Annotated in this window: 56 protein-coding genes (1 of these 56 running past the window's edge); 43 read left to right on the forward strand and 13 right to left on the reverse strand. The window is 50.1% G+C overall.

Features of this window, described 5'->3' with window-relative positions; translation table 11 throughout:
• From WH50_RS21390 to WH50_RS26420, 20 genes are all read left to right on the forward strand, one after another.
• Positions 1-878: flagellar hook-length control protein FliK (locus WH50_RS21390; protein ID WP_133251397.1), on the forward strand; the 878-nt coding region annotated here is incomplete at its 5' end.
• 130 nt (positions 879-1,008) lie between these two features.
• Complete coding sequence (locus WH50_RS21395) at positions 1,009-1,524, forward strand: flagellar basal body-associated FliL family protein (protein ID WP_110189273.1); 516 nt, start codon at positions 1,009-1,011, stop codon at positions 1,522-1,524.
• 12 nt (positions 1,525-1,536) lie between these two features.
• Positions 1,537-2,502 (forward strand): flagellar motor switch protein FliM, encoded by a 966-nt coding sequence (gene fliM / locus WH50_RS21400; protein WP_104152453.1) that lies wholly within the window; start codon positions 1,537-1,539, stop codon positions 2,500-2,502.
• A gap of 97 nt (positions 2,503-2,599) precedes the next feature.
• Positions 2,600-3,046 (forward strand): flagellar motor switch protein FliN, encoded by a 447-nt coding sequence (fliN, locus tag WH50_RS21405; protein WP_104152452.1) that lies wholly within the window; start codon positions 2,600-2,602, stop codon positions 3,044-3,046.
• A complete protein-coding gene (fliO, locus tag WH50_RS21410) occupies positions 3,043-3,456 on the forward strand; it encodes a flagellar biosynthetic protein FliO (protein WP_110189274.1) in 414 nt (137 codons plus the stop codon). The genes fliN and fliO overlap by 4 nt, the downstream gene beginning before the upstream one ends.
• The gene (fliP, locus tag WH50_RS21415) at positions 3,453-4,205 is read left to right on the forward strand and encodes a flagellar type III secretion system pore protein FliP (RefSeq protein WP_110189275.1); all 753 of its coding nucleotides are present in this window, start codon (positions 3,453-3,455) and stop codon (positions 4,203-4,205) included. Before fliO ends, fliP begins: the two co-directional genes overlap by 4 nt.
• 7 nt (positions 4,206-4,212) lie before the next feature.
• The gene (fliQ, locus tag WH50_RS21420) at positions 4,213-4,482 is read left to right on the forward strand and encodes a flagellar biosynthesis protein FliQ (RefSeq protein ID WP_104152450.1); all 270 of its coding nucleotides are present in this window, start codon (positions 4,213-4,215) and stop codon (positions 4,480-4,482) included.
• Between the two features lies 1 nt (position 4,483).
• Positions 4,484-5,260, forward strand: coding sequence for a flagellar biosynthetic protein FliR (fliR, locus tag WH50_RS21425; protein WP_110189276.1), 777 nt, complete (start codon positions 4,484-4,486; stop codon positions 5,258-5,260).
• Positions 5,260-6,381, forward strand: a complete 1,122-nt coding sequence (gene flhB / locus WH50_RS21430) for a flagellar biosynthesis protein FlhB (RefSeq protein WP_110189277.1) — start codon at positions 5,260-5,262, stop codon at positions 6,379-6,381. The genes fliR and flhB overlap by 1 nt, the downstream gene beginning before the upstream one ends.
• A gap of 151 nt (positions 6,382-6,532) precedes the next feature.
• The gene (gene flhA / locus WH50_RS21435; protein ID WP_207780420.1) at positions 6,533-8,638 is read left to right on the forward strand and encodes a flagellar biosynthesis protein FlhA; all 2,106 of its coding nucleotides are present in this window, start codon (positions 6,533-6,535) and stop codon (positions 8,636-8,638) included.
• A gap of 83 nt (positions 8,639-8,721) precedes the next feature.
• Entirely contained in the window at positions 8,722-10,287 is a 1,566-nt protein-coding gene (gene flhF / locus WH50_RS21440; RefSeq protein WP_110189278.1) for a flagellar biosynthesis GTPase FlhF, read from the forward strand.
• 75 nt (positions 10,288-10,362) lie between these two features.
• Positions 10,363-11,082 (forward strand): RNA polymerase sigma factor FliA, encoded by a 720-nt coding sequence (locus tag WH50_RS21445; protein WP_104152446.1) that lies wholly within the window; start codon positions 10,363-10,365, stop codon positions 11,080-11,082.
• 94 nt (positions 11,083-11,176) lie between these two features.
• The gene (gene cheY / locus WH50_RS21450) at positions 11,177-11,557 is read left to right on the forward strand and encodes a chemotaxis response regulator CheY (RefSeq protein WP_207780425.1); all 381 of its coding nucleotides are present in this window, start codon (positions 11,177-11,179) and stop codon (positions 11,555-11,557) included.
• 15 nt (positions 11,558-11,572) lie between these two features.
• Complete coding sequence (locus WH50_RS21455) at positions 11,573-12,367, forward strand: protein phosphatase CheZ (protein WP_104152445.1); 795 nt, start codon at positions 11,573-11,575, stop codon at positions 12,365-12,367.
• A gap of 11 nt (positions 12,368-12,378) precedes the next feature.
• Positions 12,379-14,772: a chemotaxis protein CheA gene (locus WH50_RS21460; RefSeq protein WP_110189279.1), complete on the forward strand. Its 2,394-nt coding sequence runs from the start codon at positions 12,379-12,381 to the stop codon at positions 14,770-14,772.
• Between the two features lie 25 nt (positions 14,773-14,797).
• A complete protein-coding gene (locus tag WH50_RS21465; RefSeq protein ID WP_110189280.1) occupies positions 14,798-15,946 on the forward strand; it encodes a protein-glutamate methylesterase/protein-glutamine glutaminase in 1,149 nt (382 codons plus the stop codon).
• A 13-nt stretch (positions 15,947-15,959) separates the two neighbouring features.
• Positions 15,960-16,757 (forward strand): ParA family protein, encoded by a 798-nt coding sequence (locus WH50_RS21470; RefSeq protein ID WP_110189281.1) that lies wholly within the window; start codon positions 15,960-15,962, stop codon positions 16,755-16,757.
• Entirely contained in the window at positions 16,754-17,551 is a 798-nt protein-coding gene (locus tag WH50_RS21475; RefSeq protein ID WP_110189282.1) for a chemotaxis protein CheW, read from the forward strand. Before WH50_RS21470 ends, WH50_RS21475 begins: the two co-directional genes overlap by 4 nt.
• 152 nt (positions 17,552-17,703) lie before the next feature.
• On the forward strand, positions 17,704-18,183 hold the full coding sequence (locus tag WH50_RS21480) for a chemotaxis protein CheW (RefSeq protein ID WP_110189283.1): 480 nt from the start codon (positions 17,704-17,706) through the stop codon (positions 18,181-18,183).
• Between the two features lie 320 nt (positions 18,184-18,503).
• A complete protein-coding gene (locus tag WH50_RS26420; protein ID WP_165838509.1) occupies positions 18,504-18,767 on the forward strand; it encodes a DUF2802 domain-containing protein in 264 nt (87 codons plus the stop codon).
• Position 18,768: 1 nt separating this feature from the next.
• Here WH50_RS26420 and WH50_RS21490 read toward each other — a convergent pair whose 3' ends face one another.
• Together WH50_RS21490 and WH50_RS26180 are read right to left on the reverse strand one after the other, a co-directional pair.
• Positions 18,769-19,065 carry an EscU/YscU/HrcU family type III secretion system export apparatus switch protein gene (locus WH50_RS21490; RefSeq protein WP_207780421.1) on the reverse strand — a complete coding sequence of 99 codons (297 nt, stop codon included), beginning with the start codon at positions 19,063-19,065 and terminating at the stop codon, positions 18,769-18,771.
• Positions 19,066-19,107: 42 nt separating this feature from the next.
• On the reverse strand, positions 19,108-20,175 hold the full coding sequence (locus tag WH50_RS26180; RefSeq protein ID WP_133251398.1) for a hypothetical protein: 1,068 nt from the start codon (positions 20,173-20,175) through the stop codon (positions 19,108-19,110).
• 215 nt (positions 20,176-20,390) lie between these two features.
• Here WH50_RS26180 and ccmA point away from each other — a divergent pair, with 215 nt between their 5' ends.
• The 17 genes from ccmA (at position 20,391) to WH50_RS21580 (ending at position 37,963) form a co-directional block, all read left to right on the forward strand.
• The gene (gene ccmA / locus WH50_RS21500) at positions 20,391-21,023 is read left to right on the forward strand and encodes a cytochrome c biogenesis heme-transporting ATPase CcmA (RefSeq protein WP_207780422.1); all 633 of its coding nucleotides are present in this window, start codon (positions 20,391-20,393) and stop codon (positions 21,021-21,023) included.
• A gap of 25 nt (positions 21,024-21,048) precedes the next feature.
• Complete coding sequence (gene ccmB / locus WH50_RS21505; RefSeq protein ID WP_243410216.1) at positions 21,049-21,726, forward strand: heme exporter protein CcmB; 678 nt, start codon at positions 21,049-21,051, stop codon at positions 21,724-21,726.
• Positions 21,719-22,510: a heme ABC transporter permease gene (locus WH50_RS21510; RefSeq protein ID WP_279305955.1), complete on the forward strand. Its 792-nt coding sequence runs from the start codon at positions 21,719-21,721 to the stop codon at positions 22,508-22,510. Before ccmB ends, WH50_RS21510 begins: the two co-directional genes overlap by 8 nt.
• An 85-nt stretch (positions 22,511-22,595) precedes the next feature.
• Positions 22,596-22,751 carry a heme exporter protein CcmD gene (ccmD, locus tag WH50_RS27055; RefSeq protein ID WP_412053319.1) on the forward strand — a complete coding sequence of 52 codons (156 nt, stop codon included), beginning with the start codon at positions 22,596-22,598 and terminating at the stop codon, positions 22,749-22,751.
• Positions 22,735-23,190 carry a cytochrome c maturation protein CcmE gene (ccmE, locus tag WH50_RS21520; protein WP_104152433.1) on the forward strand — a complete coding sequence of 152 codons (456 nt, stop codon included), beginning with the start codon at positions 22,735-22,737 and terminating at the stop codon, positions 23,188-23,190. Before ccmD ends, ccmE begins: the two co-directional genes overlap by 17 nt.
• Positions 23,191-23,193: 3 nt before the next feature.
• Positions 23,194-25,176 (forward strand): heme lyase CcmF/NrfE family subunit, encoded by a 1,983-nt coding sequence (locus tag WH50_RS21525; protein ID WP_110189288.1) that lies wholly within the window; start codon positions 23,194-23,196, stop codon positions 25,174-25,176.
• Positions 25,169-25,696, forward strand: a complete 528-nt coding sequence (locus WH50_RS21530) for a DsbE family thiol:disulfide interchange protein (RefSeq protein WP_110189289.1) — start codon at positions 25,169-25,171, stop codon at positions 25,694-25,696. The genes WH50_RS21525 and WH50_RS21530 overlap by 8 nt, the downstream gene beginning before the upstream one ends.
• Before the next feature lie 6 nt (positions 25,697-25,702).
• The gene (locus WH50_RS21535) at positions 25,703-26,170 is read left to right on the forward strand and encodes a cytochrome c-type biogenesis protein (protein ID WP_110189290.1); all 468 of its coding nucleotides are present in this window, start codon (positions 25,703-25,705) and stop codon (positions 26,168-26,170) included.
• Positions 26,170-27,411, forward strand: coding sequence for a c-type cytochrome biogenesis protein CcmI (gene ccmI, locus WH50_RS21540; RefSeq protein ID WP_110189291.1), 1,242 nt, complete (start codon positions 26,170-26,172; stop codon positions 27,409-27,411). Before WH50_RS21535 ends, ccmI begins: the two co-directional genes overlap by 1 nt.
• A 165-nt stretch (positions 27,412-27,576) precedes the next feature.
• Entirely contained in the window at positions 27,577-29,013 is a 1,437-nt protein-coding gene (gene zipA / locus WH50_RS21545) for a cell division protein ZipA (protein WP_110189292.1), read from the forward strand.
• A 78-nt stretch (positions 29,014-29,091) separates the two neighbouring features.
• A complete protein-coding gene (ligA, locus tag WH50_RS21550) occupies positions 29,092-31,146 on the forward strand; it encodes an NAD-dependent DNA ligase LigA (RefSeq protein WP_110189293.1) in 2,055 nt (684 codons plus the stop codon).
• Positions 31,147-31,379: 233 nt separating this feature from the next.
• The gene (locus tag WH50_RS21555; RefSeq protein ID WP_110189294.1) at positions 31,380-32,684 is read left to right on the forward strand and encodes a UDP-glucose dehydrogenase family protein; all 1,305 of its coding nucleotides are present in this window, start codon (positions 31,380-31,382) and stop codon (positions 32,682-32,684) included.
• Between the two features lie 241 nt (positions 32,685-32,925).
• A complete protein-coding gene (locus tag WH50_RS21560; protein ID WP_110189295.1) occupies positions 32,926-33,339 on the forward strand; it encodes a CBS domain-containing protein in 414 nt (137 codons plus the stop codon).
• Entirely contained in the window at positions 33,336-34,202 is an 867-nt protein-coding gene (locus WH50_RS21565; RefSeq protein WP_110189296.1) for a DnaT-like ssDNA-binding domain-containing protein, read from the forward strand. Before WH50_RS21560 ends, WH50_RS21565 begins: the two co-directional genes overlap by 4 nt.
• Entirely contained in the window at positions 34,153-34,926 is a 774-nt protein-coding gene (locus WH50_RS21570; protein ID WP_243410217.1) for a hypothetical protein, read from the forward strand. Before WH50_RS21565 ends, WH50_RS21570 begins: the two co-directional genes overlap by 50 nt.
• Before the next feature lie 283 nt (positions 34,927-35,209).
• On the forward strand, positions 35,210-36,049 hold the full coding sequence (locus WH50_RS21575; RefSeq protein ID WP_165838510.1) for an RNA polymerase factor sigma-32: 840 nt from the start codon (positions 35,210-35,212) through the stop codon (positions 36,047-36,049).
• Between the two features lie 336 nt (positions 36,050-36,385).
• Positions 36,386-37,963: an inorganic phosphate transporter gene (locus WH50_RS21580; protein WP_243410218.1), complete on the forward strand. Its 1,578-nt coding sequence runs from the start codon at positions 36,386-36,388 to the stop codon at positions 37,961-37,963.
• A gap of 54 nt (positions 37,964-38,017) precedes the next feature.
• Here WH50_RS21580 and WH50_RS21585 read toward each other — a convergent pair whose 3' ends face one another.
• The 3 genes from WH50_RS21585 to WH50_RS21595 are packed head-to-tail and all read right to left on the reverse strand — an operon-like array spanning position 38,018 to position 39,944.
• On the reverse strand, positions 38,018-38,461 hold the full coding sequence (locus WH50_RS21585) for a PilZ domain-containing protein (protein ID WP_133251399.1): 444 nt from the start codon (positions 38,459-38,461) through the stop codon (positions 38,018-38,020).
• Positions 38,442-39,170 carry an OmpA/MotB family protein gene (locus WH50_RS21590; RefSeq protein WP_110189299.1) on the reverse strand — a complete coding sequence of 243 codons (729 nt, stop codon included), beginning with the start codon at positions 39,168-39,170 and terminating at the stop codon, positions 38,442-38,444. The genes WH50_RS21585 and WH50_RS21590 overlap by 20 nt, the downstream gene beginning before the upstream one ends.
• A 3-nt stretch (positions 39,171-39,173) precedes the next feature.
• Positions 39,174-39,944 carry a motility protein A gene (locus WH50_RS21595; protein WP_110189300.1) on the reverse strand — a complete coding sequence of 257 codons (771 nt, stop codon included), beginning with the start codon at positions 39,942-39,944 and terminating at the stop codon, positions 39,174-39,176.
• 474 nt (positions 39,945-40,418) lie between these two features.
• Between WH50_RS21595 and phbB the strand changes: the two genes are divergently transcribed.
• A complete protein-coding gene (gene phbB, locus WH50_RS21600; RefSeq protein ID WP_110189301.1) occupies positions 40,419-41,168 on the forward strand; it encodes an acetoacetyl-CoA reductase in 750 nt (249 codons plus the stop codon).
• A 57-nt stretch (positions 41,169-41,225) separates the two neighbouring features.
• Here phbB and WH50_RS21605 read toward each other — a convergent pair whose 3' ends face one another.
• Positions 41,226-43,658 carry a DUF349 domain-containing protein gene (locus WH50_RS21605; RefSeq protein WP_207780423.1) on the reverse strand — a complete coding sequence of 811 codons (2,433 nt, stop codon included), beginning with the start codon at positions 43,656-43,658 and terminating at the stop codon, positions 41,226-41,228.
• A gap of 567 nt (positions 43,659-44,225) precedes the next feature.
• Between WH50_RS21605 and sbcB the strand changes: the two genes are divergently transcribed.
• Both sbcB and WH50_RS21615 read left to right on the forward strand, forming a co-directional pair.
• Entirely contained in the window at positions 44,226-45,704 is a 1,479-nt protein-coding gene (sbcB, locus tag WH50_RS21610) for an exodeoxyribonuclease I (protein WP_110189303.1), read from the forward strand.
• Complete coding sequence (locus WH50_RS21615; RefSeq protein WP_110189304.1) at positions 45,643-46,149, forward strand: hypothetical protein; 507 nt, start codon at positions 45,643-45,645, stop codon at positions 46,147-46,149. Before sbcB ends, WH50_RS21615 begins: the two co-directional genes overlap by 62 nt.
• An 8-nt stretch (positions 46,150-46,157) precedes the next feature.
• Here the strand turns inward: WH50_RS21615 and WH50_RS21620 are convergent, their stop codons facing one another.
• The 5 genes from WH50_RS21620 to WH50_RS21640 form a co-directional block, all read right to left on the reverse strand.
• Positions 46,158-46,565, reverse strand: a complete 408-nt coding sequence (locus WH50_RS21620; protein ID WP_110189305.1) for a VOC family protein — start codon at positions 46,563-46,565, stop codon at positions 46,158-46,160.
• Between the two features lie 71 nt (positions 46,566-46,636).
• Positions 46,637-49,393 carry an insulinase family protein gene (locus WH50_RS21625; protein WP_110189306.1) on the reverse strand — a complete coding sequence of 919 codons (2,757 nt, stop codon included), beginning with the start codon at positions 49,391-49,393 and terminating at the stop codon, positions 46,637-46,639.
• A gap of 105 nt (positions 49,394-49,498) precedes the next feature.
• A complete protein-coding gene (locus WH50_RS21630) occupies positions 49,499-50,152 on the reverse strand; it encodes an SOS response-associated peptidase (protein ID WP_110189307.1) in 654 nt (217 codons plus the stop codon).
• 7 nt (positions 50,153-50,159) lie between these two features.
• Positions 50,160-50,426: a hypothetical protein gene (locus WH50_RS21635; RefSeq protein WP_104155782.1), complete on the reverse strand. Its 267-nt coding sequence runs from the start codon at positions 50,424-50,426 to the stop codon at positions 50,160-50,162.
• A 262-nt stretch (positions 50,427-50,688) separates the two neighbouring features.
• Positions 50,689-51,183 carry a DUF6231 family protein gene (locus WH50_RS21640; protein WP_110189308.1) on the reverse strand — a complete coding sequence of 165 codons (495 nt, stop codon included), beginning with the start codon at positions 51,181-51,183 and terminating at the stop codon, positions 50,689-50,691.
• Positions 51,184-51,513: 330 nt separating this feature from the next.
• Here WH50_RS21640 and WH50_RS21645 point away from each other — a divergent pair, with 330 nt between their 5' ends.
• The 3 genes from WH50_RS21645 to WH50_RS21655 all read left to right on the forward strand — a co-directional run bounded on the left by WH50_RS21645 (position 51,514) and on the right by WH50_RS21655 (position 54,746).
• On the forward strand, positions 51,514-51,897 hold the full coding sequence (locus tag WH50_RS21645) for a DUF6394 family protein (protein WP_110189309.1): 384 nt from the start codon (positions 51,514-51,516) through the stop codon (positions 51,895-51,897).
• 8 nt (positions 51,898-51,905) lie between these two features.
• Positions 51,906-53,630 (forward strand): potassium channel family protein, encoded by a 1,725-nt coding sequence (locus WH50_RS21650; RefSeq protein ID WP_110189310.1) that lies wholly within the window; start codon positions 51,906-51,908, stop codon positions 53,628-53,630.
• 207 nt (positions 53,631-53,837) lie between these two features.
• Positions 53,838-54,746, forward strand: a complete 909-nt coding sequence (locus tag WH50_RS21655) for a Tim44 domain-containing protein (RefSeq protein ID WP_165838512.1) — start codon at positions 53,838-53,840, stop codon at positions 54,744-54,746.
• Positions 54,747-54,836: 90 nt separating this feature from the next.
• Here WH50_RS21655 and yaaA read toward each other — a convergent pair whose 3' ends face one another.
• Positions 54,837-55,616 (reverse strand): peroxide stress protein YaaA, encoded by a 780-nt coding sequence (gene yaaA, locus WH50_RS21660; RefSeq protein ID WP_110189312.1) that lies wholly within the window; start codon positions 55,614-55,616, stop codon positions 54,837-54,839.
• A 188-nt stretch (positions 55,617-55,804) separates the two neighbouring features.
• Positions 55,805-57,113 carry the 3' portion of a formimidoylglutamate deiminase gene (locus WH50_RS21665; protein ID WP_110189313.1) on the reverse strand. It continues 59 nt past the right edge of the window, so 1,309 of the gene's 1,368 nt are visible here — the last part of the coding sequence; its start codon lies beyond the right edge, outside the window; its stop codon occupies positions 55,805-55,807.

Consider the following 57,113-nt stretch of genomic DNA (forward strand, 5'->3'; position numbering starts at 1 on the left):
AAAATCCGCAAAATCCGCAAAGCACCGGTGTACAGCTGGTCGGAGCGGAGGTGGCTAAGGCAAATGTTACTAATCCAACTCAACTGCCAGGAGCGAGTGCTGAGGTTGACGGTGCTGTAGTTGCTGATGATCTCCAGGCGTCAAGTAGTACTTTGCTTCAGAGCACAGGTACAAAAGCCGCTGGTATAGAGAGCGGTAATGAGCGGCAGCCAATGCCAGCAGCGAATTCGGCCCTTACCGCTGCCGGTGATTCAAGCACCGTGACGGATTCCGGAACAGACTCTAGTGGAGCGCACGAAGGTTCTCATCAGGGTAAAGGTGCTGGTAACTCGTCTTCTGATGGACTGGATCCCAGCGCTACTGGAGCAGCAGCTCTTGATAAGGCGCAAGTGCAGGACTTTAAGTCCGCATTGACAACGGCATCCCAGAACCCAGCCGCCGGTTCTGGGGTTTTGACGGGTAAGCCTGATACCGAGCAGTGGGCTACTCAACTGAATCGTCAGTTACAGGTGCTGAATCAGCAGGGTGTACAGACGGCTGACCTGCGTTTGGACCAGCAGGACATGGGTTCACTGCAAGTTCGTATTCATATACAGCATGATCAGGCCAGTATTGTCTTCCAAAGTACCTCTCCTCAAGTTCGGGATGCGCTGGAAAGCCACATCCAGCGCTTGAAAGATGGATTTGCGGAGCAGGGATTGAACTTGGGTTCTGTAGATGTGAGGGATAATTCCGGCCAATCTCAGGAGCAGTCGTATCAGCCAAAAACGTCGCCAGGCTATAGGGATGAGCTGGCGGAAGGGGATGGGGATGTCATCGTCCCCGTAACCGAATCAACTGCCGTATCGACCGACAGGTTGGTTGATTATTATGCATAGTGCGGTTGTGTAGCGTGAAAAACTCACCAGATTGGTGTTCTGGTCGCTCTTAAGGTATTTTTCCACGAGTCATACATGATCCGCTGTATCTCACATACAGCGGATGTCGCTATTATTCCGAGAGAACATCATGGCGGATCAAGAACAGCAGGACGAAGCCAAGCCCAAGAGTAAAAAGAAGCTCATCATTATCATTGTTCTGGCGTTGTTGCTATTGGGTGGCGGTGGTGGAGCTGCGTATTACTTTCTTTTTGCCTCCAAACCTCCAGCAGAAGAGACGGCAGCTGAGCCGGCCAAGCCCGTTAAGGTGAGAGCGCTTTATGTCAAGATCCGAATGCCTGGTGACAAACCCTCTTTTGTGGTCTCTCTGACGGACTCGAACGGTCGTCAGCGTTTCATGCAGCTCTTCGTTGAGGCCAAAACACGTGATCAGGCAATTGTGGATGCTTTGAGCCTGCACATGCCACTTATCTGTGATCGGTTGAACTTTATTTTTAGCTCTGCTGATTTCACTGATCTCCAGACTAACGAAGGCAAATTGGCTTTGCAGCAGAAAGCCTTAGAAGCTGTGAAAGAAATCATCACCAAGGAAACAGGGAAGTCAGATGTAGAAGCCATTTTATTCACCAACTTGGTTATGCAGTAGGAGTCATCTAGGATGCAGGATCTACTGTCTCAGGATGAAATTGATGCACTATTGCATGGTGTCGACGATGGTGATGTCGAAACCGAGGGTGATGTAGAGGTAGATGGTGCTCGGAATTACGATCTTACTAGCCAGGATCGTATTGTTCGCGGGCGTATGCCGACTCTGGAAATGATCAACGAACGTTTTGCTCGCTACACCCGAATCAGTTTATTTAACCTGCTACGAAGAAGTGCTGATGTCTCCGTTGGGGGGATTCAGATCCTGAAATTTGGCGAGTATGTGCACACTCTGTATGTTCCGACGAGTTTGAACTTGGTGAAATGCCGCCCTTTGCGTGGAACTGGTCTGTTCATTCTCGACGCCAAGCTGGTTTTCAAGCTGGTGGATAACTTTTTTGGTGGTGATGGTCGGCATGCCAAGATTGAAGGACGCGAGTTTACACCTACCGAGACTCGTATAGTTCAGAAAGTACTTGAGTTGGTCTTTCGGGATTTACACGAGGCCTGGGCGCCGGTGCTCAAGCTCGAGTTCGAGTACGTAAACTCTGAAGTTAACCCTGCAATGGCGAATATTGTCAGTCCAAGTGAAGTGGTTGTTGTCAATACCTTTCATATCGAATTAGATGGTGGTGGTGGGGATCTTCATATCACTATCCCTTATGCAATGCTGGAGCCTGTGCGGGATATCCTCGATTCCGGGGTGCAGAGTGACGTGGATGAAAAGGATGAACGCTGGGTGAAAGCTCTGCAAAGTGAGATCATGGACGCGAAGGTGCTGTTGAATTCTGTTGTTGCGCGTCGACAGGTCACGCTTCGTGACATACTTGAAATGGAGCCAGGTGACGTAATTCCTGTAGATGTTCCAGAGGTGTTAACTTTGACCGCAAACAATATTCCTATATTCAAAGGGCGTCTGGGAGTCAGTAGGCAAAACTTGGCTTTCAAGGTAAAAGAGCAATTCAAGTTACCTCGTTAGCGTCTTGCAAGTTGAAGAGAGCTCCAGACAAGGTGATATAGAGATGTGCCGCGCTGTTTAGGGGCTTAAGAATCAGGTATCTGAGCTGTAACAATCTATGAGTAACGAAAATACCCCAAAAGACGAAGAGGCTATGGCTGATGAATGGGCCGCAGCGCTTTCTGAACAGACCTCTGATGCGGCAGATGACTGGGCTGCTGCAATGGCTGAGCAGGAAAACGATGATGCTCAGCGTGTCGAGCTCGATGAATTACGTGATGAGGGGCGTAGAGTAGATCTGGAAAGGCCTAACCTGGACGTCATTCTCGATATTCCGGTAACCATCTCAATGGAGGTTGGGCATACCGAAATCTCCATTCGAAACCTTCTGCAGTTGAATCAGGGGTCTGTAGTTGAACTGGATCGCATGGCAGGAGAGCCTTTGGATGTACTGGTAAATGGTACTCTGATTGCTCATGGTGAAGTCGTTGTGGTCAACGAGCGTTTCGGTATTCGTCTGACCGATGTCATCAGCCCGTCAGAGCGAATCAAAAAGCTGCGATGAATAGGCTCATTACGGTATTCCTGCTGTTGGCCAGTATTAACTCAGTGCGAGCTGCTGAGACGCAGGTCCCACTTTCTCATGTTGACTTTTCGCCATCAGCATCTGCCTTAAATGTTGTTACAGGTCTGGTCGTGGTCCTGCTCTGTATGTGGGGCGTGGTCTGGTTAATGCGCCGTTGGCAGAATGGTGGGCTTGCAGGCAGAAAAGACTGGCGTGTTATTGCTGCCCTGCATCTTGGCCAGAAAGAGCGTCTACTTCTGGTTCAGGTTGGGGAAGAGCAGTTTTTGCTTGGTGTTACTGCGAATGGTATCAATCAGCTCGCAAGATACGCTGAACCTGTTCTCAAGGAAGACATGTTTGCCAATAAACTGTCCCAGGCGCTGACCAGATACCAAAAGGAACGTAAATGACGTTCAAGGTAACGCTCAGGGTCTTTCTGCTTTTGTTAGGGTTGATGCCTGCAATACTATTGGCTGCAGAGCCCGGTATTCCAGCTATTCAAATCACGCCGGGACCAAACGGATCTCAGAATCTGACGGTTACGATGCAGATTCTGCTGGCAATGACAGCGCTGACCTTCTTGCCAGCGTTCGTCATGATGATGACGTCGTTTACCAGAATCATCATTGTCTTTTCAATATTGCGTCAGGCTCTTGGGCTGCAGCAGGCGCCATCCAATCAGGTTATGATAGGTCTGGCTCTGTTTCTGACGTTCTTCATCATGTCCCCGGTATTCGATCAAATTAATGCTAACGCGGTTCAGCCTTATCTAAGTGAGAAGATGGATGCTCGCACTGCGATCGATGAAGCGGGTAAGCCATTGCACAAGTTCATGATTGAGCAAACGCGTCAAGCTGATCTGGCCATGTTCATGCATCTTGCGGGCAAGGAAAAGGTCGATTCTCCTGCAATGGTGCCATTTAATGTTTTGGTGCCTGCTTTTGTGACAAGTGAACTGAAAACGGCATTTCAGATAGGCTTTATGATCTTTATCCCGTTTCTGGTAATTGATCTGGTAGTAGCGAGCGTATTGATGGCGATGGGTATGATGATGCTGTCACCAGTCATCGTCTCTCTGCCATTCAAACTGATGCTTTTCGTGCTGGTTGATGGCTGGAGTATGATCATGGGGACACTGGCAGCAAGTTACGGGATGTGAGGTCGCCATGACGCCTGAAGCGGCTCTTGATATGTATCGGCAAGGTTTCATGTTGATCATCGTGCTGGTGTCAGTGATTGTCTTGCCTAGTCTTGTCGTGGGATTGATCGTGTCAATATTTCAAGCTGCTACCCAGATCAACGAGCAGACTCTCAGCTTCTTGCCGCGTTTGCTGGTGACTATAGGTGCCATTATGTGGACTGGTCCCTGGATTGTTGAAAAAATCATGGACATGTTCAACTCGCTGTTTGTTAATATCCCTTTGCTGATCGGCTAGTATGTTCCAGTTGGATGTACCTACTCTGACGGGCTGGATGTACGGTTACCTCTGGCCGCTATTTCGTGTTGCTGGCTTTATGGCTGCAGCGCCCATCTTCGGTACTCAATCCATTCCTGCTACAGTTCGTGTTTTTCTTGCTATGGGGCTGGCTGCCTTACTGGCGCCCATCTTGCCAGCGGGTCCAACTCCGGATGGGCTTAGTCTGGCGACCTGGCTTCAGGTGGGAGCGCAGACACTGATCGGGATAATGATCGGTTTTTCTGTGCAGATATTATTTCAAGTGTTCACTACAGCTGGGCAAATCCTGGCTATGCAGATGGGGCTCGGGTTTGCTTCTGTGAACGATCCTGTCAATGGGCTATCTGTAGTGGCGTTGGGGCAGTTTTATATGTTGTTAAGTACTGTCCTGTTTCTGTTGATGAATGGGCATTTAACGCTGCTGCAGCTACTGGCGAATAGCTTTATTTGGTTGCCCGTTGGGCAGTGGCCTGCAGTGGATTCCTATTGGATGCTGGCAGATGCTGGGACCTGGTTGGTATCGAGTGCGCTGTCATTGGCTCTGCCAGGGGTGATAGCGCTACTGCTAGTGAATTTATCTCTGGGAATTATTACCAAAGCGGCGCCTCAGCTGAACATTTTTGCTGTAGGTTTTGCATTTCTGCTTATGTTTGGCCTGTTTATTTTCTGGGTTGGGCTTTCTGATATGGTCTGGCAGCAGCAAAACTTTATGTTGGATATCTTTGATCTGACGAAGTCGCTGTTTGGAGCTCCGTGATGTCTGATTCAGATCAGGAAAAGACCGAACAACCAACGGCGAAGCGCCTTGAACAGGCACGGGAAAAGGGTGACGTTCCCCGATCAAGGGAGCTGAGTACTACTGTACTGCTTGTTATCTGCGGCTGTTTCATGCTGTTTTTCGGCCAGCGTATTGTTGAAGTTTTTATTCAGTTGATGCGCTTCAATCTGTCGATTGATAAAGCAGCTTCCAGTGATCCCATGATGATGTTTGCTCATCTGGAGGTCACGGTAAAAGAAGCACTGATGTCCATTATGGGGTTGTTGATAGGGCTGGCTTTTGTCGCTATTGCTGCCAGTGTGCTCATGGGAGGGTGGAATTTTACCCTGGAGGCCTTGCAGCCCAAGTTGAGCAAGCTGAATCCTCTGGCTGGTATCAAGCGCATGTTTTCCATCAACTCCCTGGTGGAGCTGGTTAAGTCCTTTGCCAAGTTTGCTGTTGTGGCTGGCATGGCCATCTATATGATTCGCTCTGATCAGGATCGGCTGATGCTGATGGCTCGGCAGGATATTATGACGAGCATGGCGAATGGATTAGAGCTATTGCTGTGGGGATTTATCTGGCTTGCATGCTCATTGGTGCTGATTACGCTGATTGATGTTCCATATCAACAATATCAGTACATGCAAAAGCTCAAGATGACCAAGCAAGAGGTCAAGGAAGAAATGAAAAATGCGGAGGGTAATCCCGAAATCAAGGGGCGTATCCGCCGCTTGCAAAGAGAAATGACATTTCGCCGTATGATGTCTAATGTGCCAAAGGCGGATGTAGTGATCACTAACCCTACTCATTATGCAGTCGCTTTGCAGTATGCGGGCCACAAAGCTCCAGTCCTGGTTGCAAAAGGGGAGGAGCTGGTAGCTGCCAAGATCAGAGAGATTGCGGATGCGCACAAGGTACCTATCATTTCGGCGCCAGCACTAGCACGATCTGTTTACTACAACACTGAAATTGATCAGGAAATTCCATCTGGGCTGTATATGGCAGTGGCACAGGTACTAGCCTATGTAACCCACCTTAAAGCCTGGAAAAGACGCCAGGGGCCAAAGCCTGTTGAGCCTACGCAGTTTGACATTCCCTCGGAGCTTAGGCACGACTGATGTTTTGGCTGCATTATTGCGGGGCTACTTTGCAGCAACCATGGAAGTCCATTGTTAGCCATCTGTGTTTTACTATCCCGGTCGGCAGCAGTGTTGCGGCAGGGGCATAATTGCGTATGCTAACACTGCATTTCTGTGGCTTAGATTGTTGATGGCTATTAATCGCGCACAAGTTCTATCTACTCTTCGGGGTCTGGGGCAAGGGAGTCTAGGGGTTCCTGTTGTCCTCCTGGTTATGCTGGGCATGATGACATTGCCTATGCCGCCCTTCCTGTTGGATGTGTTCTTTACATTCAACATTGCTCTGTCCCTAGTCATTCTTCTTATATCTGTCTACATCCTGCGACCGCTTGACTTCGGAGTATTTCCTACCGTTCTGCTGGTGGCGACACTGCTGCGGCTTGCACTAAACGTCGCGTCTACCCGAGTCGTATTGCTCTATGGCCATGATGGCGGTGATGCTGCTGGTAAAGTTATTGCTGCTTTTGGTGAGGTGGTAATTGGTGGTAACTATGTTGTTGGTCTGGTGGTTTTTGCCATCTTGATGATCATCAACTTTGTTGTAGTTACCAAGGGTGCAGGCCGCATATCGGAAGTAAGTGCCCGCTTTGTTCTTGATGCGATGCCAGGCAAGCAAATGGCAATCGACGCTGACTTGAATGCTGGTTTGATTAATCAAGAGCAAGCCCAGACGCGCCGTAAAGAGATTACTCAGGAAGCAGAGTTTTACGGATCCATGGACGGTGCCAGCAAGTTTGTTCGTGGTGATGCTGTCGCTGGCATCTTGATCCTGTTCATTAACATTATTGGCGGCTTACTGATAGGTATGCTGCAGCATGGACTGGCTTTTGGTGATGCGGTTCAGATCTATACGTTATTAACCATTGGTGACGGATTGGTTGCGCAGATACCTTCTCTGATGCTGTCTACCGCTGCTGCAGTCATTGTTACTCGTGTCAGTGCTGCCGAAGATGTCGGTACGCAAATCACATCCCAGATGTTTGCTTCCCCTAAAGCGATGGGGATCACGGCGGCCATCATGTTCATCATGGGGAGTATTCCTGGCATGCCTCATGTGTCTTTTTTGGGGTTGGCTGCTGCTGCTGCCGGTGGTGCATACCTGATTGACAAGAAGAGTAAGGAAAAAGAAGCGAAGTCGTTGTTGGAGAAAGAGAAGCCCAAGGCACCAGTTCAAGCTCCGGAACAGAAGGAACTCAGTTGGGACGATGTGGGTCCTGTGGATATGATCGGGCTGGAAGTTGGCTATCGTTTGATACCTCTTGTCGACAAGAGTCAGGGAGGTCAGCTGCTGACGCGTATAAAGGGGGTGCGGAAAAAACTGTCACAGGACTTGGGTTTTCTGGTGCCCTCTGTGCACATTCGTGACAACCTTGACCTGATGCCAGGCGGCTATCGCATAGTGCTGATGGGGGTCACAATAGGTGAGGCAGAAATTTATCCTGACAAGGAAATGGCTATCAATCCGGGTCAGGTATTTGGGTCATTGAGAGGTATTGAAACTCGTGATCCAGCGTTTGGATTGAGCGCTGTCTGGATTGACCCCACGCAGAAGGACCATGCGCAAACTCTGGGATACACAGTAGTTGATCCTGCGACAGTTATTGCCACTCATCTCAACCAAGTAATGCAAGAGCATGCCGCTGAATTGATCGGTCATGAGGAAGTTCAGCATTTGCTTGATAACCTTGCGAAAAGCGCGCCAAAACTGGTCGAATCCTTGGTGCCTGGGTTACTATCAGTTAGTATTGTATTGAAAGTATTACAAAATTTACTGAGAGAGCAGGTGCCCATCAGAGATATTCGTACTATCGCTGAGGCACTCACTGAGTTGGCAGGAAGAAGTAAGGATCCGCAGCAATTGACGGCTGCCGTCAGAATTGCGCTGTCCCGACTCATCATTCAGAACATAAATGGTACTCAAGCTGAACTTCCAGTTATGACTTTGGAGCCAAAGCTGGAGCAGATTTTGCTTAAGTCTTATCAGCAAAGTCAGCAAAATCATGAGGATGGCCTTATACTTGAGCCCGGGATGGCTGAGCGCCTGCAATCCTCACTGCAGCAGTCAGCGCAGAATCAAGAGGTGGCAGGGCGTCCTGCGGTATTGCTCGTTGCTGCACCTTTACGTAATTTGATGGCTAAGTTTGTACGTTATGGCAGCCATACTATTCATGTGCTGTCATATCAGGAAATACCGGAAAATAAACAGATCACTATTGTTGCAACTGTGGGCGGTTAACCCTCTTTAGAGAATTCTCTGTTTAGGTCTGTTGCTAACTATATGAGTCAACACCCGATTGGGCACTTACACAGGAGGCGAAGTTGAAGATAAAGCGCTACTTCGCGCCTGATATGAGACAAGCAATGCGTCTGGTCCGGCAAGAAGTCGGTCCGGACGCTGTTATTTTGTCCAATAAAAGGGTGGCTGGTGGTGTTGAAATCATGGTGGCCATTGATTATGAGCCACCAGTAAAGTCGGCTCCTTTGCCTCAGACACGGGCAACAGATCCCATCAAGGATGAACGGGCAAGTACTTCGCCGTTATCGCACGGTCGGACGCAACCTCCAAAGCCGGCTGCTGGAGCTTCCTCTTCCCCATTGTCTCAACGCTTTCAGCAGGTGAGAGACGCTCAGCAAGGTAGGATTCATGAGCCGATCCCAACAAAAAATAGCACGACACCAGGCTTGGATAAGGAGTCTGTAGCTGAGTTGTTGCGGCGTCTGGAGCAGGAGCGACAGTCGCGAAGAAGTGAAAATGCGGTTCGTGAATACGGTTCTGTTGCGCACAAGGGGCAGGCTCAGCAATCTTCATCCGAATATGTGGATGCTTTCTCGCAAGAGGTGCGGCCGCTAAAGGAGCTTGCTTCTGCCAGGGCTGTGAATCAAGAGCGGCATGTTGAGTCGGAGCTGCCAAACTCCCACCAAGTTGAGGCAAGAAGGCAGGATGATAGTCGTGTAATTAACTCAATGCGCGGTGAGATTGAACAGCTGAAAGGTATGCTTGAACAACAGCTGAAAAATACTCAACAGGCCACTACAAGTACCAGTTTTACGGAACGCAGTAAGCCACTGCAGATACAGATTCAAACTCGTTTACATAAGATGGGTTTGAGTGTGCCGCTATCGAGACAGTTAATACATGCTTTGGATAGTGGTTTGGAGCCAAAACAGGCATGGCGTCAGGTTCTGCAGCGCTTGGCAGCTGCAGTATCGACGTTCGATGCCGATCCTGTCGAGGGTGGGGGGATGTTTGCCTTGGTTGGGCCTACAGGCAGCGGCAAAACCACAACAATTGGCAAGCTGGCAACTCGATATGTCTTGAAACACGGTAGTGCCGGGTTGGCGCTAGTGACAACGGATTGCTATCGCGTCGCTGCTCATGAGCAGTTACGTGTTTTCGGGCATATATTAGACGTGCCAGTACGCGTGGTTGATGAGCGTCATTCTTTGAATGAAACATTACGCTCACTCCGGGATAAAAATCTGGTTTTAGTGGATACTGCCGGGATGAGCACCCAGGATGTGCATAGAGACAAGCAACTTCACCAATTAAGCCAGGTTAGCATTAAATTGCGCAAACTGTTGGTTTTGCCTTGCACCAGCCAGGTACAGGTGCTGAGATCGGCATATCAGTCTTATCGCCCATTGGGAATCGATGCAGGTATTCTGACTAAGCTAGACGAGGCGGTTAATCTCGGTGAGGCATTAAGCGTTGTTATCGAACATGCCCTTAAAATAGCCTACATTACAGATGGGCAGAGGGTGCCTGATGATTTGGCTCTCGCCAAGCCAGGTCAGTTGGTAAGCAGAGCAGTACATGCTATTGATAATCTGATGCCAGCTGCTGTGAGTTTGGAGCCTGCCAGGACTTACGGTAGGGCAGGTTGATTTTAGAATTTTAGTCAATGGTATTTGTAGAAGTAACAAGATAGTTATTCGTTCGGGGCGGTTATAAGGAAGAGCATGTATAACCAGTTGTATCCGTCATCAAGCCACGATCTTGTGAGTCGTTATGCCCCCTTGGTAAAACGTATTGCTCACCATTTGCTGGCGCGCTTGCCTTCATGTGTATCGGTGGAAGACCTGATCCAGGCTGGGATGATTGGTTTGATAGAGGCGTCCCGGAAGTATGATGCAAGTAAGGGGGCGAGTTTCGAGACTTATGCAGGTATCAGAATTCGGGGGGCTATCATTGATGAGGTGCGAAAAGGTGATTGGTCGCCGCGCTCAGTGCATCGAAATGCGCGCCGCATTAGTGAAGTCATTCAGCAGATTGAAGCGATGCATGGCCGAGATGCCAAGGATTATGAAGTGGCTGCAGAGCTGGGAGTATCTCTGGATGAGTACTACAGTATGCTGCAGGATAGCGCCTCAACACGGCTGTTCAGTTATGAAGAGCTTACAGATCAGGAGGATGACGGGCCTGGGGTTCAGATTGCTGGTGATCATGCATCACCAGAGGACCAACACCAGAAAGAAGCTTTTGCTGGTGCGCTAGCGAAAGCAATTGAGTTACTACCTGAACGTGAGCGCTTGGTGCTTTCGTTGTACTACGATGAAGAGCTGAACTTAAAAGAGATTGGTGCAGTCCTGGGTGTTAGTGAGTCCAGAGTTTGTCAAATTCATAGTCAGGCAGCTATGCGATTGCGCGCAAAGTTGTCAGGTTGGCAGCTTCAGGTATAAAACTCACCTTGTAAAGATTTGAAGTTAAACTAATTTTTATAAGAGCTTTGGGCTCAGCCGTTGAGGCATGACGGAGGTTGCCTTGGATAAAAACATGAAAATTCTTATCGTTGATGACTTTTCGACGATGAGGCGAATTATCAAGAATCTGCTGCGTGATCTTGGCTTTACCAACACGGTAGAGGCGGATGACGGAAGTACGGCATTGCCGATACTGAAAAGTGGAAACATTGATTTCCTCGTCACCGACTGGAACATGCCTGGCATGTCAGGTATCGATCTGCTAAAGGCAGTTCGTGCGGATCCTAAGCTGGCTCGTTTACCTGTCCTAATGGTAACCGCTGAAGCTAAACGCGAGCAGATTATCGCTGCTGCACAAGCTGGTGTTAACGGATATGTGGTTAAGCCGTTTACCGCTGCGGTTCTTAAAGAAAAGATTGAGAAAATCTTTGAACGTATAGAAGCCACTTCGTAACTAAGGTAACCCTGTATGTCAGGACAAGAGAAAACGGATCTGCAAGAGTTTGAGCAGACCCTGATACGGGGGGCTGAGGAGATAATGGGGCAACTGGAGTCTGGTGATTTCAGTGGCGCTATTCGAGTTATTCATCGACTCAGCGAGGCTCGGAATGAGGCTTTGTTTAGAGAAGTCGGTAAGTTAACTCGTGCTTTGCATGAGTCAATTAAGGCCTTTCATTCTGACTTTGAGCACAATGTTCTGATTGCCCATTCAGAAGATGTTCAAAACATCACAGATGCTTCCGAGCGTTTGAATTATGTTATTGAACTTACAGGTACAGCGGCTAATCGCACCATGGATATGGTGGACGAGAGTATGCCCGTAGCTGAAAAGCTAGGCAGCCAGGCCGAGCTATTGAGAGAAGACTGGGAACGCCTCGTTAAGCGTGAAATGGATGCCAAGGCATTCCGTGAATTATTCAAACGAACCTCTGAGTTCCTCAAGCAAGTCGAGTCTGGCTCCAAATCTCTTAATACCAACCTAACCGAAATTCTAATGGCCCAAGGTTATCAGGATCTGACTGGACAGCTTATACGCCGGGTGATATCGCTCGTTACGGAAGTTGAGCGAAATCTGGTGCAGATGGTGCGTATGGCAGGAAAGGTGGATTTCATCTCTGGAATTACCCATGACTTCGAGCCACAGGATCAGAAAACAGAAGAGCAAAAAATAATCGGCGAAGGGCCACAACTTCCTACAGGAAGCCAGGACGTAGTGTCTGGCCAAGACGAAGTCGATGACCTGTTGTCCAGCCTGGGATTCTGAGGAGTAACCGGATGAGCTTAGAAGTGGATGAAGAGATCCTCCAGGACTTTCTTGTTGAGGCAGGAGAAATTCTGGAATTGTTGTCTGAGCAGCTGGTGGATCTTGAGCAGCGTCCAGACGACAAGGATCTGTTGAATGCAATTTTTCGTGGATTTCATACTGTAAAAGGGGGGGCTGGATTTCTTCAGCTGACCTCTTTGGTTGATTGTTGCCATGTCGCGGAAAACGTATTTGATGTGTTGCGTACTGGAAAGCGGCATGTTTCTTCTGAGCTCATGGATGTAGTCCTTCAGGCACTGGATACTGTCAACGCAATGTTTGAGCAGGTGCGCTCTGGTCTTGAGCCTGAGCCTGCCGATCCTGAGTTGCTGTTGGCTCTAGGAAGACTTGCTGAGCCAACCTCAGAGGCGGAACGCAAAGCCGCAGAATCAGAACCTTTGCGCTCTCTGGAAGAAGAGTTGGCAGAGGCTGACGAAGAGGTTGAAAGAGCCAGTGTTGGCGGTGACATTACCGATGATGATTTTGAAAATCTGCTGCAAGCCATAACGTCAGATGACTTACCTGACGATAGTTCGGAGACTGTTAACTCGTCTGGTGATGACAATATCACTGAGGATGAGTTTGAGAGCTTGCTTGATGAGTTACATGGTGCTGGAAAGGGACCTGTTGGCAGTTCGGATTCGAATAGCTCAAGGGTTGACGATCTGGATCCAAATGGTGACATCACTGATGCTGAGTTCGAAGCACTCCTAGACCAATTGCATGGCCAGGGTAAGCATACCGGATCTCCAGAGGTCTCTGATGATGCCCAAGTGGAGTCAGAGTCATCCGTGTCCAGTGGTCGGAGCTCTGTCAAAGCATCAGGTGAGGAAGACCTGATCTCTGATGACGAGTTTGAGCGCTTAATGGACGAATTGCAGTCTCAACACAAGGGGGCCTTTGCGCACTTTGGTGAGTCTGATGGATCACCTGCTTCCATTGGTCATCCTGATAGCGCACCGCCTCCTGAAGTGAAAAAGCCTGTATCTGCGCAGAAAGTTGAGCCTACCAAGCCAGCCTCTGTGGTCAAGGCTGAAACTGTTAAGCCTGCAGTTGAAAATAAACCCGTAGCTCCTAAGCCGGTTGTGCGTGCAAAGACTGAACCTGACAAAGCTCTAGTAGAAATCTCTGAGGATAAGGCTGGATCAGCCCCTGTGCGCTCTGCGGTTGCAGATAAGGCTGGCTCAGCAGCTCCAGCTGCAGAGACTACTGTTCGTGTTGATACCAAACGCCTTGATGACATCATGAATATGGTGGGCGAACTGGTATTGGTGCGAAATCGCCTGGTGCGTTTGGGGTCGAAGCACGCTGATGATGAATTGGTTAAGGCGGTTGCCAGTCTGGATGTCGTCACGGGAGACCTTCAGACCTCCGTGATGAAGACGCGGATGCAGCCTATCAAGAAAGTATTCGGTCGCTTCCCCAGGGTGGTTAGGGATCTTGCCCGTACGCTGAGGAAAGAAGTTAATCTTGAGCTGATTGGCGAAGAGACAGATCTTGATAAAAACCTTGTCGAAGCATTGGCTGATCCACTCGTTCACTTGGTGCGCAATGCGGTGGATCATGGCATTGAAAGCCCAGAGGAACGAGAGCAGGCAGGTAAAGGTCGTATCGGTAAAGTAGTACTTTCTGCGCAGCAAGAGGGTGACCATATTCTGCTTTCCATCGAAGATGATGGCGCAGGTATGGACCCTGACAAGTTGCGTAAGAAAGCGGTTGAGAAGGGCGTTCTTGATGCTGATGCTGCAGAACGTCTCAGTGATACTGAGTGCTTTAATCTTATATTTGCCCCCGGCTTTTCTACTAAGACCGAGATATCAGATGTCTCAGGTCGTGGTGTCGGCATGGATGTGGTTAAAACAAAAATTACTCAGTTGAACGGTTCTCTTAACGTTCGCTCGGTGAAGGGCAAAGGGTCGCGCATTGAGATTAAGGTTCCTTTGACACTCGCCATTATGCCTACTTTGATGATTATGCTGGATGATCAGGCATTTGCGTTGCCACTGGTTAACGTGAATGAGATCTTCAATCTTGATCTTAACAAGACTAACGTAGTCGATGGTCAGGAAGTGGTAGTCGTCAGAGAGAAGCCATTGTCGCTGTTCTATCTACATCGCTGGTTGGTTGCACGTTCTAGAGATGAGAAAGGATCTAAGAGTGGTCACGTTGTGATTGTGACCGTAGGTACTCAGCGAGTTGGTTTTGTCGTAGACCAGTTGGTTGGCCAGGAGGAGGTGGTTATTAAGCCTCTGGGAAGAATGCTTCATGGCACGCCAGGCATCTCAGGGGCAACCATTACTGGTGATGGACGTATCGCTTTGATTTTGGATATACCCAGCATGCTTAAACACTACGCATCTCGTTAAGTATCTGGGGTTGAGGAGCTAACTAATGCCCATCACCGTATTGGTGGTAGATGACTCAGCGTTTTTTCGTCGTCGATTGACCGAAATTCTTGAAGCCGATCCTCGTTTTAAGGTGATCGGAACAGCCGAAAATGGAAGAGCGGCAATAGACAAGACGCTAGAGCTACGTCCTGACGTCATTACTATGGACTATGAAATGCCAACATTGGACGGTATATCCGCGGTAAATGAAATCATGCGGCGCCGTCCTACGCCAGTATTAATGTTTTCATCCATGACGTATGAAGGCGCACGCATAACACTGCAAGCTCTGGAGGCTGGTGCAGTGGACTATATGCCAAAGAACTTTGAGGACCTTTCGCGTAATCGTCAGGCTATGGAGTCTAGCCTGCGTGACAAATTGTATGCAGTGGCTAAGAGTCGCAGAGTCACCCTGAAAAGTGCAGTGACTACTCCTGAACTCCGTACGGTACCAGCTGTGCCTAGCTTCAGGAGTACGCGTACAGAAGAGTCTGCTCGCAGTACATTGCATTCAACCAATGTCGCACCATCAGCTCCTCAGCAGGCCATACCGGCCAGACCTTCAGCCTCTGTTGTCGCTAAACGTTACCAGTTGGTGGCTATTGGTACATCTACAGGCGGGCCAGTGGCGCTGCAAGAAGTCCTGACCAGATTACCCGCAGACTTTCCGTCCCCCATTGTGTTGATTCAACATATGCCAGCTGCCTTTACCAAGGCGTTTGCTGAACGTCTCAACCAGTTGTGCAAGATTCAGGTTAAAGAGGCAGAGGATGGCGATGAACTGCGGCCCGGTCTTGCTCTACTTGCACCTGGTGGAAAGCAAATGATGGTTGAGCATCGCGGCACAGGTCGAGTGCGCATTCTGCCCGGTGATGAGCGGCTAAATTATAAACCTTGTGTTGATGTAACCTTTGGCTCTGCTGCCAAACATTATCCGGGTAAGGTATTGGCTCTTGTACTTACTGGAATGGGCGCGGATGGGAGAGAAGGGGCTCGTATGTTGAAACAGTCTGGCAGTGACATCTGGGCTCAAAGCGAACAAAGCTGCGTTATCTATGGTATGCCCATGGCCATAGTAAAGGCTGGATTAGCAGACGAGATTGTTGATCTTGATGAGATTGGTGTGCGTCTGTCCAAAGCTGTGAAAGGCTGAGTAAGGAGAGGCTATGCGCGTATGGGCAGTGGCAAACCAGAAAGGCGGAGTGGGTAAAACGACCTCTGTAGTTACCCTGGCTGGGTTACTGGGGGACATGGGGAAGTCTGTGCTGGTGGTTGATCTGGATCCACATGGCTCACTGACCAGCTACTTCCGTTATGATCCTGACCAGATAGGCGGCAGTGTTTATGATCTGTTTAAGTCAAGCGCTCTGCTGGATGAAGGACTCGCCACACAGTTGCTGTTGGATACGAGCCATCGGAATATCCGTTTGATTGGCGCTTCAACTGCAATGGCGACGTTGGAGCGGCAGGCTACTGCGCAGGAAGGGATGGGGCTTGTTGTATCCAAGGCTCTGGCAACATTGTGGGATGATTTTGACTACGTAATTCTTGATAGCCCTCCTGTCTTGGGCGTGCTTATGGTTAATGCCATGGCAGCCTGCGAGCGTTTGATTGTACCAGTGCAAACTGAATATCTCGCGATCAAAGGTTTGGAAAGAATGCTGCGTACGTTGCTATTGGTGAACAAGTCGCGTAAGCGACCATTGCCTTTTAGTATTCTGCCTACGTTTTATGATCGTCGGACTCAGGCCTCAGTACAAAGCCTCAGATTGATTCGAACAAGTTTTCCTGATCAGGTTACCAATGCTGTTGTGCCTGTTGACACAAAATTCCGTAATGCCAGCTCGTCAGGGATAGTGCCTTCTGCAGTGGATTCCGGCTCTCGCGGAGTAAGAGCTTATAGTATGCTGCTAAAAAGCTTGCTGAGCCAGGAAGTGGAGACATCAGCAGGAGTTACATCATGAAGCGGCGCAATGCGCAGTCAAGCTTTGCAGAGCCAAGACAGGCGCTTGAGTCTTATCTTGAGTCGCTGCTTAGTGAGGTGCCAGAGTATTCGACGGAAGGCGATGATCCTGTATTGGATGCAACGCCTGATGTCATTGTAGGTGAAGTTGTGCTTGCTGGTGTTCAAGAGCCTGTCAATGATCAGGTGGAAGAGCAGCCTGCTGCTCCAGAGGATAGAGTCCCAGCTGAGCAGCCTGTTATTGCGGAAACGCAAGTGATTCTGAAGGAAGAGTCTTCAGTTGATGGTGGTCAGAATCTTCCTCCTGAGTTAGGCAAGCCTGGGTGGGCAGTAAACCGCTTTGAATGCCTATTATTCAATGTTAGTGGACTCAAACTGGCAGTGCCTTTGATTGAGCTGGGTGGGGTTCTGACTATTCCTGAAAAGGGCTTAACGCCGCTTTTTGGTCAGGCCAAATGGTTTATGGGTTTGTTGCCTGCACATGGTGGTCGAATGATTCGGGTAGTCGATACTGCGCTTTGGGTCATGCCTGATCGTTATGATGAAGAGCAGCGCAAGAGCATGAAGTACGTGATTCTGATCGAGGGTTCTGACTGGGGGCTTGGTTGCCATGATGTGGCTGAAGCTATCACACTGGGTGAGCAGGAGGTGCGCTGGAGATCAGAGCGCAGTAAGCGTCCATGGTTAGCAGGCACCGTTATTGATCATATGTGTGCCATCATGGATGTGGGAACCATGAGCAAGATGCTTAATGCAGACGACAAGAATTACCAGCCCAAACTGGCAAAGAGGTAAATCTCTGGTTGTCCAGTTTCTGTGCAAATAAGTCACTTTTCTTATCAGCAGTTTTTAATTTCTGATCCATAAGTTGAGATGAGAATTAAGGTTTGTAGCGAGGCGTAGGCCAAGCGACGTATTTCATTGTGGAATGCGAAAGAGGATTCAGTATGGCAAGCAATAACTCCAAAATTGGCAATGATACGGTGCTGCAATGGGTCACGTTTCGCCTTGATAAAGAGGTGTACGGTGTCAACGTAATGCAGGTGCAGGAAGTATTACGATATACCGACATTGCCCCTGTCCCTGGTGCACCTGCATATGTACTGGGGATCATCAATCTTCGAGGTAATGTCGTTACTGTCATCGACACACGTCAGCGCTTTGGCCTGGTCCCTGCAGAAATAACGGATAACTCTCGTATCATCATCATTGAAGTGAATCATCAGGTGGTTGGTATTTTAGTCGACGCTGTTGCTGAAGTGGTTTATTTAAGCCAATCCGAGATTGAAAGCCCACCCAACCTGGGCAATGAAGAGAGTGCCAAGTTCATCCATGGAGTCTGTCACAAGAATGACCGTCTATTGATTTTGGTTGAGCTGGATAAATTGATGACTGAAGACGAGTGGGCTGAGATTATTAACCTGTAACGCTTGTCCCTGTTCTTGGCAATGTAAATTGCCCGAGAGTGTTGCTATTCGCCCTTCTCTCTTCAAGGGAAGGGCGAATATACTGCCGGTAGCTTGGATATTATCTCCACTAGATATTTACATTTATCCTTCGGCTTAGATTAAGGACAGTTCCTTTGGACTCAGGTTGGCTTGCCTCCGATATTTGGCCCGTATTGTTCATCATCGGCGGGTTGTCACTTGTATCTCTTATGCTCGCATCTTGGGCATGCTTTCGGCTGGTTCAGCAACGAAAGCAATTTCAGGCACTCATGAGTCTTTTGCGCAGTGAGGTGGACATCATGAGCCATAGTACTATCGGTGTGGGTCAACGTCTGGTGGATGTCGAAAAACGCCTTTATAGCACTATGGAAAAACAGCAGCGCTTGGAAGGGCGTGAGAGTGGTGGTGCAGCTATTAGTCAAGCAACCAAGCTCATGGAAATGGGAGCCTCTGTTGACGATATCATGGCTAGTTGCAATATAGGTCGACCTGAAGCTGAGTTGATCGCACTTTTGCATCGTGAGGTGCGCAGTGATGCACGAAAGCGAGTGAAAAGTCGTTGATTTACCGACGTATTAGCTGGTCGATTTTCTTGTTGTGGTGCTGACGTTTTTCTTTGAGCCGGAAAAGGAATGCCAGAATCTCTGCTATAGCCACATAGAGCTGTTCCGGTATCTCATCGCCAGGGTCCATCTGGCTGAGCATGGCAGCAAGATGTGCATCTTCATGTAATGGGACGTTAGCCTCCTTGGCCAGCGCAATAATCTGCTCAGCAATAAAGCCGCTACCGACCGCGGTAACCTGAGGTGCCTTGCCTTTGCTGGGGTCATATTCAAGTGCAGCGGCCAGTTTCTTTTTCATATCAACACCCAGTACGTGACATCTCCACCCTTGGTTATAAATTCAGGCCCGCTCATCGATTAGCGACATGCCTTTCAGACACTGCTCTGGTGCCGAGTTCGAAACGGGTTTGCCGAGCATCTGTGAATAGTTCGCAACTGATACGCCTTTGCTGCCCAAAATACTGATTAACTCTTGCTGGCTGTTCGCGTCCAGATCCTGCATCCACGCATTATCCGGTAGCCAGAGCTGGATGCTCAACTGCTGTTGCCACTGAAGCTTCATGTAGATGGTTTCTCCCGTCGATACTTCAAAGTCCATTTCAATTTGCCAGGTAGTGTTGTCATCATTCTCTGATGAGTGGCGCTTTTCCGGAGCATCACGTTTGATCGCCAGATTGACGGGTTCAAGCGACTGGTAGTTACTGTTGACGGCTAGTTCAACATGCTGTGTGTCCTGTTGAAGATTGCTGAGCTGCATTACTTGTATGCGAGCCAGACGGCCTTCCAGGGCTTTGTGCATTGGGTGATCTGCTGGTAAGTCTGCCATCGCCTGCCACAGTAAGACTTTCTGATCACTTGAAACATCTTTGCCTTGAATCAAGCGCTTTTCTGTAAAAAAGCCACTGTTTTGCACGGCTTGTCGAAGTGTGTCTGCCTGTTTCAAATCTTCCTTGCTGGGAAAGGCTTGGCGTAAGCTGGCAAGTGTTTGTGTCAGGTTGGGGTTTACCGCCAGTGCCGTGGGGGTTAATGCGAGATTTTGTAGTAGCGGCTGCAGCTGACTTAGATTCAGTTGCTGAGGTAGATAGCTTTTTAGCTGGGTTTGTAGAAGCTGTTGTTCGGGTGACGTGGTAGGGACAGCCTGAAGCAACGTTGGTGTGAGAACCCTGAGGGTAACTTGTTGTCCGGGTGTAAGAGGTGATGAAGATAGTGCCTGATAGGTCTGGCCTGCGACTACCACTGTGGCCTTGTAGCCTTGGGGCATTGAATTGTTATCTGTGGAAGAGCTCAGGACCTGTGCCTGAACATACGAGCCAATAGACAGGTTACGAGAACCAGTAGAGCTGGTGTTCGTCGCTGTTTGAAGGTAATTCACGGCAGCCAACGAAGAGGGCGGGATGCTGGTGGCCACAGATTGTCCTCTCTATTGTGCCAAGTCAGGACGATGTTTATTTATTTCTATATACTTCGCCAACATTTCGCAAAGCTTAATTGTGACTTTTGGCAACGAGTTGGCGGAGTGGGTCTGTATAGGGCTTGAAAGGCCTTCTGAGTATTTCTGGTATATATGTTTGTCTGACTCAATGATCATGAGCGTTTTAGGAGTCTTTGCCAGTGTCATCCCCTATGTTGCAAGTTGTTGGCTTGAGCTGTGAGCGAGATGATCATGATATTTTCCACAACCTCAGCTTTTCGTTGCAATCCGGCGAGATACTTCAGATTGATGGGCCAAATGGGGCTGGAAAGACGAGCTTGATCAGAATCTTGTCTGGCTTGCTTCAGTCTTCTGAAGGGGGGGTGTATTGGCAAGGAGAGGATATTGCCGAGGACCGCTCCGCATACAATAAAGCTATGCTGTACCTTGGCCACTGCACGGGAATCAATCCTTCACTTACTCCCCTTGAAAACCTTCAGTGGCTGGCCGCCATACATACACATCTTGATAGTACGTTGATTCCCTCTGCATTGAAGTCAGTCGCTCTGGAAGGATATGAGGATGTCCCATGTCATCAACTTTCAGCAGGGCAGAACCGTAGAGTAAGTCTTGCTCGTTTGTATATGAGTTGCGCAACTTTCTGGCTTCTCGATGAGCCTTTTACAGCCATTGACCGGCAAGGGGTAGGCATGTTGGAAAGCCAGATGCAGCGTCATGCAAGCCGTGGAGGTTGTGTCATACTGACCACTCACCATGTGCTCCCTGAGTCCATGTGCCGCCGAACGTTATCTCTGCGTGGTAACGGTAGCTATGTCATCAACTGATCGTAATGTGCTAACGACCTCGCCTATGATTGCTGACAGTCCCTGGCGGATGACGATGTATCGTGAGTTGAGGCTAGCTGCTCGACGCATATTTGACTGGCTCAATCCGCTGGTTTTTTTTCTGCTGGTAGTTTGCCTCTTCCCTCTGGCTGTTAGCCCTGAGCCTGCATTGTTGGGGAAGATTGCCCCCGGTATTGTCTGGGTAGCAGCATTACTTGCGACGCTTCTGGGGATGGATGGACTATTTCGGAGTGACTTTGAGGATGGCTCTCTGGAGCAAATTATTGTTGGCAGTCAGCCTATTGCTTTGCTGATTAGTGCCAAGGTTTTGTCGTATTGGCTGCTGACCGGCCTGCCATTAACGCTGTTGGCGCCTCTGCTTGCGTTGATGCTGTCTCTTCCTGTAGGTAGTTATGAGGTGCTGTGTCTGAGTCTGCTTATCGGTACGCCTAGTCTTTGTCTTATTGGCGCGATTGGTGCCGCCTTGGTGGTTGGGCTGCGTAGAGGAGGGGTTTTGCTGGTTTTGCTGGTTTTGCCTCTTTATATTCCCATCCTGATCTTTGGGAGTGGGGCTGTAACTGCCTCATTGCAGGGGATGGAGGCTACTGGTCAGCTTGCTATATTAGGAGCATTTCTCGCGCTGGCGTTACCCTTGGCGCCCATAGCAACAGCAGCTGCACTGCGGATTAGTATCAATGGTTAAGGTCGTGGCGAACGCAAAAGCATTAAAAAAGCAAAAAATGCCTCAATGGTTCTATCAACTGGGTTCACCTCGTTGGTTCTATGAGCTGAGTGGAAAATGGTTGCCGTGGCTGGGTGGCTCGGCCGCATTGTTGCTGACTATTGGCTTGGTCTGGGCACTTTTATTTGCACCGGCAGACTATCAGCAAGGCAATAGCTTTCGCATTATCTATCTTCATGTGCCCTCAGCATTCCTGGCGCAGTCTGTCTATCTGTTGATGGCAATAGCAGGGGCCATCGGTCTGATTTGGAAAATGAAGGTAGCAGAGGTAGTGGCTAAATGCGCTGCACCTATTGGCGCCTCTTATGCGTTTCTGGCTCTGGTGACGGGGGCAATTTGGGGGAAGCCGACCTGGGGCGCTTGGTGGGTATGGGATGCCCGCTTAACATCTATGCTGATCTTGTTGTTTCTCTACCTTGGGGTTATTGCGCTCAATTCAGCTATTGGTGATCGTCAGATGGCCGCAAAGGCCAGTGCGATTCTTGCAATTGTGGGAGTGATCAATCTGCCGATCATCAAGTACTCCGTTGACTGGTGGAATACGCTGCATCAACCCGCTTCATTTACTCTGACGGAAAAGCCAGCGATGCCTGCCGAAATGTGGGTGCCATTATTGCTCATGGTGCTGGGATTCTATGCTTTGTTTACTTGGACTCTGTTAACTCGTTGCAGGACTGAAATCTTGGAGCGAGAGCGTCGTGCTGGTTGGGTATGTGATCTGCTGAGCAATAGCCAAATAAAGTAACCTGCGTATTTTTTTGATTAAAAGTTGAACTCAATAGTCGTGAGTATGATCAATGTATTTTTCCAGTTTTAGCGACTTCATCCATATGGGTGGGCATGGTCTGTATGTATGGTCAAGTTACGGTATAGCGATGCTGGTGGTGCTTTGGAATGTGGTCATACCTCTGCTTAAGCGAGGCACTGTACTAGCTAGCCTACGGCAACGTCTGATTAGAGAGCGGTCGCATGAATCTCAAGCGTAAACATCGTATGTGGGCTGTCGTTGCACTGTTGCTTGGGGTCTCTGTTGCTGTTGGTCTGGCACTGTACGCACTACAACAGAATATTAATCTTTTCTACTCACCTTCACAGATAGCAGATCATCAGGCACCAGATGACACACGTATTCGCGCGGGTGGTATGGTCGTGGAACACAGTCTGCAGCGCTCAGGTGACAGTCTGATGGTACATTTCGCATTAACCGATTTTCAAAAGACCATAGAAGTGGAGTATACCGGCATCCTTCCAGACCTGTTTCGTGAGGGGCAGGGGGTGGTTGCATTGGGTAAAATGAACAGTAAAGGAGTGTTTGTTGCCGATCAGGTTCTGGCGAAACATGACGAGAAATACATGCCACCTGAGGTGGCAGCAGCCCTCAAGGCCAGTGGCAAACTCCCCCCTCAACCATCTGCGGAGCATTAAGTCATGATCCCTGAGTTGGGCCAGCTGGCATTAATACTAGCACTGTGTCTTGCTTTGATGCTCGCTCTGGTTCCCCTTTGGGGGGCGTTCAGGGGCAATTTATTCTGGATGCGTTTCGCAACACCTCTTGCTACGGGGCAATTTTTCTTTGTGGCGTTGGCGTTTGGCTTTCTCACATATGCTTTCATGACCAATGACTTCACTGTTGCCTATGTCGCTACCAACTCTAATAGCCACTTACCGTGGTACTACAAATTCAGTGCAGTGTGGGGGGGGCATGAGGGATCGCTATTGTTGTGGCTGTTCATTCTTTGTCTTTGGACTGTTGCCGTGGCATGGCGTAGCTTACACCTGCCAGCTGAGCTTCGGTCACGTGTTCTATCCGTGATGGGTATGATTTCAACCGGGTTCCTGTTATTTGTCCTGCTCACCTCCAGTCCTTTTACACGTCTCTTTTTCAATGCTCCTGATGATGGCCAGGATCTTAATCCTCTGTTACAGGACTTTGGACTGATCGTTCATCCACCTATGTTGTATATGGGATATGTTGGCTTCTCGGTGGCTTTTGCTTTTGCTATAGCCGCACTTCTGGGAGGCAGGCTGGACGCGGCGTGGGCTCGTTGGGCAAGACCTTGGACTAATGCGGCGTGGGCTTTCTTGTCTATAGGTATTGTTCTGGGTTCCTGGTGGGCTTATTACGAACTAGGCTGGGGGGGCTGGTGGTTCTGGGACCCGGTTGAAAACGCGTCATTTATGCCTTGGCTGGCCGGTACAGCCCTAATACATTCAATGGCAGTGACAGAGAAGCGTGGTGAATTCAAAAGCTGGACTGTCCTGCTGGCAATATGTGCATTTTCTCTCAGTCTGCTCGGGACGTTTCTGGTGCGCTCCGGTGTGTTGACATCAGTGCATGCCTTTGCCTCTGATCCGACGCGTGGCTTTTTCGTATTGATGTTACTTGCGGTAACGGTAGGCGGGTCACTGCTCTTGTTCGCATTGCGAGCAGTCGACCTCAAGTCTGAGTCGACTTTTAATTTGTTATCAAAAGAAACATGGCTGTTAATCAACAATCTCATCTTGCTGGTAGCCATGGTCGTCGTGCTTCTTGGCACTTTATATCCGCTGGTAGTTGATGCCCTGCAGTTGGGCAAATTGTCAGTTGGTCCTCCCTATTTCAATATGCTTTTCGTTCCTCTTATGGGGCTGCTGGCACTGGCACTGGGCAGTGGACTAATGCTCCGTTGGAAACGTCATGCGCAAGATCAGTGGCTGAAGTCGCTGGCGCTTCCGGCGTTGGCGGTACTGATATTTGCAATAGTGACAATTATCTGGGGAGGGGAGCATCGTTGGGGAATTGTTTTGGGTGTTGTCATGGCAGGCTGGATAGCTGTATCTACGCTCGTTGATGTATCGCATCGTATACGTTTCAGTCAGCAGGGATGGAGGCAGCCAAGGTCATATTGGGGAATGCATGTGGCTCACTTGGGGTTTTGCGCTTCGATTCTTGGCGTAACCTGGGTCAGTCTGCACGCATTTGAGCAGGATATTCGTGTTGAGCCAGGGCATGTGGAACATATTGATGGTTACGACATCAGCTATCTCGGAGCGACCAGCTTGCAAGGGCCTAACTACACGGCGGAGCAGGGGCATTTTGTTGTTAGTAAGCAAGGCAAAACCATAACGGAGCTGTTTCCACAAAAGCGCAATTACAGTGTCCAACGTTCAATGATGACTGAGGCCGCTATCGACCCAGGCTTGATGCAAGACATTTATATTGCAATGGGAGAACGTCTGGACGGTGGTGCATGGGCTGTACGTATTCATATCAAACCTATGGTGAGGTGGATATGGCTGGGTGGGCTGTTGATGGCATTTGGCGGTGCTTTAGCAGCCACAGATCTGCGTTATCGCCGGTTGCGTCATCGGCAGCCGCAAGTAAGTGTAGGGTTAGAGACAGCACCTGTAACTGAGGTTTCTCATGCGTAAAGCGTTGTTTTTCTTGCCTTTGATAGTTGCTTTTGGCTTGGGTGTGCTGTTCTGGCAAAGTTTGGGAAAGGATCCTAGCACGCTTCCCTCTGCGTTAATAAATAAGCCCCTTCCAGACTTTAGTTTGCCTACAGTAGAGAAAAGTAGTGAGCTGATCAGTGCTGCTCGGCTCAAGGGGCAACCAGTGTTACTCAATGTTTGGGCTACCTGGTGTCCGTCCTGCCATATGGAGCATCCGTATTTCATGCAGCTTGCCAAACAGGGGGTACCGATCATTGGCATCAACTATAAGGATGACCGTGCTAGTGCAATGAAGTGGCTGGCTGAGCTTGGAAATCCTTATTTGTTCAGTATTTTTGATGAAAAAGGCAGCTTGGGCTTTGATTTGGGAGTTTATGGTGCACCTGAGACGTATCTCATCGATAAGGACGGCATTATTCGCTACAAGCATGTGGGTGTTGTCGATGAGCGAGTGTGGCGGGAGCAAATCCAGCCAATCTATGAACGTTTAAAGAGCTGATCGTTTATGGGGCGTGCATTTTTTATGCTGGTGGTTTTGTTCATGATAAACCAGGCGAACGCGGCAATTGAGGCTCAACACTTTGCTGATCCTCAATTGCAGCAGCGTTATCAATCTCTGGTGTGGGAGTTACGTTGTCCCAAATGCCAGAATCAGAACATTGGAGACTCGAACGCCCCCATTGCACAGGATCTGCGTGATGAAGTAGCAAAATTGCTACGTGAAGGAAAATCAGATCAAGACATCCAGAATTACATGGTGAATCGTTTTGGTGAGTTTGTGCTTTACCGGCCGAAGCTTGATCCGGTCACCTGGCTTCTCTGGTTTGGTCCACTGTTGCTTTTGCTTGTTGGTAGTATGGCTGTCTGGTTACTGTCGGGTAGTAATCGGCCCCGTATAGAGCAGACGAATACTAATGAGGAGAGAGACTCAGCTGCCCGTTTAGCTTCTTTGCTGAAAGAGGATGACCGCTAATGGTTGTATTCTGGTTGGCTGCAGCCATGTTAGTTATGGCAGCAATAGCGTTCGTCGTATATCCACTGTTTCATCCGGTACGCTCTGCCGTAAGTGTGGTCGACCGAAAAAGAGCAAATGTTCAAGCATTTAGAGATCGCCTTTACGATGCGGAGTTGGAGCGTAAGCTCAACGGACTGAGTGATGAAGAGTTTAAGCTATACAAGTCCGAGCTTGAACAGGAACTCTTAGCTGATATTCCTCTGAAAGAGGATGTGGGTGCTTCTTACATCGTAGAACGAAAGCAGCTCATTTTGGTCGTTTTGTTAGCGCTATTGATTCCGCTGGTTGGGTTGCCACTCTATATACATTGGGGGGCTGCAGACGAAATGGGTCAATGGATAGCAATGGAGAGCAGCAAGGGAATGTCATTGGATCAGGCTGTCGTTGAGCTGCAGCAACGGTTGGTTAGCAATCCAGACAATCCCGAAGGATGGTTTGTCTTAGCAGGTACTCTGCTGGATCTGGGTCGTTTTCAGGAAGCGGCGGACGCACTTACCAAGACATTGTCTTATATTCCAGATAATGCGCCAATTAAAGTCATGGTCATGGGGCAAAAGGCGCAGGCCCTATTTTTTGCCGGTGGTGGAAAAATTACTCAAGAAGTAAAGCAGGCAATTGATGATACGTTGGCTCTTGCGCCCAACGAGCCAACGGTAATGGGGATTTTAGGTATCGCTGCGTACAATCAGAAACTCTACAAAGAGGCTATTGGTTTTTGGCAGAGAGCGTTGTCGTCAAATCCAGATGAGAAAGCAGCGCAGGCTCTGCGTAGTGGCATCACCCAGGCTCAGGCTCAATTGCAACAAGATGCTTCATTAGGTGATGACAATTTGGATGGAAAAAAACTTTCTTCGGGACGCATCAGTGTGACCGTTGCATTGTCTCCTGAGGCTAAGGCACAGCTAAGAAGCGATCAATTTGTTTTTGTGTTGGTACGACGTGTGGGTGAGAAAATGCCTTTAGCTGTCCGTCGTGTTAGTGCTGGGGCGTTGTCTGAAACTGTTGTGCTCGATCAAAGCAATAGTATGGTGGGGCAGTCACTGGAAAATAACGGCCCATTACAGGTCGTTGCACGTATTTCACAAAGTAACAACCCAATTCCAGAGAAAGGCGACTGGTTTGGTGAAATAGATGGAGTGACACTGGCGGAAAAGCAGCAACTGAGTCTAAAATTGGAGATCGATAAGCAATATCAGTAAACCTACTGTTTTTTCTTGCACCCAGTCAGCTGGTGGTTATGATTAAAGAGGTTGTTTTTTGTACTCTAAGGCATTGAGTATTTAGATATCTCGGTAAACAGATCAGTGGCTAACTAGTATGGAAAACAGTTTTAAAGTGGCGACTCAGACAGCGGTTGTTTAAGAATGGAAATCAGCTTACGCGAATGGCTCATTGTTTTTGGCATGGTAGCCATTGTCCTAATCGCAGTTGACGGTCTTCGGCGTTTTTATACGCAGCGCAATCGTAATCCTTTGCGTATGCGAATTGACAGAAGCCTGTCTAACGTGAACGACGTGGAGTCGTCGGATCCCGTTAACCGTGAGTTGCCTAATGGCGGAGCAAGGGTGACCAAAATGGAACCCCATGCCTTTGCTGGTGCTCTGAATAAACTCCGTACGGGAAAACTCTCCAAGAATTCATCAGCTAATCGTGAGATTGCTCCCAGAAAATTAGAGAGCAAGAAAGCACCTCCGAAAGTAGGGCTACACGATTTACACGTTGAGGTCGATCCTCTTTTGGATCAACCTGCTGAGAAGTCTACTTCGTCAACTCAGTCTTCATTTTCTGCTTCTGGTGGTAATGAGTTTGCGGAGAACTTTGCACCCACATTAACTACAGTGGCAGATTGGCCAGATTCGGTAGCGGAAGATATATATCACAACAAAATGTCTGAGGCGGACGGTTTTGGTTTGTCCGAAGATCAGAATCTGTCTGGTATAGACGAGTCACTTAACCTTGCTTCAGGTCATGCAGAGTCAAGACTCTCAAGCTTTGAGGCTGCTGGGTCTCAGGCAGAATGGTATGAACAATCTTTGGTTGATACATCTGGCTTGCAGTCAGAGCAAGCAACAAAAGACTTCAAGGAAGATTGTTCTTCTGATACGACAGCTTCAAACCCATGGGAGCGACCCATTTCTGAGCTAATGGATGATGAGGTCGATCCTTTTGATGAGGTCGATAGTATTTCAACTTCTGTAGAGATTGACCAGAAAGAAGCAATCGTCATTGAGGAGGAAGAAGTTCCTTACCAGGAAACCGCACGTGTCCTACCCATGCGAGCTGACCCATTACTCGAGCTTAAGCGTCAGGCGCGAGTGAAAGCAGATGCGTCGTCGTTCAGTGTCAATGCCGAGGAACACATTATCGTTAGTGTGACCGCGGTCAGTGACAGTGGTTTTGATGGTGAGCAATTATTGCAGGTACTGCTCGCATGCGGTTTGCGGTTCGGGGAAAGAAATATCTTCCATCGCCATGAGCTAGGGCTTAACAAAGGTAAAGTTCAGTTCAGCATGGCTAATTTGTTGAATCCCGGTGACTTTGACCTTGATCATATCGAGTCTGTAAAAACTCCAGGGGTGACGTTTTTCATGGGTATGCCTGGTGCAGACGATTTGATGCTGGCGTTCGAGTGTATGCTGAGTACTGCACAGTGCTTGGCAAAAAACTTGAATGGGGAGCTTAAAGACGAGAATCACAGCGTCATGCGCCCCCAGACAATTGAACATTGTCGTCAACGTATCCGGGAGTTTGAAAGGCGTCAGTTGACGCATCAGCCTCATCGCAGACAGCAACTTTCTTGATAGCAAAGCTGTCCTGACAGAAACGACATAGGCCGGTACAATTCCGGCCTATGTCGTTTCTGTCAGGACCAGTTTCTTATGTCTCTTACTCCTAGTGATGCCATTGAGTCGCTCCGTCAGCAAATTCGTGAGCACGACTATCATTACTATGTCGAAGATGATCCGCGAATTCCTGATCAAGACTATGATGCATTAATGCTGCAGCTGAAAAAGCTGGAGCAGGAGCATCCGGAGCTGCTGACTACAGACTCCCCGACGCAGAGGGTGGGAGGAGTACCATTAAGCAGTTTCAGTACTGTGCAACATGTTGCTCCCATGCTCTCTCTCGATAACGCTTTTAGTGAACAAGATATGCAGGACTTTGTCCGGCGTATTCGGGAGCGGCTTAAACTACCTGCAACGAGCGCAGTGGAATTCGCAGCTGAGCCTAAGCTGGATGGGATTGCAGTTAGTTTGCTGTATGAAAAAGGCTCTCTGATAAGAGCCGCGACACGTGGGGACGGTGAATTTGGAGAAGACATAACCGCAAATGTAAGAACTATTACTGCGGTTCCGTTACGCCTGCTAGGAGGCTCAGTGCCTCTGCGGTTAGAGGTAAGGGGGGAAGTGGTTATGTCAAAAGCTACTTTTGAGGCTTTTAACCGGCGTGCTGTTACAAAAAATGAGAAGCCATTTGTAAACCCAAGGAATGCTGCCGCGGGGAGTTTGCGCCAGCTAGATTCCCGGGTCACAGCTAAGCGCTCGTTGGATTGTTATTGTTACGCACTGGGTCTGCTAGAAGGGGGAGAGTGGCCCGAGGATCAGATGGCTTTGCTTGAAAGATTGAGACAGTGGGGATTCAAGGTAAATCCGGAGATCAAACTGGTATCTGGTATCGATGGATGTTCAGCATACTACAGTCAAATGATGGCCAGAAGAGATCAACTCAAGTATGAGATTGATGGCTTGGTCTTTAAGGTAAACCGGCGAGACTGGCAATCAGAGCTTGGTTACGTTTCTAGAGCTCCGCGGTGGGCTATCGCCCATAAGTTCCCTGCCCAGGAGGCGATGACCACTGTTGAGTCGGTCGAATTTCAAGTTGGACGTACTGGAGCTATAACTCCCGTAGCTAAGCTGAAGCCAGTATTTGTTGGTGGGGTTACTGTCTCCAATGCAACATTGCATAACATGGATGAAATTGATCGGCTTGGCATTCAAGTCGGAGATTTTGTGTTTATTCGTCGGGCAGGCGATGTTATTCCTCAGGTTGTGAGAGTGGTGTTGGAGAAACGCCCTGATGCTGCACGTCCTATTTCCATGCCGACGCATTGTCCTGCCTGTGGGTCTGATGTTGAGCGTGAGGAGCAGCAGGCGGTTGCTCGCTGTTCAGGTGGTTTATCCTGCCCTGCTCAGCGAAAAGAGGCACTGAAGCATTTTGTGTCTCGCCGTGCGATGGATATCGATGGGCTTGGTGATAAGTTGATCGATCAGCTGGTAGATACCAATTTGGTGCAGAGCCCTGCTGATTTATACATGCTGCAGTTATCTTCACTATTAGGCTTGGAGCGCATGGGGGAGAAGTCTTCGGCAAAGCTGCTGAAGGCTATAGATAAGTCCAAGTCTACAACTCTTGCAAAGTTCATATATGCCTTGGGTATCCGTGAAGTTGGCGAATCTACAGCGAAAGCTGTCGCTAGCTTCTTCGGCAATTTGCAGTCGATTAAAGAGGCTGAGATTGAGAGGCTTCAGGAAGTGCCAGATGTCGGTACTGTAGTGGCTAAACATATTCATGTGTTTTTCCGACAACCAGACAATCTTGATGTTGTAAATCGCCTCATAGAGGTTGGAGTGCATTGGACAGAAGGTCAACCTAGTCGTACTAAGGACGCTTCTGGGTCCTTGCCTCTGACGGGGCAAACAGTGGTGGTGACAGGCACTCTGGAAAGTGTGTCACGAGATGATGCGAAGGCGCTGTTGGAGCAATTAGGTGCCAAAGTGGCAGGTAGTGTTTCTGCAAAAACCAGCTGGGTATTAGCTGGTCCTGGGGCAGGATCAAAGTTGTCTAAGGCCGAAGCACTGGGGGTTGAAGTGAGAGATGAGAAGTACTTCCTTTCACTGCTCGAATCGAATGGTTTGCAGCCAACTGGTGATTAGCCACAGCTATAAAATGTGATTTCAGTTCTAGTTCTAGGGGCGCTTGATTAAAGTTCACCTAGGGTATAGGGATGCAGCTCATGCTCAATGCAGCGACTCGTCAAGTATCGACGATTACGTACATAAGCAACTCTCTGCAACCGGTCCAATAAAGCTATTCATTTACCATAACTATAGCCACGGGAAAGTGGCGTCAAGGCATACAAACTCAGTCATATACAAGGTACAAGCATATGGATATTGGTATTTATGGCCTTAGCCTGACAGGCGTAGTGACCGCTGTTAGTTTGGCTCATGTGGGTAACAATGTAGTGCTGATGCCTGCTCCTGGTGAGTCACTACAGATGGTGGAGTGGCAATCTCTACTCTCCGATGAGCCAGGGTTGCTTGCCGCCTTTAATAAGGAGCAACTGGAAGGGCGGTTGAAAGTTGAGGTAGGCCACCAAAAGTTGCTGCCAGGCAAGGATGCACACTTTTTAGCTCTGGGCCCTGATGCTTATGCTTCTCTCGATAAATGGTTGGGGTTAGATCAGCTGTTGGATGAGCGTGTACTGCTGATTATTCAGACTGCTGTGCCTGTAGGGACAGCAGAGCGATTGCAGGCATCAATAGCGCAGAGTTGGGCTAAGCGGGGGTTCTCTTCTCCTTATGCAGTAGTTTCCATGCCTGACTTTATTCGCCAGGGTACAGCACTGGATAATTTCCAGCGTCCAGGGCGAGTATTGGTTGGTTGTGATGTTGATTGGCCACGAGCACTAATACGTGACATTCTTCGACCTTTTAATCGTAACCGTGACTCATTGCTGTTTATGAGCGGCAGAGAGGCCGAGTTTAGTAAGTTTGTTGTGAATGGGATGCTGGCTACCAAGCTGAGCTTTATGAACGAGATGGCAAACCTCGCTGAACTTCTCGATGTTGACATTGAGAAGGTTCGGCATGGTGTTGGATCTGATAGCCGCATTGGATATGACTATATCTATCCCGGTTGTGGTTTCGGTGGTGCACATTTTTCTGCTGATATTATTCGTCTCGCTGCCCAGGTTGAACAAAGCGGTGGACATGGCAATTTATTGCAGTCGGTTCTTAAAATTAACGAGCAGCAGAAGGAGGTGCTTTTTCGAAAGCTATGGTGCCACTATCAGGGGCAGCTTAAAGGTCGGACAGTCGCAGTCTGGGGGGCATCCTTTAAACCTAATACCAGTAGTATACGTAATGCTCCGTCACTGGTGTTGATGGAAGCTCTTTGGGCGCAGGGTTGTTCGGTACGTCTGCATGATCCGAAAGCCCTGGACAATGTGAGAGAGCTACTTGGTGACCGTGAAGATTTGGTCTTATGCAGTGATCCTTATGAAGCAGTGTCAGGGGCAGATGCCTTGTTACTAATGACAGAGTGGAAAGACTACTGGAGTCCAGACTATCGACGCTTGATGCAGCTGCTGAAGACTCCTTTAGTGCTGGATGGACGTAATATTTATGATCCTTATCTGATGGCTGAGCGTGGTTTTATCTATCAGGGTGTCGGGCGTCGTACGGTTTAGTTCTAATTAGCTAGAGCGTGCTTTTTATTTGCACAGTTTGCATTATTGCTCTCACAGCCTGCCTCGGGGCGACTATAGTTAATGAAGGTGATGGAGGCGATGATGCTTTTTCGTAAGACATCATCGCTGATCAATTCGGTTCGCCAATGGTCGGCTTTTATCGGCTCATATCAATATTATGTATTCAACGAGCTAAATTTAAGACCTGATTGGCAGCCTGGTTTTGAACGGGAGTCATGCTATGTTGAGGTCCGTTAAAGTAAGCGACTACATGAATAGTGAGCCGGTCATATTTTATCCCGAAACCGCTCTGTTTGAAGCGATAGAGTACTTTCAACGTTTCAGAGTTTCAGGTGCACCTGTAGTAGATCACTCTGGCCAGTTAGTGGGCTTGCTATCAGAAGCAGACTGTCTTCGTGCCATCCTTGAGGATACCTACTATGAGGTGGAGCACGGAGGTAAAGTCGGTGATGTGATGACGACGGATGTGCAATCGGTGAGGCTGGATACGGATATTATTGAAGTGGCGAAAATATTCATCCATCAAGGGAGGCGGCGCCTTCCTGTAGTTGCAGATGGCTTGCTCGTTGGTCTTATCAGTCGTAACGATATACTACGGGCAATCTATGATTTTTCCGATACGAGAAAGGCATGAGCATATTTCCTGAGCTTCCCATTTTGTTGTACCCCTCCTTAGCAATAAGGGTAGGGCTTGAAGAAGCGGTGTTGTTGGGAATATATCATCAGTGTGCTGCTGCGTGGGGGGCTCGGCAGCAGGGTGAGCATTATTTCAAACTGACGCAGCAGCAGTGGCTCCAGCTTGTACCATTTTGGGACGAAGACACTCTGGCAAGAGTCACTCATAGTCTGGTTCAGCAAGGCTATATTGAAGCGCGTTGGGAGCAGCGAAGCGTATTGCGGCTGCGTATATTTGAGCAGCAAGTAAGTAAGAAAGAGTTTATTGAAGAAGAGCCGGTAAGTCCTGTGAGACCTATGCAGTCCCTGGCAAATGAGCTGAGACAGCAATCTTCTCTTTCTACACCTACGCCTACGCCTACGCCTACGCCTACGCCGATACTGCCAAATTTCGGTGGTAGCGTTGGGTGGCCTAAGCGTACTGAACAGCCAGTAGATGCCTTGGAAGCCATTTTTGCGCAGAAAGCTGCCCATAATCAGCAGTATCAGACGTTGAGTCTGGATTGGCGTCCCAGTGATACTGTGTTATCCATGCTTGAGCATCATCATCGTATTGGTGCTGATTTCTCCCTTGGTTGCCTGGATGAGTTTCTCGTTTTTTGGGCTGAGCAGGAAAAGCGCAAGGCTCCTGCAGGATGGGATCAGGCGTTCATGAAATGGGTAAAAAGGGAGTGGATAAGGCAACAATCAAAAGGGAATTATCAGACAGCAAGTCAGGGCAGTAGCGAGCATGTGGTAAATGGACAAGGTAGAAAACGTACTAGAGAAGATCGTGAACAAGTCAGACAAAACCTTCTCGACATCAACAACCTTGACTGGTGATCAGCTCATAGCGTCTGAATCACGGCAAGATCCGATTGATGATCGAACAAAGCAACTCATCAATCTTATATTCGCCCGTTTTGCAGCGATCTACGGCCACAAGTTCGAGAGCATGTTCTCCAGTGAGAGAGCAGTAGTGTTGGCAAAGCGCGAGTGGGCATTGAGTCTGCGTGGAGTGTCAGAACAATATTTGGTTCGAGCGGTTGATCATTGCAAGGAAACGTTGAGCTGGATGCCTACGATTGCGGAGTTTCTGACAGTAGTTCGCAGTCTGTGTAACAGCGCTTTCCCTGAAGCCTATGCGGCTTACGAAGAGGCTTGCATGCATGCAGACCATCCTCGTGAACACGTCTGGTCGCATCCGGTAGTATATCATGCAGGGCGACTATCCAACTGGTACCAGTTACGTCGTGGTGAAACACGTGTAATGTTTAAAGTCTTCGCTGAGCATTACCGTAACTTATGTCAAAGAGCTATGGACGGCGAGCCGTTTGTAGTTCCAACAAATACGGCGCTTCCAGACAAAACTCCAGACACGCTATTTGCCTTTATTGCACGATGGGGAGAAGAGCATCAGCTTACTCCTGAGCAAGCTCATACGTTGCTTTTTTACCTTACCAAACCAAAAGGCAGTGGACCTAGAGAGGTTCTGCTCAATAACGCTAAACGGCTGCTGGAGGTTTGGCACCGAGCGGATATTGCCCTACCTGATGCGGTTGTTTAGAGCGTCTTGTAGTAAGTGGTGTCTACCTGGTTATCTCATTCCCCTGGTTAATATGTGGTTGTTACTGATTGATACGCCTGCTAACCCACTTTTCCGAACACTTTTGTAACACTGACTATGAATATGATCTATCTTGTTTAGTAGAGCGTATGACTGCTGAAACTTAATCAAGGATGAAATATCTAATAGTCTGGGGATGGTGTGATTTAGCAATTATTGTCACAGATCCATCCACGCGATGTACTGGAAAAGTACTGACGCGTACAACGAGGAGGGGGATGTTATGGGAATGCCACATTTTTCACCAGGTCGGGATATTCACCACTTTATCCATAAAGCCAATGCCATCAAGTCTTTGTCAAAAGCAGAAGAGCTTGAGCTGAGCCGTAAAAGTAAGTTGAATGACAAGGAGAGTATAGAGAAATTGGTGTTGGCCAATCTCAAAAGCGTGATATGGATTGCTTATAGTTATCGCGGATACGGTCTTCCTATTGCCGATCTCATTCAAGAGGGTACTGCTGGCCTGATGAAAGCTCTCAAAGGCCATGATCCAGATAGAAACATCCGCCTTTCCACCTTTGCTGCCTATTGGATTCGGGCTGAAATCCACAAGTACGTTATCAAACACTCGCGCATAATGAATGTCGCAACCAACAAGGAACAGCATAAGCTGTTTTTCAAGTTGCGAGCTGAGTTCAAAAATGCGTCTCTGTCCGAGGCAGAGGTTGACGATATAGCAGAGCGCTTGGCTGTGTCTCGTGAGGCGGTCAAGGAAATGGAGCTTCGCCTCAAGGGCAAGGACATGACCTATGTCGAATATGATGAAGGTCGTGACGATGACGGCTATGAAATGGATGTTGTAAGAGGCTTGGAAAGTTTGGAGTTCAATCCTGAACGAATGTTTATTCGTGAGAGAAATGCAACCGAAAACTATCAAGCACTTAGTCACGCGTTAGCCATATTGGATCCGCGGAGTCGAGACATCATTTCATCCCGCTGGTTGACTGATAACAAGATGTCACTGCAGGAGCTGGCTGATCGCTACGAGATTTCTTCAGAGCGAGTTCGTCAGCTAGAAGCAAAAGCGTTGAAAGACATTCAGAAAACATTGCTGGGTACCTGACCCAGCAATTTCCTTCTTTTGCTATATCGTTTTCCTCGGCAAATTCGGTAATCCCCCCATTTTTATTACTTGCTAGAAGTAGAGGTCAGGCCGCGAGGGCCAACTTCTGCTTGGGGTGATGCGGCACATATCTTTTACTGTCGATGAAGTCATGCCCTCATGTGCATCGTAAACTAAAGATTGCCAGACAGTCAGAATGGTTGGTAGAGGCTTGCGGTACGACGTGGCTAGACGGCAGGTCAAGGTGTACAATATGCGCCCGCATGACAGTAGCGTTTCAGATTGGTTAAAGCGCGCTGTCATTGCCTCTCTCTAACGTGTACAGGAAACCACTACGTGGATCTAGCGACAAGTTCTGAACAAAAGCCTCAGCCGAATAGCCTCAGCAAGGAGATTATTCGTCTGGGACTGGCGGTATGTTTTGTCATTATTGGAATGTTTGTAGCCAAATCTCAAGGATTGCCTGTTGGTGACAACAGTATTCTTGTGGTGGCGGCAATGATCGGCTGCTACATGGCGCTCAATATAGGAGCCAATGATGTAGCCAATAATGTTGGGCCAGCTGTCGGATCAAAGGCACTGACGATGACTGGTGCCATCATAATTGCCGCAATATTTGAAGCGTCTGGTTCGTTGATTGCCGGTGGTGACGTAGTAGGCACTATCAAGAATGGCATCATACAGCCAGATATGATCAAGAGTGCGGACACCTTTATATGGCTGATGATGGCAGCATTACTCTCTGCCGCATTATGGTTGAATCTGGCAACCGCTATAGGTGCACCGGTTTCCACCACTCACTCGATTGTTGGTGGTGTTCTGGGGGCAGGTATCGCGGCTGGTGGCTGGGGAATTGCAAATTGGGATCAGTTAGGCGGGATCGTCGCCAGCTGGGTAATATCTCCAGTTATGGGCGGCATCATCGCTGCAGGATTTCTCTATCTCATCAAGTCTAGTATTACTTACAAGTCCGATATGTTAGGTGCTGCCAAGAAAGTGGTACCTGTTTTGGTCAGCTTGATGGCGTGGGCATTCTTGACATATATCCTTTTGAAGGGTGTAAAGAATCTGATCAAGCTTGACTTCTTTACTGCTCTGATCATCTCTGCTGTTGCTTCGATTGTTATCTATTTTGTAGTCAAACCAGCTGTTGCGCGCGCAGCTGCAGTGTTGGGCAACGATAAAGATAGCGTTAATAATCTATTTAACTTGCCACTGATTTGCTCTGCTGCCTTGCTCAGTTTTGCACATGGTGCAAATGATGTGGCAAACGCTGTGGGGCCTCTCGCAGCAATTAACGATGCGTTTCTGCATGGTGGTGTTGCCTCTAAAGCAAGTATCCCGTTGTGGATAATGGCTGTTGGTGGACTTGGTATTGCTGTTGGATTGGCATTGTATGGGCCGAAACTGATTCGTACGGTCGGAAGTGAAATCACTGAGCTGGATAAGACCAGAGCATTTTGTATTGCGATGTCTGCAGCTCTGACTGTAATTGTAGCAAGCCAGCTTGGTATGCCTGTCAGCTCAACGCACATTGCCGTCGGTGCGGTATTTGGTGTTGGATTTCTTCGTGAGTACCTTAAGTTATCCTACGAGCGGAAAATTCAGCAGATTCACGTGCACCATCAGGAAGCAGACCAGGCTGAGGTTGAGGCATTCCTGAGTCATTTCGAGCATGCAGATGTTGCCGAGAAAAAGCAGATGCTGCGAGAGCTTAAAGCGCGATCAGGTCACTCGTTACTGAACAAAAAGGAAATGAAGGGCCTGAAAAAGGCCACCAAGAAAGAGCTGGTAAAACGCTCTGCTATCTATAGGATTGCTGCGGCGTGGGTAATTACAGTACCTGCATCAGCATTGTTGGCTGCCTTTATATACTTTGCAATTGTGGGCTTTCAGTACAGTCATCTTCATTAACTATCTGAAAACACACTAGACTACGCATAGGGATGGCAACTGGCCATCCCTTTTTTATGGTGAAGATTGAAGAGCAGAGTTTTGATTCTGAGAGCGAGGTAGCTTCAACTTATCTTGTCTGATATGTGCTCTTTGCAATGCGTTAATCACTTCGCTCAGCTTGTTTGTCCTTCGCAGAGAGAGCGTCAAAAACTCTGCGTGCCATTGCTGATTCGTCTTCATGATGACACGCAACTCTAAAGGTAGTTGCTGACGCTTTTCACCAATATCTGGTTGGTGGTTTAGCAGTAACAGAGCCTTATATGTGTGCCCTATGACATATTCCTGCTCTGGCTGAGAGAATGCGCAGCCAGAGACACTAATATTGAGCAATTCGGTGTCATTGCCATCGAGCATCAGTTTGATGAGCAGTCTGTCGCTACGGCGGAGGTCCACTCGATAGTGAGCTCTCCGAGCTTCGCTGTCAGGGAATAAAAACTTAGGACTTGATTCTTTCAAGTACAAACTCCACACGTCGATTTTGTGCCCTGCCATCAGCAGTTGTATTACTGGTTATCGGCTTGGAGTCAGCGTAACCCGTTGCGCTGAAACGATTTCCAGGCAGGCCCTCAAGTAAAAAGTAGCGTAGTACAGTAGTTGCGCGTACCGCAGACAATTCCCAGTTAGATGGATATTGCTCAGTGTAAATTGGCTGATTATCTGTATGACCCTGAATATTCACTTCAAACTCGGGGTGGCCTTTGAAGAGCTTTGTCAATGCTTGCAAGATGGGTTCAGCTTCATATGAAAGGTCAGTAGAGGCCGGGTCAAATAGTGCCTGCCCATTCACACGAATATAAAGACGGTCATCTTTCTGAATAATCTGCACTTCCTTGGAAAGCATAGGTGTATCGATCATTTGCTCCAGTTCCTGGGCCATTACCGTTAGCTCAGACCGGGTTTTTGTCTCGGGGACTACAACGTCTTCTTTCTGAATAGGTTTGCGTTCTGTTGGCGCTTCGTGAGGGAGTTCAATAATAGCATTCGTTGTCCCCATGGTGTTCAGGCTGAAGCGAACCGAAGTGAAGATCTCTTTGAATTTCTCTATCTTGATGGTTGAAATGGAAAATAACAGTATAAAAAAGACCAGCAGTAAACTCATCAGGTCAGCATAGGTTGCAAGCCATCCCATTTCCTCTGGCTCTTCAAACAAATCATGCTTACTCATGAATTATCCGCCTTTGCCCAAATTCACGGGCTGTCTTTGCGCTTCCGGGATATAGGAGGACAATCTTTCATACACGTTCAGATAATTGTCGTTGGATAAAATACTGATGGCCCCTTCTCGAATAATTTCGAGATTCTGGACCTCCAATAGTGTGCGGGCACGCAGCTTTCCAGCGATCGGAAGAAAGAACATGGTGCTCATTAAAGAACCATAGAAGGTTGTCAGCAGAGCAACTGCCATCGCAGGGCCAATCGTATCGGGATTATCCAGCTGTGACAGCATTTGCACTAGGCCGATCAGGGTGCCGAGCATACCAAAGGCAGGGGCATAGGACGCCATCTTCTTAAATATATCTTGTACGGTGAAGTGTCTGGCTATGAGAGAGTCGATCTCTGTCTGCAGCGTCTGTCGGATAAAGTCTTCGCTAGCAGCATCAGCGAGCAGGTTGCAGGCGCGTTTGAGAAACTTGGATGTTGTTTCAACATTGGCCAGAGCCAGCAAGCCATTGCGGTGGCTCACTTTGCTTAGCTCTAACATGGTGTGAATCATTTGTTGTGGTTTGGTTCGATCTTGAGCGAATACAATAAAGGCGCTTTTAAATGCGGCGAGCACGTCTTTAAACTGAAAGGTGAGTAAGGTCGCTGCAATCGTTCCCCCGACAACAATCATCAAGCCGGGAACATTGATGAAGATATGAAAGTCGCCTCCCAAGTATATGGCAGAAACAATTAAAGCCAATCCGGAAAGGATGCCGAGGATGGAGGCAAAATCCATATAACACTTCGCTCTAAAACGGGGGAGATGGCCTCTAGGTTAGACAATGGAAACGAAAAAACAACTCTTCAGTAAATCTTTCTGGGGATAACCGTATTTGTAGTGCGACAGAGTTCCCTGCAGCGTATGCTTGGCTAAGCTATTGGATTGCGTTTTCTGGCATCTTAGGTTGATGCCTTGGCAGGTAATGCGGATTTGTATGTTGGCTACAGGGCGAATCATCGAACTGTAACAGTTGGCGCATTCAATGCATGGGTTGACTTCGAGCGCTAGAAAGAGCGAAGTAACATCAAAACAACATATTAGTTCAGATAAGGAAGCCGTTTGACTGAGGAGGCACTAGTACTGCCGGATTCATGATCGGGAAAATCCTGAATCACCTCAGCGGGCGTGCTCTCAAGGAAGAGGTCAGTGAGCCATGTGGAAGAAAACCTATAATTTTCAATACACACAACGCGCAAGGAGAAGCAAGGCATGACTAAGCGTATTGCACTTGTAACTGGGGGAACAGGGGGAATTGGTTCTGCTATTTGCCAGAGTCTGGCACAGCAGGGCTTTCAGGTTGTAGCGGGTTATAACAGTGGTGGCAATCACGAGAAGGCAAAGGCGTGGCAGGAGGAGATGCTGCAGAAAGGCCTGGAGATGGGAATAGCCTATGGTGATGTGACAAAGTATGAGTCCTGTGAGCGTTGCATCAGGGAAATAGAGGAAACGTATGGAGAGACTGTATCTGTATTGGTAAACAACGCGGGTATCACTCGCGATGGTCAGTTCAAGAAAATGTCCTGGGAGCAGTGGAACGAGGTTCTCACCGCGAACCTGGACTCCATGTTCCATATGACGCGTCTGGTTATCAATCCAATGATTGAAAAGGGCTGGGGGCGCATCATCAACATTTCTTCTGTCAATGCTCAAAAAGGGCAGTTCGGACAAACCAATTACTCTGCTGCTAAGGCTGGCATTCACGGCTTCACAAAGGCATTGGCGCAGGAAGTTGCTAGCAAAGGTGTGACTGTTAACACCGTATCACCAGGATATGTGTTAACACCTATGGTGGAGAAAATTGCACCTGAGGTACTGGATAAGATCAAGTCAGGTATACCTGTTGGTCGTCTGGGTACACCTGAAGAAATTGGTCACGTAGTGTCATTCCTGTGCGATGATTTCTCTGGCTACATTACCGGTTCAAACTTAGCCATTAATGGTGGTCAGCACATGTTCTGATCTGTCTCGGGGAGGTGCACTCCCCGATTAGATCAGCTTGCAGGAGCAAAGGTGCGATCAGTATCGCGCCTTTGCTTTTTCTAGTGCGCTATGGAAGCGATTTTGAAGTACCGTATTGACTACTGGGCCATTCTCATACCACTCCAGCTCGATCTCATGCATCTGTACGAATAACGGTACGGTGCCTTTGTCAGCCTGTGCCATGGAGGCTTGCAGCTTTCCGAGTTGATATTGCATACGTAAAGACTGGTCTTGTTCGGGTGAGTCCAGGCCAGCCAGTAGCTCCATACGGATACACAGCATACGTTGCGCTTCTGACACCTCATCAATACGCTGAAGTATGGCGCCCTTGCCCTGACGAACGGCTGCCAAGCGAGTTGCTAATGGTTCTGATGTATCACTGAGTTCGATGTCAGTTGCAGCAGCCTTGTCTGAAAGTATCGCTTGTTCAGCTTCAGCCAATACCGCTGCTGCAGATCTGGTTTGTTGGAGCAGTGTCATCAAAGGTTGATACTGTTGCTCTAACAAACGCTGTTCAAGCGTTTCAAGCTGCTCATCTACATGTTCCTGACGAGGTTCCTGCAATACTCTTGGCAGAGATTGAAACTGCTGGATAAGGGTTTTGATCTGTTCTTCGTTAACCCTGCTTTGAGTTATCACTTCACTGAGTGCCTGGTCAAAACGTTCCGCTTCCTGATTGGCAGCTTCAAATCGCTCTAGTCGTTCTACCTTTTGTGCCTGGAGCACGGAATCGCGGCGTTGAAATAACTCATCACAACACTCACGGAAACGTTGCCACAAGACTTGATCTTGGCGGCGGCGCCCTTGGCCAAGTGTTTTCCAGTCTTGTTGCAGTGTTTTGGCGCGTCGAGTGGCTGCGATGATGTCAGTCCAGCTCAGTAGGTCTACGGCTTCGTTAACAATGGCCTCTTTGGCATCTTCCTGCTGCTTGCGATAGCATACGATGGCATCGCTGAGTTGCTTCATGTGGAAGTCAAATCGGGCTTGCAGTGCTTCGCCTTCCTGGCGTTCGACAGGGCTGTAGGCTTGCCACTGTTGACGAGCAGTATGGCGTAACTGCTCAAGGAAATTCCCCTCTGCAGTTGAGAAGGCAGCAGACTGAATGAATTCTTCCAGCTGCGTGGTTAGTAGTTGTCGCTTCTGTAGATTGTCCGCGCGTAGTGCAGCTTGTTCTTCCAGATAGGATTGGCAGTGAGCGAAAGCTTGATCGCTGGCTTCGCGGAAGGCTTGCCACAGGTCTTGAGCTGTACTGGTAGGATCAGTGCCAAGCCCACGCCACTCCTGGTTATATTTGCGAATTCGCGCCAACTGCTCTGCACCTGCAAGGGGTGCGCTGGCCAGTGCTTGCATGGCAGCAATCAGCTGCTCCTTTTTCGGACGAATTGCAAAGCCTTGCCAGTCTACTAGTTCGTGCAGCTGTTCCTGTAACTGGGCAAAGCGCGGTTGCAGAGAGAGTAAATGGGCTTCCTGCATGCGCTCTTCGAGCTGGCTGGCAATCCGGCTGGCAGCTTTTGAGCGGCCCGCTTTCAGATGGCGAGCCATCTGATCCAGCTTGTTTTCGATAGGCTGACGACTTTCACGCTCAGCCACTTTTGCTTCACGTGCCGCTTTTTTAACGACACCGAGTCGGGTATAGCTTTCACTCAGAATATTTGGAGAGGGGAGGGCATCAGGCCATTCCAGCTGTTTAAGCAATCCACTCAGTCGTTCGCTATCTGTCTCATCACTCTGTAATACCAACTCGAGTTGAGGGGACAGCTCAGCATAGCGCTGCCACACAGACAGGATATCGCTGATTTCGTTGTGAGGCTTTCTAGTCTGGTCAGATATTCCCAACTCTGATGCGCGCTGAGCGATTCGACTCAGTGCCTGGCTGACATGCGACGCTTGTTCGGGATGAGCGCTACGAGCCTGCTCCAGCAACAGGGTATATTCTGAGATAAGTACAGAGCGTTGTTCAGCCTGTTGCTGTTGCAAGTGACGAGCAGACTCTTCTTGCTCCTGGCGTTGAAGCTCGGCTTTGACTACCTGTTGGCACTGCTCTACGGCGTGTTCGAAACGCTGTAACAATACCGGTTGCAGTACAGTCTGATTCAGGGCATACCACTGCTGGGAGATACCTTCCAGTTTGGCCTTGTAATGAGGGAACCAACCAGTACGTGCCAGCGCCTCAAGGCTTTCACATAAGTGCTCACCCTGCTGACGCTGTTGATCCGCATCTTTTTCCTGTTGTTTGTAGCTGTTCAGTTTGTCGCGTACCGTGCGCTGTAGCCGCTTGTGGTTTTGGCACAGCTTAAGCAGTTGCTCCAATACTTCTCGGTCACTGATTCGTTCTGCAGCTTGAATACGTAAGCTTTGATCAACTTGCCCAGAGGCGACCTTCAGTAGCGCATAGTCGTCTTCCAGTCGAGCCATGGCAGCTTGTTGCAATGGCAGCGCGTTTGCTCGCAGAGCAATGTGCAGCAGCACATCAGGCTGCGACACTTTCTCAAGGCATTGTAATGCGCCTTGCTGGTCACCATCGGTCACCCCTTTGCTGCTGAGCAGGTCTGCCAGCCGTCGGATCGCGATGTCGCGTAAAGTGCTGTCTGCATTGTCACTGGCAAAACGTGTGAGGGTATCCCAATCCTGAATTCGTGCCAGTGCGGCAGCACGTACGTCTGTTGCCGAATCCTGATGGAGCAGTTCAAGCAGAATTTTTGCCTGATCGGGATTGTTGCCCTGCAGCAGTGAGACAGCCTGCAGTCTTACTTCAACTTTCGGGTGTTGCCATTTGGGGCGGAAAAAGCGCGCGAACATATAAATCTTCTGTACGTCTGACTCTGTTCGGGCAAACCACTGTCAGGGTCAGCAACCTGACACCGGTTTGAGGGGGTCGACATTGTATCGTCCTTTAGAGAGCGCTTAAAGCTTCGTTCCGTAACCGAAATCCCGGCAAAATCAAAAAACGTATGTTGCTCCAGCGCAGTGCGGGAAGTGCGCCTCGTTACCTTCCCTGCTAGTCTGTGACAAAGATTCATAGTGGCTATCTTGTTTATGAGCAGTTCAACAACGTTCTTTTGGCACGATTATGAGAGTTTTGGCATAGATCCCGCGCGCGACCGACCTGCTCAGTTCGCCGGTATTCGTACGGACTGGCAGCTGAATCCCATTGGCGAGCCTTTGATGATTTATTGCCAGCCAAGCTTTGATTACCTGCCTCAGCCTGTGGCCTGCATGATCACCGGTATTGACCCAGCGCTGGCATGGCGGCAGGGGCTGCCTGAAGCTGAATTTATTGCACGCATCGAATACGAGCTGAAACAGCCGGGAACCTGCGGAGTCGGCTACAACAGTATTCGCTTTGATGATGAGGTTACCCGCCATACGCTTTATCGTAACCTGCGCGATCCTTATGCGCGTGAATGGCAAAACGGCTGTTCGCGCTGGGATATCCTCGATATGGTGCGGCTGGTGCGATTGATGCAGCCAGATGTGCTAGTTTGGCCTGAGGTAGATGGCCGGGTCAGTATGAAGCTGGAGCATCTGACCCAAGCCAACGGTGTAGGGCATGACAAGGCACATGATGCTTTAAGTGATGTGGAGGCTACTATCGCTCTGGCGCGGCTGATCAAGACACGTGCTCCGAAGCTGTTTGATTACTGTCTCAGCTTGCGTGACAAGCGTGAAGTGCAGGGCAAACTGGATATCTTTCGCCACAAGCCCGTTCTGCACATTTCTGGCATGTTTCCCACCGAGCGAATGAATGCAGCGGTTCTGGCGCCGTTAATGAGTCAGCCGGGTAATGCGAACGGGATCGTCTTGTTTGATCTTAGCCAGCCTGTACAGGTGTTGCTCGACACCTCTGCCGAAGAGCTGGAGCGCCTGCTCTATACTCCCACTGATCAGTTGCCGCCCGGGCAGGTCAGGCCAGCACTGAAGACGTTACATATTAACCGCAGCCCGGTGGTGATGGGAGTTAACAAGGATATCGCCGACAGGCTGGCATTGTCGCTGGAGTCACTGCAGGCCAACCTGACTCTGTTGCGTCAGCATACTGAGAACTGGAAGCCCAAGCTGGAACAAATCTACCAGCGTAAGCCCGCTACAGAGCTCCAGGTTTCTGATCCTGATCTGATGCTCTACAGCGGCGGTTTTTTCAGTGCTTCTGACAAGCGGCTGATGCAGTCGGTTATTGAGATGCCAGCAGAGCAGCTGCGTGGATATTGTCCTCCCTTTCAGGATGGCAGACTGGAGGAAATGCTCTTTCGCTATCGTGCGCGCAGCTTTCCGCAGCATCTGAGCGAGGCAGAAAAGGCTCAATGGATTGAGTTTTGCCATGAGCGTATCACTGATGGGCGCGCAGGCGCCCTGACGCTGGAGGCTTACCGCTCCGAGCTGGAGGCGTTACTGACTGATGAAAGCCTGACACAGGAAAAGCACTTGCTGTTGAGACAGTTGCAGGAGTATGGCAATGAAGTTGAGCGTTGCTTGGCCAAAGCTGAGCTGCAGCCTGCTGCTTTTAGTCGGCGCTGAAGTCGCTGCTGCTGGGTTGGAGCAAGGGGTGGATGGTCTGCCAGTGACCGTCATCCCTGCAGCCAGTACCCTCAAAAAAACGTCGGATCAGGAAAATGTCAGCGTTATTTCTGCATCGAAGGTGCAAGCGGTAAAGGAAGACAGTGCTGTAAAGGTGATTCCTGTTGCCAGCACGGCGCGTAAGGTGAGCGATGACAATGTGGTAGTCATTCCTGCTCAGGCGACCAGGGTTGCGGTGCCCGATGATGTTGACGTTATTCGTGCGCCACAGAAAAAAGCCCATACAACTGAAGAGGTCGTGGTGATACCCGCGCCGCCCAGACACCCGATCCAGACCGCCGAGCAGGTGACTATCATCCCGGCGACAAAGAAAAAGCTGCCAGTGCCGCAGACCACATGGCAGGTTCAGGTTATTCCCGGATCACAGATCAAACCAGGGCAGTGATGAAAAGGTCAGCGGTGGAGCGGCGGACCTTTCAGCTCCAGTGTGTTGCCTTCAGGATCTTTCAGATAGATCGATGGGCCCAGCCCATCGGCACCGTAACGTGACTCGATGCAGCCGGTGCTCAGGTTCATCGCGGTCAGCAGGGACTCTAACTCCGCCTTATCAAAGGGCTCTATTCTGAGGCAGAAGTGGTCAAGATTACGTCCTTCAGTTTCTGCCGGTGCGCCTCCTGTACGGCCAAGAGGGCCATCGATGGTGATCAGATCAATGAGTGCATTACCTGCTCGTAACTGGTAGAGCCCAAGTTCTGGGCGCTCTCTTTCAAGTGTGCAGCCAAGATGCAGATAAAAATCCAGCATCCTGCTCAAGTTGCTGATCCGTAGCACCAGATGGTCAATACCAAGGATGGTAAACATCGCTGTCTTCCCCATGCCTGGATGCCGCCCGGCAGCACGGTCAAAGCGGCCGGGCGGTATCGGTCATTTTGCTATTTCTGGGGTTCGGGAGAGGCGGTCACAATCAGTGCACGTCGTTGTTGTGGTGACAGCATGTGGTCGTAGATGGCTAGTAACGTGGCTCTGTCGATAGTGCCAATGGCTTTTAACAGCTCATTGCGGCTGTCGAAGTTGTAGGCGCCGCGATCAATCTCCCGCCAGTAATAGTTACTCCGCTCGTACAGGGTCTGATCAGGCTTGCTCAGATCGCTCATTAAGCCCTGTTTGAAGGTTTGTAGCTGATCGTTGCTCAGGTGCTGCAGCTGTGTACGGAAATCTTGCATGAATTGATCGACCCTGGTTGTGAGGGTGGCGGCATCTGCCGATGGCGACTGTAATACCAGGCCGATGCCGGGCCAGTCCATGATCGGCATCGGGGTAGCGAACACGATATAACCCAGTTGCTGACGAGTGCGCAGATCTGCGTAGAAAGGGGTGGAAATAATCTGGCTGAGTAAGGCGAAAGCGGCACGATGCTTCAGGTCATCCTGATCAGCCTGCCAGTACCAGGTGATCGCGGTGTCCTTGTGAGGTCCCTGTTCGCTGATGCTTTCTTGATAGCCAGCGGGTAGCGCATCAATTGTTGCACGCGGCACCTCTGCAGGTTGGGCGTTATCCAGCCAGGCATGCTTTACCTTCTCCGCCATGGAACGGGCCTGCTGCTGGTCCAGATTGCCATGTGCAAGTATTACTACCTGAATTTGCTGGCGCCATGCGGGAACAAACTGCTGCAGGTCATTCAGGCTGATGCCCTGCAGTGCACTGATTAGCTCGGCGCTGGTGTGAAACGACGGCATCAGGCGTTCAGACAGACGCCCCATGCTGACTTTGTAGGGCATGGATTCTTTGCGGTTACGGAGCTCATCCAGATAGTCTTCCTTGATCTGGTCAAAACGGACCTGATTCCATTGGGGTTGCAGCAAGGCATGTTGTAGTTCATCCAACAGTACACTTTGCTTGTCGTTGTAGCCGGTAATCTTGAAGCTGATGCCACGAATATGGCGATAGAGTTCAAACTCCAGTCCTGCAACAAAGGCGGGGTAGGTCAGGGTATTAAGCTGTTCCTCCACCATGCGGGTGTAAAGTTCACTCAGGGCGGTATCTCTGGCTGTGTCGTTGGTTTTCGCTGAGCGCAGGTTGACGAAGAAGTCGGCCTTTGGGGTGCCAAAGGAGGTATCTTGCTGATACCAGAAGCTGAAGCCGGGCTGCTGTTGCAGTAATTTGGGTTTAGCGGAATCGTTGCCTTTCAGAACATGTAACTGTTCAGCAATGAATGGGTTTGCGGCAGGCAGGGCCAGTTGTTGCAACCACTCAGGGTGCGACACCTGCCATTGCTCCTGTTTCAGTTGGGTGTAGCGGTACGGCACGTCATACCAGCGGCTGGTTTTGTCGGTCGACAGGCCGGGCGCCATCAACGTTACCAGCAAATGGCCTGGGGTGAGATAGTCAAGAAACTGGCGGATAACCTGTGCATCGTAGTTGTGATAATCGTAGCTGCTATAGAGCACTTGCTCCGCAGTGTGGTCCTGCAGGGCATTGGCGAGGCCGCTCACCCAGTTGATCGGCGGCACCTTCTCCTGGAAGCGGAAGTCGATCTCAGCCAGTCTGGCCATTTCCCTGAAGCGCCACTCGTCGATACCACCTTCTTCAATCTTGCGCAGATAGGCAAAAACCAGAGAGACGATGTCATTGATGTGCTCCTGACCTGCGGCCGTCAGACTGAGGCTGATTTGCATCGTGGATGCGTCGGGGCCGTTGTAGCCCACTCCCGCACCAAGACTGCTGGCCCAGCCGAGTGATTTGAGAAGAGCCAAAACACTGCCCTTGCCCTCGTCACCCAGCAAGGATGCCAGGTATTGCACGGGCTTGTTATCCTCATACTGGCGCAGCGGTGGCAGGGGGAACGTCAGGCTCAGAGTCCGTACTTCACGAATCGGCGTCAGCTGTAGCTCTGCAGGTAACTGGCTGGAGGTGAACAGCGGGGGCATCTGACGAGAGATGGTGGGGTGATCAGCAATGCTTGCAAAATACTGTGTGACCCAGCTTGCCAGCTGTGGCAGGGGCTCTTTGCCGAGTACCACCAGACGCATGCGGCTGGCACTGTAGCTGTGCTGATAAAAGTCGATCAGGGCGTCACGAATTTTCAGCTCTCCGTGATCCTGCAGGGTTTGTAAATTCCCCACACTGAAGCGGCTCATCGGATGGTCGGGGTTGTAGGTTTCACGCATAGTTTCGTACAGACGACGGCCATCTTCCCGAATCTTGGCCTTGTACTCCGAATCGACCGCATGCGCTTCACGGCTGACGTAGTCCTCACTGAACCGGGGGGCGATGAAGAACTGTGAGAAACGGTCAAGCGCAGGAGCTAGCTGGTCAGGATCGATATCAAAGAAAAAATTGGTGTGGTCAAAGGCGGTGTAGGCGTTCTGGCTGCCACCATGCTGATTGATGAAGTCCTGATAGGCATCGGCCTTGGGGTATTTGCTGGTGCCGAGAAATAGCATGTGCTCAAGGAAGTGAGCGAGTCCGGGCCACTGTTTGGGTTCATCCGCGCTGCCAGCATTGACGTCCATCGCCGCAGCACTCTTGTCAGTATCGGGATCGCTGATCAGCAGCACTTGCAAGTGGTTGGGCAGCACCAGGCTCTGGTAGCTACGAGTGTCATTGGGGCTCTTTTTGATCTCGGCTGCTGGCACTGTCATCGATACCAGCAAGGGGAGCATGGGCATCCACCACCACTTTGTTTTCATAACACTCCTAGTTGTCTTTCCGACCGGGCAAGGTCGATATATTCGAATATCACGGGCTTGCGTCGCGTGTGTTGGGGTAACCAACGCGCAACAGCGGCAAGTTGTTCAGCCTTTGAACACTCTGCCGACAGGCTTAATGCAATCAGAGCCCTGAAATTGCGGAGAGTTCATTTCTGCGGTTACCTGCCAGGTTTGCAATACCCCCGACCAGGGTTGTAACAGCTTGATGGCGTCGGTATCGGTTGTGTCTGTACTCAGCCACTGAGCCGTTTGTTGCTGATCCAGCAGGGCAGGCATGCGCGTCAGAAATGCACTAAGAAAGGGATTGCTGGGAACACTGATCAATGCACAGGTCAGAAAGCGCATATCGCCTAACTGGTAGACTTCCCACAGGGCGGCGATGTTCATCAGCGTTTGTTCCGGGCTGGAGATGTAGATGGGCCAGCGTCGCCCTGAGGCACTGATCCAGTCAAACACGCCATCAACAGGAAGCACGGCACGTTGTCTGGCCAGCGGGCGTTTGAACATGGCATTGGTGAGTAGTTGTTCAGCCCTGGCGGTGTAGGGCGCTTCATTGAGTCGCTTGATCCAGGAGGGGGCCAGCCCCCAGTGGGCAGGCTCAAGCAAATAGGGTTGGCGCTGAAGTGCCAGCCACTGATAGGGGGAGAGATTGTAGCTGGCTGTCAGTGGACGAGGGGCGGTACCTTGCAGATCCCACCCCTGTTGCAACGCTTCAACCTGAACAATGCGTCCAGTCATCAGCAGGTCAGTGTTTGTGAGGCAGGGCGGCCAGAGCGATATCCCGGGCGCGATGCTGTTCTTTTTCCGGCAGAGTGGCAATCTGCTCCAGCGCCACCAGTGCCTGGGTCAGCTGCAGGGCAAACTCACGGTTGGCTTCCTGGAAGGCAGCGTCAATGGCCTGATAGACCCGTTCGATCTGCTGTTCCTTCTGTTCCTGACTGTCGACTTGCTTCAGGGCTTGCAGGCAGGCCGTCGCAATCTTCATATAGCGTTGGTTGCGTGCTTGGCTCATGGGGGGATACTCCGGCTGGGTAATTCTGTATCGGATGCTGCTGCCATGAGGCGAAAGACATACACACGGAAAGATGCGTGTCAGCAATCTGGCGTTGTAAATCCCTTCGGTGCACTCATCTACATCAAGTAAATGCTGTGTCCTCAGTTATTTACGCTTTGCTGGCTCCGTCACACAACCTGTCGTGAATAGGTGCTTATTTTGCATCGGCAATTGGCGCCTATCTTATGCCAAGACTTCGCATCTGCACAACGCAGAAGCCCTACCACCAGTATTTTCCCCAGTTCTCCGGGTTGGCCCAGTTGTCAGGGTTGTTCCAGGTGCGCACGTGGTTATAGGTCAACAGGTCGAAGGCATAGAACACCAGCTTGCGCTGACCCTGGCTGAAACCCTGTTCGCGGGTGAGGCCCAGCGCATAGAAGTCTGCATCCTGCCAGCAGGTGTCACCATCCTGTTCGGTGGGGCTGTAGCTCAGCCAGACGCGCGGCGCACAGTAATTACGCAGCCAGCCAAGCAACGCTCTGCCCTCCAGTGGTGGCAGGTGTTCCAGCGCATCGGTGAGCAGGATCAGCTCGGAGGGGGCAGCACCTTGCAGTTGCTGGCGGGCATCGTGAGCCTCGAAGTGCTGCATCTGGCAATCGTGTTGCTCGCAATAGCTCTGCAGTGCCGGTGGAACGCAGGCGCCGATGCTGACCACGCGCTGAGGTGCCAACTGTTGCAGTCGATCAAGTAAAAACTCATTTGGCGAGCGAACCATGGCAACTTCCTGCTTAACTACGGGGACAGGCCGACTGCAATGCAGACGGCGCCCGAGTATGTCAGACGCAATATCGATGTATCAACCTGTGCAGGTGGGCATTCCACTATAGTTTTATCCGTCTGTCGCCCTGTCAGGTGAAGGCTTTTTTGCTGTGTGCGGTTGTCAGGTTTCGGGGGAGTGGTCAGGTACCCGCTTGATGGTGGGTGGTGTGACCCGTCGGCACAATTTGCACATTGGCAGCGGATAGCTATGCTAGCGCGGCATAAATCAGTCGCAGCCAGATGCCGAGCGGCGACCGTGGAGTTGAACCCGTTGGGAGTGGATGGAATGAATAGGGAAAAGGTGGTTTTTGCGTTCTTTATTGTGCTGGCACTGACTCTCAATTTTGGCTTTGTGCTGGGCGAGATTCATAACGCTAATCACCACAATGCCTTTGAGTTGTTTGCCGCTATCGTGGTCAGCCTGATTGCAACGGTACTCAAGTTTGGTGACAGAACACACATCGGCGCGGTGTTGCTGGCTACCAGTCTGGTGGCAGACTTGCAGCTGTTGCTGGCCGCTGGGGTATGGGCCTATGCGGACTATGTTTCGCTGGACGGATTGACCGAAAATGTTGTGGCCAGCGTGGTCTCGCTGTCAGCAGGTGCGCTGTTGGCCAATCTTACTTCCGTCATCCTGTTGATGGTGGAAACCGTGATGATTCGCCGCTAGGTGCGCGTGTGAATTCCGTCATTTACCTGTTGCTGCGCCGCCTGCGCTGGCCGCTGATTACTCTGATTGTGGTCTATGCCATCTCCATCACTGGATTTGTGCTGATTCCCGGTATGGACGACAAAGGCCAGCCCTGGCAGATGGGCTTCTTCCATGCCTTTTATTTTGTCAGTTTCATGGGGTCGACCATCGGCTTCGGCGAAATTCCCTATGCCTTTACCGACGCCCAGCGCTATTGGGCGATGTTGACCATCTACGTTACTGTCATTGCCTGGCTGTACGGCATTGGCACCATGCTGGCGATTCTGCAGGATCAGGCATTCAGCCGGATGCGCGCCCGTCAGCGTTTTCGCAATGCGGTCAAGGCCATTCAGGAGCCGTTCTACCTGATCTGCGGTTATGGCGTCACCGGCAGTCTGCTGGTAAACAAGCTGGCCTCCCGCGGTATTCAGGCGGTTGTGGTGGATATCAATCAGCAGCGTATAGACGATCTGTTGACTGATACGCTGCCCATGGCAGTCCCTGCGCTGTGTGCGGATGCCTGCGAACCAGACATTCTGACTGATGCCGGGCTGCTGAAGCAGCACTGCATTGGTGTTGTGGCCTTGACCAACAGCGATGAGGTCAATCTTGCGGTGGCGATTGCCAGTAAACTGCTGGCGACCCGTACCCCGGTGATCAGTCGTGCTGAGAGCCAGGCGATTAATGACAATCTGGCTTCCTTTGGCACCGAGCATATCGTCAACCCCTTTGAATCCTTTGCTGAATATCTGGCCATGGCGATCCACTCGCCCTACAAGCATCTGGTTTATGACTGGCTGGTCAACCCGAGACACCGTCCTGCCAAGATTGGTGCTCATCAGGTGCAGGGCACCTGGGTCATCTGTGGCTACGGGCGCATGGGGCAGGCACTGCACCGTTACCTGGGGGCACATCAGGTTGATATGGTGGTCATTGATGAGGACCCGGCCAAGTTCGGCATGATGGATGACATGGTGCTGGGGCTGGGCACTGAAGCTGTTACTTTGCAGGAGGCACGCATTGCGCAGGCCGTGGGAGTGGTGGCTGGAACGGCCAGTGATGCCAACAACCTGTCGATTCTGATGACAGCACGTATGCTCAACCCTGAGCTGATCACCGTGGCACGGCAGAATCAGCGCTACAACGAACGTGTCTTTCAGGCTGCATGTCCTGACTATGTCATGGAGCCAGCCTGGATTATCGCCAACAAGATCATGCTGCTGATCAAGACGCCGTTATTGCTGGATTTTCTGCGGCAGATGGGAGGGCAGAGTGACGCCTGGGCGCAGCAGTTGATTGAACGGATGCGCGAGGTGGTGGATGACCAGGAGCTGGATAGCTGGTCATTAACGATCGATCAGCAGGAGGCGCCTGCCATCATGACTGCACTGACAGATCGCCAGTCGGTGCCGCTGGGCGTATTGCAAGTAGACCCGCGGCAGAGGCTGGATGCACTCAAGGCTTTCCCGCTGATGATCAAGCGTTCAAACGGTCTGGTGTTACTCCCTACTACCGATACCTTGCTGCAGGAAGGTGACGTTATCCTGTTCTGTGGCCGTTATCGGGCATCAGCTCTGATGCAATGGACCGCGGGGAATTACAACGTGCTGCGCTATGTACGTGATGGTTTTGATGGGGCGTCAGGGTATGTGTGGCGCTGGCTGAGTAAGTCATACCGCGAAAGAAGGAAAATGTCCCATGAAATCAAGTGATTAGCTGATCCGGAAACTATCGGTAACTAGGATAGACGGGTAGGGTGCTTTAACTTGGACTGGCTGTGAATCTAAAATAAGGAAAATTTTGCACATTTTAGCCCTCTTTGTGTAAGGTGCGCGGGTGCAGAATGCATATAGCCAATACTGGAGAGACGTATGTTGTTAAGCAGTCGGTTGTTTAAAACAGTTTCGTATAGAAGTTTGATGACCTTTTTTACTGCCTTCCTGCTGATGTTCAGCCTCGGAATGCAAAGTGCCGAGGCTGCACGTCTGGGAAGCGGCAAAACCTTCGGTAAGACCTATTCCACGCCAGCCAAACCGGCGTACAGCCCCACGTACAACAAGTCCAGCACGACGACTAACCCGGCTACGGGCGCTGCTGCAGCTCAAACTGCCAAGAAGCCTGGATTCATGGGGGGCATGCTGGGCGGCTTACTGATGGGTGGCCTGCTGGGTGGCCTGCTGTTCGGTGGTGTAGGTGGTGGTTTGCTGGATATTCTGGTGTTGGCTGCACTGGCATTTCTGGCCTATCGCTTCTTTACTCGTCGTAAGCAGGCGCAATCATCACAGGCGGATAATCAGGGTTATGCCCATGCTGGCGCCAATAATCCCTGGCAGGCACGTAATGAACAGCCTGCCGAGGCGGTGGTTCAGCCCCAGACCACTTCCGCCATGCGTAGCGGCAGCTTTGGCTCAACTGAGCAAGGACTGATGGCTGAGCTGGCAGATGAGGTGAAAATCCCTGACTGGTTCAAAAAGGATGCTTTCCTCGAAGAAGCCAAAGATCATTTCCGTGCTCTGCAGAAGGCGTGGGATTCTGCAGACTACGCCACGCTGTCCAGCTATATGACGCCTGAGCTGTTTGCCCAGATCAAAGCTGAGCGTGAGCAAATGGGTGAGGCTCAGCACACTGAAGTAGTATCGGTGATGACTGATCTGGTCGATTTCCAGCAAGTGGGTGACAAGGTCGTGGCCAGCATCCAGTTCTCTGGATGGGTACGTGAGCAGCAGGCAGGCCAGGAAGGTGAGTTCAGTGAAATCTGGCACCTTGCCAAGGACGCCAGCCAGCCCAACAGTGCGTGGGCTATCGAAGGTATTCAGCAGCCTGGCTGAGGCATATCGTTCAAGTAGAAATAGCAACGGCGTCCATAATGGACGCCGTTGTTGTATCAGGAGGCATGACGGGCTGTTTAATAGCCCTTTTTATTCCGCCCCTTCCTCACGCAGAAACACCCAGGTATCCCCTTTGGATTGCTCCTCGCTGAAGTAATAGCCTTTATAGTCAAAGTCTTTCAGCGCTTCAGCAGTGGCGGGTTGCTGATCGATCATATAGCGCACCATCATGCCGCGCGCTTTTTTAGCGTAAAAACTGATGATCTTGTACTGACCATTCTTGGCATCCTTGAATACCGGCGTGATCAGGCGTCCATTCAGTTTCCTGGTGTTGACCGCCTTGAAATACTCGGTGGAGGCCAGATTCACCAGCGTCGAATCGCCTTGTTGTGCGAGCAGCTGATTGAGCTCCTGCGTCAGCTTATCTCCCCAGAAACTATACAGATCTTTGCCACGACGATTGGCAAACCGGGTACCCATCTCCAGACGGTAGGGCTGCATCAGGTCCAGCGGCCGCAACAAGCCATACAGGCCGGAAAGAATGCGCAGGTGTTCCTGTGCATAGTCAAGTTGTGGCTCATCCAGTGTCCCCGCATCCAGGCCGAGGTAAACGTCACCTTTGAATGCCAGCACAGCCTGTTTGGCGTTGTCAGGAGTGAAGTCGGGTTGCCATGCAGCAAAGCGCGATGCATTCAGGGAGGACAGGTTGTCACTCAGGCTCATCAGGGAGGCAACTTGTTGTGGAGAAAGCTCTCGCAGCTGTTCGATCAGCTCAGCTGAGTCATCCACAAAATCGGGCAGGGTGTAACGTGAAGTGCTGCTTGGTGTCTCGAAGTCCAGAGTCTTGGCAGGGGAAATCACAGCAAGCATGGGGATTCCTTATTCAGTCAGGTGTGCTGGCCAGTGCGGGCCGCTGTTATCGATAGCTAAACTGAGCGGGAGTCTACCCAAGGGATGGGTAAAAGACTAATTGGGTCTGCCTATGGTGGTAGTAGCTAACGTCAGCAGCCTGTTTTTAACCAACAGGCTGCTGATCGGTGGGCTGTGGTGTGTATTTATCAGCTGAAAAGCTTGCGCAAAGTGACCGTGAAGCGTTCAGCCGCCTGCTCCTCCAGCACATGGTGACCATCACGCACCTGCCATTTTCCGCCCACCATCACATCGCGAATCTGGCGGCTGTTCCCCGCAAATAGCCAGCGGTTGAGCACGTCATCCGGTTGGCTGCTGGCGATAAAAGGAGCCTGTCCATCGATTACTAGCCAGTCGGCACGGTAGCCAGCCTCCAGCCTGCCAATCGGCTGCCCGAGTGCTTGAGCACCGCCTTGCAGTGCGCCCTGGTAGAGGTAGTCAGCGACGTGTTTTTGTTGAGGGTGGGTAAGACGATTGCGCTTCTGATCCCGCAGACGCTGTCCGTATTCCAGCCAGCGCAATTCTTCCATCATGCTGACGCTGACATGGCTGTCACTGCCGATGCCGAATTGTCCGCCCGTAGCGAGATATTCAGTAGCCGGGAAAATACCGTCGCCGAGATTGGCTTCGGTGGTAATGCACAGGCCAGCAATCGCCTGCGAGGTGGCCAGGCGTCTGCACTCTTCATCATTCAGATGAGTCGCGTGTACCAGACACCAGCGCTGATCGACCGCCGTGTTATTGAGCAGCCATTCGACAGGGCGCTGACCACTCCAGCTCAGACAATCGTTGACCTCTTTCATCTGCTCGGCAATGTGAATATGTACCGGCAGACTTGTATCGGGGAAATGATTGAGTAGCGAATGCAACTGATCCGGTGTTACCGCCCGCAGTGAGTGGAAGCACAGGCCGGTACGCTGCAAAGGCTGTCTGGTCAGCTGATCACTCAACTGGTTCAGCAATGCGCTGTAGCTGTCGATACTGTTGATAAAGCGACGCTGGCCTTCCATCGGTGACTGGCCACCAAAGCCGGAATGGGCATACATCACGGGCAGGAGCGTCAGACCTATGCCGGTTTGCGCTGCAGCCTCACTGATACGCAAGCCCAGTTCGGCGGGGTTGGTGTATGGCTGGCCATGGATGTCGTGGTGCAGATAATGAAACTCGGCCACGCTGGTGTAGCCGGCCTTGAGCATTTCGATGTAAAGCTGGGTGGCAATAGCGGATACGTCTTCTGGTTGCATATTGCCCAGCATGCGGTACATCAGATCACGCCATGTCCAGAAGCTGTCCTGCGGATTGCCCGCTACTTCGGCAAGACCTGCCATGGCACGCTGAAAGGCGTGGGAGTGCAGGTTTGGCATGCCCGGAAGCAGTGGTCCACAGAGATGCTCTGCACCGTCAGCGCTGGTATTGACCTCGATGTGCTCGATCATACCCTGTGATGAAACGGTGATA

Origin of the sequence: Pokkaliibacter plantistimulans (assembly GCF_003194385.1) — a bacterium.
In the GTDB taxonomy this organism is placed as follows: Bacteria; Pseudomonadota; Gammaproteobacteria; order Pseudomonadales; family Balneatricaceae; genus Pokkaliibacter; species Pokkaliibacter plantistimulans.

Excerpts from the sequence above, each read along its gene's own strand:
- WH50_RS21395 (WP_110189273.1), top strand. The coding sequence starts at position 1,009 with ATGGCGGATCAAGAACAGCAGGACGAAGCCAAGCCCAAGAGTAAAAAG.
- fliM (WP_104152453.1), top strand. The coding sequence starts at position 1,537 with ATGCAGGATCTACTGTCTCAGGATGAAATTGATGCACTATTGCATGGT.
- fliN (WP_104152452.1), top strand. The coding sequence starts at position 2,600 with ATGAGTAACGAAAATACCCCAAAAGACGAAGAGGCTATGGCTGATGAA.
- fliO (WP_110189274.1), top strand. The coding sequence starts at position 3,043 with ATGAATAGGCTCATTACGGTATTCCTGCTGTTGGCCAGTATTAACTCA.
- fliP (WP_110189275.1), top strand. The coding sequence starts at position 3,453 with ATGACGTTCAAGGTAACGCTCAGGGTCTTTCTGCTTTTGTTAGGGTTG.
- fliQ (WP_104152450.1), top strand. The coding sequence starts at position 4,213 with ATGACGCCTGAAGCGGCTCTTGATATGTATCGGCAAGGTTTCATGTTG.
- fliR (WP_110189276.1), top strand. The coding sequence starts at position 4,484 with ATGTTCCAGTTGGATGTACCTACTCTGACGGGCTGGATGTACGGTTAC.
- flhB (WP_110189277.1), top strand. The coding sequence starts at position 5,260 with ATGTCTGATTCAGATCAGGAAAAGACCGAACAACCAACGGCGAAGCGC.
- flhA (WP_207780420.1), top strand. The coding sequence starts at position 6,533 with ATGGCTATTAATCGCGCACAAGTTCTATCTACTCTTCGGGGTCTGGGG.
- WH50_RS21445 (WP_104152446.1), top strand. The coding sequence starts at position 10,363 with ATGTATAACCAGTTGTATCCGTCATCAAGCCACGATCTTGTGAGTCGT.
- cheY (WP_207780425.1), top strand. The coding sequence starts at position 11,177 with ATGAAAATTCTTATCGTTGATGACTTTTCGACGATGAGGCGAATTATC.
- WH50_RS21455 (WP_104152445.1), top strand. The coding sequence starts at position 11,573 with ATGTCAGGACAAGAGAAAACGGATCTGCAAGAGTTTGAGCAGACCCTG.
- WH50_RS21460 (WP_110189279.1), top strand. The coding sequence starts at position 12,379 with ATGAGCTTAGAAGTGGATGAAGAGATCCTCCAGGACTTTCTTGTTGAG.
- WH50_RS21465 (WP_110189280.1), top strand. The coding sequence starts at position 14,798 with ATGCCCATCACCGTATTGGTGGTAGATGACTCAGCGTTTTTTCGTCGT.
- WH50_RS21470 (WP_110189281.1), top strand. The coding sequence starts at position 15,960 with ATGCGCGTATGGGCAGTGGCAAACCAGAAAGGCGGAGTGGGTAAAACG.
- WH50_RS21475 (WP_110189282.1), top strand. The coding sequence starts at position 16,754 with ATGAAGCGGCGCAATGCGCAGTCAAGCTTTGCAGAGCCAAGACAGGCG.
- WH50_RS21480 (WP_110189283.1), top strand. The coding sequence starts at position 17,704 with ATGGCAAGCAATAACTCCAAAATTGGCAATGATACGGTGCTGCAATGG.
- WH50_RS26420 (WP_165838509.1), top strand. The coding sequence starts at position 18,504 with ATGAGCCATAGTACTATCGGTGTGGGTCAACGTCTGGTGGATGTCGAA.
- WH50_RS21490 (WP_207780421.1), bottom strand. The coding sequence starts at position 19,065 with ATGAAAAAGAAACTGGCCGCTGCACTTGAATATGACCCCAGCAAAGGC.
- ccmA (WP_207780422.1), top strand. The coding sequence starts at position 20,391 with ATGTTGCAAGTTGTTGGCTTGAGCTGTGAGCGAGATGATCATGATATT.
- ccmB (WP_243410216.1), top strand. The coding sequence starts at position 21,049 with ATGATTGCTGACAGTCCCTGGCGGATGACGATGTATCGTGAGTTGAGG.
- WH50_RS21510 (WP_279305955.1), top strand. The coding sequence starts at position 21,719 with ATGGTTAAGGTCGTGGCGAACGCAAAAGCATTAAAAAAGCAAAAAATG.
- ccmD (WP_412053319.1), top strand. The coding sequence starts at position 22,596 with ATGGGTGGGCATGGTCTGTATGTATGGTCAAGTTACGGTATAGCGATG.
- ccmE (WP_104152433.1), top strand. The coding sequence starts at position 22,735 with ATGAATCTCAAGCGTAAACATCGTATGTGGGCTGTCGTTGCACTGTTG.
- WH50_RS21525 (WP_110189288.1), top strand. The coding sequence starts at position 23,194 with ATGATCCCTGAGTTGGGCCAGCTGGCATTAATACTAGCACTGTGTCTT.
- WH50_RS21530 (WP_110189289.1), top strand. The coding sequence starts at position 25,169 with ATGCGTAAAGCGTTGTTTTTCTTGCCTTTGATAGTTGCTTTTGGCTTG.
- WH50_RS21535 (WP_110189290.1), top strand. The coding sequence starts at position 25,703 with ATGGGGCGTGCATTTTTTATGCTGGTGGTTTTGTTCATGATAAACCAG.
- ccmI (WP_110189291.1), top strand. The coding sequence starts at position 26,170 with ATGGTTGTATTCTGGTTGGCTGCAGCCATGTTAGTTATGGCAGCAATA.
- zipA (WP_110189292.1), top strand. The coding sequence starts at position 27,577 with ATGGAAATCAGCTTACGCGAATGGCTCATTGTTTTTGGCATGGTAGCC.
- ligA (WP_110189293.1), top strand. The coding sequence starts at position 29,092 with ATGTCTCTTACTCCTAGTGATGCCATTGAGTCGCTCCGTCAGCAAATT.
- WH50_RS21555 (WP_110189294.1), top strand. The coding sequence starts at position 31,380 with ATGGATATTGGTATTTATGGCCTTAGCCTGACAGGCGTAGTGACCGCT.
- WH50_RS21560 (WP_110189295.1), top strand. The coding sequence starts at position 32,926 with ATGTTGAGGTCCGTTAAAGTAAGCGACTACATGAATAGTGAGCCGGTC.
- WH50_RS21565 (WP_110189296.1), top strand. The coding sequence starts at position 33,336 with ATGAGCATATTTCCTGAGCTTCCCATTTTGTTGTACCCCTCCTTAGCA.
- WH50_RS21575 (WP_165838510.1), top strand. The coding sequence starts at position 35,210 with ATGGGAATGCCACATTTTTCACCAGGTCGGGATATTCACCACTTTATC.
- WH50_RS21590 (WP_110189299.1), bottom strand. The coding sequence starts at position 39,170 with ATGAGTAAGCATGATTTGTTTGAAGAGCCAGAGGAAATGGGATGGCTT.
- WH50_RS21595 (WP_110189300.1), bottom strand. The coding sequence starts at position 39,944 with ATGGATTTTGCCTCCATCCTCGGCATCCTTTCCGGATTGGCTTTAATT.
- phbB (WP_110189301.1), top strand. The coding sequence starts at position 40,419 with ATGACTAAGCGTATTGCACTTGTAACTGGGGGAACAGGGGGAATTGGT.
- sbcB (WP_110189303.1), top strand. The coding sequence starts at position 44,226 with ATGAGCAGTTCAACAACGTTCTTTTGGCACGATTATGAGAGTTTTGGC.
- WH50_RS21615 (WP_110189304.1), top strand. The coding sequence starts at position 45,643 with ATGAAGTTGAGCGTTGCTTGGCCAAAGCTGAGCTGCAGCCTGCTGCTT.
- WH50_RS21620 (WP_110189305.1), bottom strand. The coding sequence starts at position 46,565 with ATGTTTACCATCCTTGGTATTGACCATCTGGTGCTACGGATCAGCAAC.
- WH50_RS21625 (WP_110189306.1), bottom strand. The coding sequence starts at position 49,393 with ATGAAAACAAAGTGGTGGTGGATGCCCATGCTCCCCTTGCTGGTATCG.
- WH50_RS21630 (WP_110189307.1), bottom strand. The coding sequence starts at position 50,152 with ATGACTGGACGCATTGTTCAGGTTGAAGCGTTGCAACAGGGGTGGGAT.
- WH50_RS21635 (WP_104155782.1), bottom strand. The coding sequence starts at position 50,426 with ATGAGCCAAGCACGCAACCAACGCTATATGAAGATTGCGACGGCCTGC.
- WH50_RS21640 (WP_110189308.1), bottom strand. The coding sequence starts at position 51,183 with ATGGTTCGCTCGCCAAATGAGTTTTTACTTGATCGACTGCAACAGTTG.
- WH50_RS21645 (WP_110189309.1), top strand. The coding sequence starts at position 51,514 with ATGAATAGGGAAAAGGTGGTTTTTGCGTTCTTTATTGTGCTGGCACTG.
- WH50_RS21655 (WP_165838512.1), top strand. The coding sequence starts at position 53,838 with ATGACCTTTTTTACTGCCTTCCTGCTGATGTTCAGCCTCGGAATGCAA.
- yaaA (WP_110189312.1), bottom strand. The coding sequence starts at position 55,616 with ATGCTTGCTGTGATTTCCCCTGCCAAGACTCTGGACTTCGAGACACCA.